This is a genomic window from Streptomyces sp. NPDC096012 (assembly GCF_040426375.1).
In the GTDB taxonomy this organism is placed as follows: domain Bacteria; phylum Actinomycetota; class Actinomycetes; order Streptomycetales; family Streptomycetaceae; genus Streptomyces.
In genome coordinates, this window is sequence record NZ_JBEOTD010000006.1 from 129,065 (window position 1) to 186,735 (window position 57,671).

Consider the following 57,671-nt stretch of genomic DNA (forward strand, 5'->3'; position numbering starts at 1 on the left):
GGAGATGACGTACTTGGGCTCGGGCATCTGCTCGTACAGGCGCTTGACGGCCGGGGCCATCTTGTCCGTGACGGTGCCGGAGACCACCATCAGGTCGGCCTGGCGCGGCCCGGGCGCGAAGGGGATGACGCCGAGCCGGATGAAGTCGTGGCGGGCCATCGACGCGGCGATGAACTCGATCGCGCAGCAGGCGAGGCCGAAGTTGAAGACCCAGAGCGAGTAGCGGCGGCCCCAGTTCAGGACCACTTTCATCGGCTCGGGGGCCAGCCGAGCCAGGGCGCCCAGCCGCTTGGGCTCGGGCAGCAGAACAGGCTCGGGGACCGAGGGGTTCACGTCCATGCCAGGACGCCCTTCTTGTATGCGTACAGCAGGCCCACGGCGAGGAAGCCGAGGAAGACGAACATCTCCACGAGGGTCGTCGCGCCGTAGCCGGGAGCGGCGAAGACCGTCGCCCAGGGGAACAGGAAGATGGAGTCCACCGCGAAGATCACGTAGAGGTAGGCGTAGACGTAGTAGCGGACCTGGGTGTGCGCCCAGCCCTCGCCGACGGGGTCGACGCCGCACTCGTAGGTGAGGAGTTTCTCCGGGGTCGGCACGACCGGACGCAGCAGACGGCCCGCGCCGAAGGCGACCGCGACGAACAGCACGCCGACGAGGGCGAGCAGTCCGACCACCGAATAGGACCGGAAATAACCGGCCGCGATGACGTCCGCCGCGGCGGCCTGCGAGCCTCCCAACGTCTCCCGCACGTCCGTCCCTCGCTCTCTGACCTCGTGACTTCGGTGAACCATGTGATGCAACGTGCTTCGAGGATCTACGCACGGGAGTCTAGGCCCTGATAAAGAAGTGGTAAGCAGCCCGTCACACCCTGAGACGCGGGGTGGGGCCGGGACGGACGCCGTGGGCGGAGCGGAGGCCGGGCCGGGGTGGGGATTTCCCCCGTCGGCGCAGGGCGGCCTACCGCATGGCGCGGAGGGTGCCGCGCACGGCAGGCTGGCCGGTATGACCGCTCCCAGCTCCGCCGCCGACCGGACCGACGGCACCGACCGGACCGACGGCACCCACGGCTCCCACCGGACCCGCTCCGACCGGACCGGTGCCGGCCGGACCGGTTCCGGTTGGACCGGTGCAGACCGTCTGCCCCGGCCTCGTCCGGCCTACGACGCGTACACCTGGAAGGAGATCGCGCATCTCCTGCTGAACCTGCCCGTGGCGGTGTTCGGCTTCGTCTACGCCGTCACGGCGCTGGCCACCGGGGGCGCCCTCACCCTCACCGTGATCGGTCTGCCGCTGCTCGCGCTCAGCCTGCTGGGCGCCCGCCAACTGGGCAAGCTGGAACGGTTCCGGGCGCGGAAACTGCTCGGCGTGCGGGTGGAGGAGCCGACGCCGCTGCCCCTCGCCAAGGGCGGTGGGCCGGCCCAGCGGCTGTGGATGGCGCTGAAGGACCCGGTGGGCTGGCGGACGCTGTTGTACGACGCCATCCGGCTGCCCTGGGGCATCCTCACCTTCTGCACGGTGCTGGTCTCGCTGTTCGTGCTCTGGCCGGTGCTGCCGTACCTCGCGCGGGGGCTCGCGAACGTCGACCGGGCCTTGGTGCGGGGCCTGCTGTCCCCCTCGGACGAGCTGGAACGCCGGATCGCCGAACTGGAGTCCGACCGCGGGGTCGTGGTCGACACGGCCGCGGCGGATCTGCGCCGGATCGAGCGCGACCTGCACGACGGGGCGCAGGCCCGGCTGGTCAATCTGGCGATGGGGCTCGGCCTGGCCAAGGAGAAGCTGCTGGAGGACCCGGACGCCGCGGCGGCGATGGTCGACGAGGCGCACGGTGAGGTGAAACTGGCCCTGCAGGAACTGCGTGACCTGGCCCGGGGCATCCATCCGGCCGTGCTCACCGACCGGGGCCTGGACGCGGCCCTGTCGTCGGTCGCCGCGCGCTGCACGGTGCCGGTGAAGGTGAGCGTGGACCTGCCGGACCGGCCGGCGGAGGCCATCGAGGGCATCGCCTACTTCACCGTCTCCGAGCTGCTGCAGAACATCAGCAAGCACAGCCGGGCCCGGTCGGCCGCCATCGACGTGTGGCGCTCGGACACCCGGCTGCTCATCCAGGTCCGGGACGACGGGCAGGGCGGGGCCCGGCTCGACGGCGGCACCGGTATGCGCGGCCTGGCGGACCGGCTGGGCGCCGTGGACGGCCTGTTCGTGCTCGACTCACCGGCCGGCGGCCCGACGGTGGTCACCGCGGAACTGCCGTGGCGGGACCGGAAGGCGTAGCGCGCCCGGTCGCACCACGTCGCAGCGCGTCCGGTCGCACGGAGGTGTGTCGCCGCCCGCTCGTACCAAGTCGCAGCTCGTCCGGTCGTACGGAGGCGTGGCGCGCCCGATCGCACGGAGGCGTGGCGTGCCCGTCGTACCAAGTCGCACCGCGCCCGGTCGCACGGAGACGTGGCGCACCCGGTCGTACCAAGTCGCACCGCGCCCGGGTCGTACCAAGGCGTGGGTCGCCCGGTGCCCGCGGCGTCCCGGGGGTGGGGAAAACCCCCGGTCCAAGACGCCGACGGCCTTCATGGCTCCGCGACGCGCGACGCATGACTCTTGGGATACGGCTGAGCCGCCGCTCGGACGTCACGACGTGACGCCGGGAAGTCACGGCATCGAGACAACGCCATGCCGCAAAGACCACGGCGCAGCGAGGAACAGGGCGCCGCGAGGAGCGCGGCGCGGCGAAGACCACGGCGCCGCGAAGAGCGCGACCTCGACGAGACGCCACGTCGGGAACACACGAGGACCAGAAGGACGGGACGGCATTCGATGGCCACGGACTACGCACACGGGTACGGGCACGGGCACGGGCACGGGCGGCCCGCCGGAACCGGTCACCGGCTGCCCGCCGCGCTGCGGGCGCCGTTCGAGGCGCGCGCGTGGCGTGAGTTCGGCCATGTCCTGCTGAGCCTGCCGATCTCCGTCGTGTTCTTCACCTGGACGGTGTCGATGGTCTCGCTGGGGGCGGGCCTGCTCGTGACGTTCCTCGGCGTCCCGGTGCTGGCGGCGGCGCTCGCCGGCTGCCGCGGCTTCGGCGCGCTGGAGCGGGCGCGGGCGCGCGGGCTGCTCCACCTGGAGGTGGCCGCCCCGGAGCCGCTGCGGGTCCCCAAGCCGGGAGCGCCGGCCTGGATGGGCGCGGTCCTCAAGAGCGGCGCGTCCTGGCGGCATCTGCTGTACGCGCTGGTGCAGTTCCCGTGGGCGGTGTTCTCGTTCTCCGTGGCCGTGGCCTTCTGGACGGTCGGCTGGGCGCTGCTGACGTATCCGCTGTGGTTCTGGGTGTTCCCGGTGTACGCCGGGACCGGCGGTATTCAGCTATACGGCGACACGCACCACAGCGTCTACCTCGACAACCCGTTCGAGATCACCGTGACGGCGCTCGTCGGACTGCTCTTCACCCTGGCCACGCCGTGGCTCGTACGGGCCCTGACGACCGTGGACGGGCTGCTCGTACGAGGGCTGCTGGGGCCTTCGCCGCTGTCGGCGCGGGTGGAGGAACTGGAGTCGGACCGGGGGGTGGTGATCGACACGGCCGCGGCGGACCTGCGGCGCATCGAGCGGGACCTGCACGACGGGGCGCAGGCCCGGCTGGTCGGCCTGGCCATGGACCTGGGCCTGGCGAAGGAGAAGCTCCAGGAGGATCCGCAGGCCGCCGCGCGGATGGTGGAGGAGGCGCACGGCGAGGTGAAGACGGCGCTGCAGGAGCTGCGCGAGCTGGCCCGGGGCATCCATCCGGCCGTGCTCACCGACCGGGGCCTGGACGCGGCCCTGTCGTCGGTCGCCTCCCGCTGCACGGTGCCGGTGCGGGTCGAGGTCGACCTGCCCGCGCGGCCCGCCCCGGCCATCGAGGGCATCGCCTACTTCACCGTCTCGGAGCTGCTGCAGAACGTCAGCAAGCACAGCCGGGCCCGTTCCGCCTCCGTCGACGTGTGGCGCTCGGAGGACCGGCTGATGCTGCAGGTGAGCGATGACGGCGTGGGCGGCGCGGACGTCTCCGGCGGTTCGGGCCTGGCCGGCCTCGCCGGACGCCTGGACGCGGTGGACGGCATCCTCATGGTGGACTCGCCGGCCGGCGGTCCGACCCGCGTGATCGCGGAACTGCCCTGGCGCACGCGTCTGTGAGGCGTAGCGGGCCCGCGTGGGGACAGACGTCCGCCCGGACCCCGCCGGCCCGGCCAGGATCCGGAAACCCCCTGCCGGGCGCGGCATGACACCCGCCGCGCCCGGCCACGCGCGCTAGGGCCCGCCGTCACGCCAGGCCACGCCCGGCATGACCCACCTCCACGCCCGGCCATGCCCGGTAGGGCCCACCGCCACGCCCTGCCACACGCGGCATGCCCCACCGTCACGCCCGGTATGACACTCCGTCCGACCCGGCACGACGTCACGCCGTGCCAGGCGTCGCCCGGTGCGGCGGCGGCGCGGGCCGAATGCTGGAATGCTGGGCTTCCGTATGGACGCGCGTCGGGGACGGGCATCGTCGGACGCCGTCGCGGTGACGGGGTGTGGGGGCCGGAGGATCGTGGAGGACAGGGTGCGGGTGGTCATCGCCGAGGATTCAGTGCTGCTCAGGGAGGGCCTGACCCGGCTGCTGACCGACCGTGGGCACGACGTGGTGGCCGGTGTCGGGGACGCGGAGGCGCTGGTGAAGACCATCGCCGAGCTGCACGCGCAGGACGCGCTGCCGGACGTGGTGGTGGCGGACGTACGGATGCCGCCGACGCACACGGACGAGGGGGTGCGGGCGGCCGTGGCGCTGCGCAAGGCGCACCCGGGGCTCGGGGTGCTGGTGCTGTCGCAGTACGTGGAGGAGCGTTACGCCACCGAACTGCTGGCCGGGTCCAGCCGGGGGGTCGGGTATCTGCTCAAGGACCGGGTCGCGGAGGTGCGGGAGTTCGTCGACGCGGTGGTGCGGGTGGCCGAGGGGGGTACGGCGCTGGACCCGGAGGTGGTCGCGCAGCTGCTCGGACGCAGTCGCCAGCAGGACGTGCTGGCGGGGCTCACCCCGCGCGAGCGCGAGGTGCTCGGGCTGATGGCCGAGGGGCGGACGAACTCGGCGATCGCCCGGCAGCTGGTGGTCAGCGACGGGGCCGTGGAGAAGCACGTCAGCAACATCTTTCTGAAGCTCGGTCTGGCCCCGAGCGGCGGTGACCACCGGCGGGTCCTGGCCGTCCTGACGTATCTGAACTCGTGACGCCCGCCTGCCTGCCGTCGGCCGGAAGCCGCAGCCGGTTGCCGTAGCCGGCGGCCGTGGCCGGAAGCCGAAGCGGTGACCGTCAGCCGGAAGTCGTAGCCGGTGGCCGTGGGCCGGAAGCCGGTGGCCATGCCCGGAAGCCGTAGCCGATGGCCGCCGGCCGGAAACCAGTAGCCATACCCGGAAGCCGTAGCCGATGGCCGCCGGCCGGAAGCCAGTAGCCATACCCGGAAGCCGTAGCCGATGGCCGCCGGCCGGAAGCCAGCAGCCATACCCGGAAGCCGTAGCCGATGGCCGCCGGCCGGAAGCCAGTGGCCGCAGCCGGCAGTCGGAGCCCGTGGCCGTAGCCGATGGCCGCCGGCCGGAAGCCAGTGGCCGCAGCCGGCAGTCGGAGCCCGTGGCCGTAGCCGATAGCCGCCGGCCGGAAGCCGGTGGCCGCAGCCGGAAGCCGGAGTCCGTGGCCGGAAGCCGAGGTCAGGGGCCGGACGTGGGAGCGGGGGGCGGCGGACGGAGGAACCGGGGGACGCGCGCGGAGCGCTTTGAGGAGCGCTCGAGAGATGCGGGACATCATGGGGGCCAGCGCGACAGGCCGTCTCGAAATGTCATCCGATCCGCGGATGACCTCGGGAGGGCGACCCTTACCGACGTAGGGTTGATCCTGGGATGGTCCGTGGGACAGACCACGCCCCGGACAGCCGCCTCGAAGGAGGTCCAGTTCAGTGACCAGCCAGGTCAGCAGCCCAGCGGAGCAGGCCGACGAAGCCGTCGTAGGAGAGCAGCGCACACCGGGCGGAGTGAAGGACGTGCGGCGCCTGGACCGGGTGATCATCCGGTTCGCCGGCGACTCGGGTGACGGTATGCAGCTCACCGGGGACCGGTTCACCTCGGAGACCGCGTCCTTCGGCAACGACCTCTCCACCCTGCCGAACTTCCCCGCCGAGATCCGCGCCCCCGCAGGCACCCTGCCCGGTGTCTCCTCGTTCCAGCTCCACTTCGCCGACCACGACATCCTCACCCCGGGCGACGCGCCGAACGTGCTGGTCGCGATGAACCCGGCCGCGCTGAAGGCGAACATCGGCGACCTGCCGCGCGGCGCGGAGATCATCGTCAACACCGACGAGTTCACCAGGCGCGCCCTGCAGAAGGTGGGCTACGACAGCTCGCCGCTGGAGGACGGCTCGCTCGACGGCTACAGCCTGCACCCGGTGCCGCTGACCACCCTGACCGTGGAGGCGCTGAAGGAGTTCGACCTGTCCCGCAAGGAGGCCGAGCGCAGCAAGAACATGTTCGCGCTGGGCCTGCTGAGCTGGATGTACCACCGGCCCACCGAGGGCACCGAGAAGTTCCTGAAGTCGAAGTTCGCGAAGAAGCCGCAGATCGCGGAGGCCAACATCACCGCGTTCCGGGCCGGCTGGAACTTCGGTGAGACCACGGAGGACTTCGCGGTCTCCTACGAGGTCGCCCCGGCCGCCAAGGCCTTCCCGGTCGGCACCTACCGCAACATCTCCGGCAACCTGGCCCTGGCGTACGGCCTGATCGCGTCCTCGCGGCAGGCGGATCTGCCGCTGTTCCTGGGCTCGTACCCGATCACGCCGGCCTCGGACATCCTGCACGAGCTGAGCCGGCACAAGAACTTCGGTGTGCGGACCTTCCAGGCGGAGGACGAGATCGCGGGCATCGGCGCGGCGCTGGGCGCTGCGTTCGGCGGCTCGCTGGCGGTCACGACGACGTCCGGGCCGGGTGTGGCCCTCAAGAGCGAGACGATCGGGCTCGCGGTGTCGCTGGAGCTGCCGCTGCTGGTGATCGACATCCAGCGCGGCGGCCCGTCCACCGGTCTGCCGACCAAGACCGAGCAGGCGGACCTGCTGCAGGCGATGTACGGCCGCAACGGCGAGGCGCCGGTGCCGGTCGTGGCGCCGAAGACCCCGGCGGACTGCTTCGACGCGGCGCTGGAGGCGGCCCGGATCGCGCTGACGTACCGGACTCCGGTCTTCCTGCTCTCCGACGGCTATCTGGCCAACGGCTCCGAGCCGTGGCGGATCCCGGACCTGGAGGAGCTGCCGGACCTGCGTGTGCGGTTCGCCTCCGGTCCGAACCACACCCTGGAGGACGGCACCGAGGTCTTCTGGCCGTACAAGCGGGACCCGCGGACGCTGGCCCGGCCGTGGGCGGTCCCGGGCACGCCGGGCCTGGAGCACCGCATCGGCGGCATCGAGAAGCAGGACGGCACGGGCAACATCTCCTACGACCCCGCCAACCACGACTTCATGGTCCGCACCCGCCAGGCCAAGATCGACGGCATCGAGGTCCCGGACATCGAGGTCGACGACCCGCAGGGCGCGAAGACGCTGGTGCTCGGCTGGGGCTCGACGTACGGCCCGATCACCGCGGCGGTACGGCGGCTGCGCACGGCCGGCGACTTCATCGCGCAGGCGCACCTGCGCCACCTCAACCCCTTCCCGCGCAACCTCGCAGGCGTACTGAAGAGATACGACAAGGTCGTGATCCCGGAGATGAACCTGGGGCAGCTGGCCACCCTGATCCGGGCGAGGTACCTGGTCGACGCCCGCTCCTACAACCAGGTCAACGGCATGCCGTTCAAGGCGGAGCAGCTCGCCACGGTGCTGAAGGAGGCCATCGATGACTGACGCCACCCACGGGCTGCTGCAACTGGTCCCCAAGGCCGAGGCCAAGCAGTCGATGAAGGACTTCAAGTCCGACCAGGAGGTGCGCTGGTGCCCGGGCTGCGGTGACTACGCCATCCTCGCCGCCGTGCAGGGCTTCATGCCCGAGCTGGGGCTGGCCAGGGAGAACATCGTCTTCGTCTCCGGGATCGGCTGCTCCTCCCGTTTCCCGTACTACATGAACACGTACGGGATGCACTCCATCCACGGCCGCGCCCCCGCCATCGCCACCGGGCTGGCCGCCTCCCGCCGGGACCTGAGCGTGTGGGTCGTCACCGGCGACGGCGACGCCCTCTCCATCGGCGGCAACCACCTGATCCACGCCCTGCGCCGCAACGTCAACCTGAAGATCCTGCTGTTCAACAACCGGATCTACGGTCTGACCAAGGGCCAGTACAGCCCGACCTCCGAGGTCGGCAAGATCACCAAGTCCACGCCGATGGGCTCCCTGGACGCACCGTTCAACCCGGTCTCGCTGGCGATCGGCGCGGAGGCGTCCTTCGTGGCACGCACGATCGACTCCGACCGCAAGCACCTGACCGAGGTGCTGCGCGCCGCCGCCGACCACCCGGGCACGGCCCTGATCGAGATCTACCAGAACTGCAACATCTACAACGACGGCGCCTTCGACGCCCTGAAGGACAAGCAGCAGGCCGACGAGGCGCTGATCCGCCTGCAGCACGGGCAGCCCATCCGCTTCGGCGCCGACGGCACACGCGGTGTCGTACGCGACCGGCAGACCGGCGACCTGAAGGTGGTGACGGTGACCCCTCAGAACGAGGCGGACATCATCGTCCACGACGCCCGCACCGCGTCCCCCACCACCGCGTTCGCCCTGTCCCGGCTGGCGGACCCCGACACCCTGCACCACACGCCCATCGGTGTCTTCCGCTCCGTCGAGCGGCCGGTGTACGACTCGGCGATGGCCGATCAGCTCGACGCGGCGATCGAGCAGCGGGGCAAGGGCGACCTGTCCGCTCTGCTCGCCGGCGGCGACACCTGGACGGTCCTCGGCTGAGTCCGCCTGCGTGTCACGAGGCCCGGGACCTCTGTTCCCGGGCCTCGTCGTATGCCTGGCGGGCCTTTTCGACCTCGCCCAGGCGGTCGTGGGTCCACCGGGCCAGGGTGCGCACCTGCTCCGCCGCCTCACGGCCGAGGCCGGTGAGCGAGTAGTCGACCCGGGGCGGGATGACCGGCTTGGCGTCCCGGTGGACCAGACCGTCGCGCTCCAGGGTCTGGAGGGTCTGGGTGAGCATCTTCTCGCTGACCCGTCCCACTTCGTCGATGGCCCGGCGCAGCTCGCTGAACCGTCGCGAGCCCTCCAGCAGTTCGATCAGGACGAGGACGCCCCAGCGGCTGGTGACGTGCTCCAGGACGAGCCGGTAGGGACACAGGGCCTGGGCCTCGGCCTCGGGTCCGGTCCGCGTCCGTCTGCTACTTACCGTCATGCCAGTACCTTACTTCAAAGTGGGTACTTTCCAATAGATAGTGCGGCTCCTAGGGTGAGTGGCACAGCCGATGAGTGACACAACCGGTGAGTGGCACGGCCGGTGAGTGGCACGGCCACCCCCGCAACCCCCGCAAGGAGCCAGCGAACATGAGCATCGTCGTCACCGGAGCAACCGGACACCTCGGCCGGCACGTGGTGGAGCAGCTGCTGGAGAAGGTTCCGGCGGAGCGGATCACCGCGGTCGTGCGTGACGCGGACAAGGCCGCCGGCCTGGCGGCCCGTGGAGTGCGGCTCGCCGTCGCCGACTACAACGCGCCCGAGACCTTCGACGGCCTGTTCGCGGCCGGTGACAAGGTCCTGCTGATCTCGGGCAACGAGTTCGACCGGGGCCGGGTGCGGCAGCACACGGTCGTCATCGACGCGGCGAAGGCGGCGGGCGTGGCGCTGCTCGCGTACACCAGCGCCCCCGGCAGCCTGACCGCCGCGCTGGCCGACGACCACCGGGCCACCGAGGAGGTGCTGCTCGCCTCCGGCCTGCCGTACACGCTGCTGCGCAACGGCTGGTACCACGAGAACTACACCGAGAACCTGGCCCCGGTGCTGGAGCACGGCGCGGTCGTGGCGGCGGCCGGCGCGGGCCGGGTCTCCTCGGCCTCGCGCGCCGACTACGCGGCCGCCGCGGTGGCCGTGCTCACCGGCGAGGGACACGAGAACGCGACGTACGAGCTGGGCGGCGACGAGGCCTGGAGCTTCGCCGAGTACGCGGCCGAGCTGAGCCGGCAGACCGGCCGGGAGATCGTCTACAACGCCGTCCCGGGCGAGACGCAGAAGGGCATCCTCACCGGCGCCGGGCTGCCGGAGCCGCTCGCCGAGATCCTGGTCGGTGTCGACGCGTCGATCGAGAGGGGCGAGCTGGTCGTCTCCACCGGGGATCTCGCGCGGCTGGCCGGCCGCCCGACCACCCCCCTCGCCGAGGCGATCAGCGTCGCCCTGAAGGGCTGAACCGCTCCCCGAGCCACGCCCTGAATCCCCCCAAGAACCCCGCCTGAGCCACCCGCCGCCCGCCTGTCATGACCGTATGGCGATACGGGCATGACAGGCGGATACGATCGGCGTTACCGTCGTTCGCGCGTGGCTGCGACAAGCAAGAGGGAGGGCCCGTGGCCGGGACGTCCAAGGGTGAACACCGGATAGGCCTGCTGAACGGCTTCGCCGCCTACGGCATGTGGGGGCTGGTCCCGCTGTTCTGGCCGCTGCTCAAGCCCGCCGGGGCAGCCGAGATCCTGGCCCACCGGATGGTGTGGTCCCTGGTCTTCGTGGCCGTCTCCCTGCTCTTCGTACGGCGCTGGGCCTGGGCCGGGCAGCTGCTGCGCCAGCCGCGCCGGCTCGCGCTCGTCGCCGTCGCGGCGGCCGTCATCACGGTGAACTGGGGCGTCTACATCTGGGCCGTGAACTCCGGCCACGTCGTCGAAGCCTCCCTCGGGTACTTCATCAACCCCCTGGTCACCATCGCGATGGGGGTGCTGCTGCTGAAGGAGCGGCTGCGCCCCGTGCAGTGGGCGGCGGTCGCGACCGGCCTCGTCGCCGTCGTCGTGCTGACCGTCGGCTACGGCCACCCGCCGTGGATCTCGCTCTGTCTCGCCTTCTCCTTCGCCACCTACGGCCTGGTGAAGAAGAAGGTGGCCCTCGGCGGCGTGGAGTCACTGGCCGCCGAGACCGCGATCCAGTTCCTGCCCGCCCTCGCCTACCTGCTGTGGCTCATGGCGCACGGTGACTCCAGCTTCGTCAACGACGGAACCGGGCACGCCGCCCTTCTCGCGTCCACCGGATTCGTCACCGCACTGCCGCTGGTCTGCTTCGGCGCGGCGGCGATCCGCGTGCCGCTGTCCACGCTCGGTCTGCTGCAGTACCTGGCCCCCGTCTTCCAGTTCCTGCTCGGTGTCCTCTACTTCGGCGAGGCGATGCCGCCCGAGCGCTGGGCCGGGTTCGCGCTGGTCTGGGTGGCGCTGGTGCTGCTCACGGGCGACGCGCTGCGCAACGCGCACCGGACGGCCCGCGCCCTCGCCGCGACCTCCGAACGGGGCCTCTCCGCACCGAGCCTGTCCGATTCGAGTCTCTCCGACTCGGGTCTCCTGGCGACCGCGCCGGACCCTTCCGAACCGGGCCTCGCGGCGCCGAGCCTCTGCGCGCCTGACGCCCCCCAGCCGGAAACCTCCGCGCCGGACGCCGGGGCGGCGAGGCCGTAGCCGGCGGGCGCCGCAACCGTCGTACGGGAATTTTGCTCGTCCGGCCGGCGGTCCCGGCTATAAGTGGTGACCATGACCGCGCCCCCCGAACCCACACCCGCCCCGCTGCACTGGAAGCTCGTCATCGACGCGGGCGACCCGCACACCCAGGCCGACTTCTGGGCCGCCGCGCTGCACTACACGGCCGAGGACAACAGCGCGCTGATCGAACGGCTGCTGGAGCTCGGCACGCTGCCCGGTGAGGCCACCGTCGAGTACCACGGCCGTCCGGCCTTCCGCGACCTGATCGCCGTACGGCACCCGGGCGATCCGTACGACCTCGCGACCGGTACCGGGCTCGGGCGGCGGCTGTTGTTCCAGCGCGTGCCGGAGGCGAAGACCGGCAAGAACCGGCTCCACCTCGACCTGCATCCCGGCGAGGGACTGCGGGCGCAGGAGGTGGCACGGCTGGAGGCGCTGGGCGCGCGGGTGCTGCGGGAGGTGAAGGAGGCCTCCGGAGCGTGGGTGGTGATGGCGGACCCGGAGGGCAACGAGTTCTGCGTGCACTAGCGGCAGCGGTACTCAGCACGCGGTCCTCGCCGCACCGGTCCCGCGGTCGACCGCGTCTCGCCGGCAGGCATGTGCGGGTATGGGGCGGGCTGAGGCTGCGCAGTGCGGGCCGGGTCAGGCCTGTGCCGTACGGGCCACAGGCTGGGGCTGCATGCGGGCCTCATGGCTGTGCCCCGTACGGGCAACAGGCTGAGGCTGCGCGGTGCGGGTGTCAGGCCTGTGCCGTACGGGCCACAGGCCAGGGCAGTGCGGGCGTCAGGGCCGTGCGACGCGGACCGGGTCAGGCCTCCTGTGCCGTGCGGGACGCCCGATCGGTGAGGCGGACCATGCGCGCGCGGGCGGATCCCAGCGGCCGCCGGTCACCGGCTGGACCTCGCCGTACGGGCCGGGTCAGGCCTCCTGTGCCGTGCGGGACGCCCGATCGGTGAGGCGGACCATGCGCGCGCGGGCGGATTCCAGCGGCCGCCGGTCACCGGCTGGGGCTCGCCGTACGGGCCGGGTCAGGCCTCCTGTGCCGTGCGGGACGCCCGGTCGGTGAGGCGGATCATGCGCGCGCGGGCGGATTCCAGGGGCCGCGGGTCGTCGGCCGCGGGGCCCGGCTCGGCGGCGAGGTCGGCCCACAGGTCGATCAGGTCGCGGCCCATCCGCAGCCCCTCCTCGGGCTCGCGCACCGCGCGCCAGGCGGTGGCGGCGCTCCGCACGTTGCCGTAGGCCGCCTCCATGTCCCATGCCTGGCGGCGCAGCCGGGCGAGGTCCAGGGACAGGTGGAAGGCGCGGGCCGGGTCGCCCCCCAAGTAGGCGATGTAGGCGGTCAGTTCCCGCAGGTGGAGCACCTCGGCGTGGCGGGGGCCCAGTACGGCCGACGCCTCTGTGACCGTGCGGTCGGCGAGTTCCGCCGCCGCCTCGATCCGGCCCGCCCGCACGGCGTCGTTGATCCGCGTCATCGGCTCGGTGAGCAGTTCGGCCCCCTCCGCGGTCTCGGTCACCGGCTCGTCCCCGAGCACCTCCTCGGCCACGGCGTCGAAACCCCGGGGCGGGGTGTGGGTGGGGGCGTGTGCGGACTCCGGTTCGGTGGACACCGGGGAGTGAGCGGAGGGCGGCGCGTCCATGACCGGAGCGGGGCCGAACCGGTCCGTCGGCTCGGGCGGCGTCCCGAACCGGCGCGTCGGCTCCGGCGGCGTCCCGGTCGGTGCGTCCGCCGTTCCCGGTGTCTCGTTCGCGGCCACCCGGACCGGCTCCCCGGTCATCCGGCTGGAGCCGTCGGCCGAGACCTCCAGCGGAACCACGCAGCCCGCGCACTCGTCGTGGATGGTGGCCCGTATGGGGGCGCCGAGGCTGATGGCCAGGCGCTGGAGGTGGTCCAGGACGGCCTGCTGGATCTGCTCGCCCGGCGCCGCCACTATGTCCGCCCCGTCCACCGACGCGCCGGCCGGCCCGGACACCCGGACGGCCACCACCGCCGGGTGTGCCGCGGGCTGCTGCGCCCGCTTCTTCTCGAAGCTCAGTCGAGACATCGGCCTTCCCTCACTCACCCGGCGTCACGATCCGGTCGTACGCGCCCTGCCGACCAGTGTGTCGGTTCCCGGCGCCTTCCGCGTCACCGCGACGTCACAGCCTCGCACCAGCCGCACCCTGGCGAAAATTGATTGCGCGCACCTAAGCTGCGCCGATCCTGCGTCCTCATCCTCGGCAACTCGGCCGTCCCCGGTGAGGATGCGCTCCGGCGGCCTGCTGCCGGGCGACGGCGGCGGGCCCGGCGACGTGCGCGGGGACACCGCGACGCTCGCGGGCCCGGCGACGGGCCCGGCGACGTCCGGGAAGGACACCGCAGCGCTCGCGGGCCCGGTGACATGCGCGGGGGCGCCGGGGCGCGCGGCAGTGGGCTCAGGCGCACCAAGGCGCCGGGGCGCGCGGCAATCGGCTGAGGCGCATCACGGCGCCGGGGCGCGCCCGGACGTGCTTCGCGCAGGACGCGCCTGCGACCGTCCGCTTCCCGGCGGGACCGTGGCGGGTCCGCTCAGGCGTTGATGTCCTTGACCGTGAACCGCGCCCAGGCCGCCGAGCCGAACACGGCGGCGTACAGGGCCTGGAGACCGAGGTTTTTCACCAGGTCGTCCCAGTAGACGGGGTCGCGCATCAGGTCGGCGAAGGACAGCCAGTAGTGCGGGAAGAGGTACGGCTGCAGCGCGTGCAGCTGGGGTATCTGGTCGAGGATCTGGACGGTGATGAGCAGGCCCACGGTGGTCGCCATCGCCGCGATGCCGCTGTTGGTGAGGGTCGACACGAACAGGCCGAGGGCCGCCACGCCGATCAGTGAGGCGGCGACGACCAGGGCGATCAGCAGGGCCCGGCCAAGACCTTCGGCGAAGCTGATCCGGGTGCCGGATATGGTCGTCACCTCGCCGAGCGGGAACAGCAGGGCGCCGACGATCAGCGCCGACGCGGCGACGACCAGGGTGGCCAGGACGCAGAAGGCCATGACGGTCGTGTACTTGGTCAGCAGCAGGCGCGTGCGGCCGGCCGGAGCGACCAGCAGGTAGCGCAGGGTGCCCGCGCCCGCCTCGCCCGCGATCGCGTCGCCCGCGACGACGCCGACGGCCATCGGCAGGAAGAACGGCAGGGTGGCGGCCAGTGCCGTGAACACCAGGAACAGGCCGTTGTTGGTGATCTGCGAGATGAACGCCGGGCCTTCCCCGCCGCCTCCGCCCGCCGCCGAACCGCCGCTCGTCTCCACTTTCACCGCGACACCCACCAGCACCGGCACCGCGGCCAGCACCCCGAGCAGGGCCAGGGTGCGCCAGCGCCGGAGCGTGGTGACCACTTCGCTGCGCAGCAGCCCGAACGTCCACAGGGGACCCGGCCTGCGTACGGCCGTCGCCTCCATCGCCTCAGCCCGCGACATCGAAGCCCTCCCCCGTCAGTGCCACGAAGGCGTCCTCCAGCGAGGCCCGTTCGAGGGTGAGGCCCCGGACGCGGACGCCCGCGGTGACCAGGGCCGCGGTCACGTCCGCGAGATCGCGCTCGGGTGGCTCGCCGGTGACCCGGTCGCCGTCTGCGGTCACGTCCGCGACGCCCTACTCCTTGAGCACGCGGGCCGCCTCGGCCGGGTCCGGGGTGGTCACCACCAGCCGGCCGCGCGCTCCGGCCGCCAGGTCGGCGACCGCGCCCTGGGTGACGAGCCGGCCCTGGGTCATCACGGCCGCGTGGGTGCAGACCTGCTCGATCTCGTCGAGCAGGTGGGAGGAGAGGAAGACGGTCGTGCCGTCGGCGGCCAGTTCCCTGACCAGGGCGCGGATCTCGCGCATGCCCTGCGGGTCGAGACCGTTGGTCGGCTCGTCCAGCACGAGCAGCCGGCGCGGCTGGAGCAGCGCGGCGGCCAGGCCGAGGCGCTGCTTCATGCCGAGCGAGTAGGCCTTCGCCTTCTTGCCCGCGGCGGCCGCGAGACCCACCCGGTCCAGGGCGGCGGCGACCCGGGCACGCCGGGTGCGGGGATCGGCGGTCGGGTCGGCGGCGTCGTAGCGCAGCAGATTGTCGCGGCCGGACAGGAAGCCGTACAGCGCGGGACCCTCGATCAGCGCGCCGACCTGCGGGAGGACAGCGCGGGCCGACCGGGGCATGGGGCGGCCCAGCACGTGTGCCGTGCCCGCGGTCGGCTCGATCAGGCCCATCAGCATGCGGATCGTGGTGGTCTTGCCGGAGCCGTTGGGGCCGAGGAAGCCGAAGACGCTGCCCGCCGGGACGGTCAGGTCGAGACCGTCGACGGCGAGCTGTCCGCCGCGGTAGCGCTTGGTGAGGCCGCGCGTGGCGATGACGCTCGCCCGCTGCTGACCGAGGTCACGCTCGGGCGTGTCCCCCGCATCGCGCTCCTCCCCCTGCGCGGCGGACGCTGCGTCCATCGGCTCCCTCTCGATCGTCGTGCCCGGAAAGGGTTACTTCCCCGCGTCCGCCGCCTTCACCAGGGCGTCCTTGGTCACGGCGCCGGCGTAGACCTTGCCGTCGTCGGTGATCAGGGCGTTGACCAGGCGGGTGGAGAAGACCGTGCCCTTGCCGAACTTGCCGGAGACCTTGTCGCCGAGGGAGTCGAGGAAGCCGCCGAGGTTCCCGCTCTGGGAACCGGACGGCATACCGCCCTTGGCACCGGTGTCGAAGGTGACGACGGACGTCCAGCCCTTGCCGAGGACCTTGGCGCCGTTCATGCCCCCGGCGAAGCCCCCGCCCGGCTTCCGGTCGTGCTCCCGGGCCTTGGGTCCCTGCTCCGCCTCGGTGACCTTCGCGCCCTTGGGCGGCGTGAAGTCGAAGGTGGAGGCGGCCGGCCTGGCGAAGGAGACCTGGGTGAAGCCGGCGTCGACGACGGCGTCGCCGCCGCTCCTCGGGGTCAGCGTGAACTTCAGCGGCAGGCCCGTCTTCGCGTCCACGGCGATGCTGATCGCGCCGACCGTGGTGCCGGACTGCTTGGGCTTGATCAGCAGCCGGTAGGCGTCGCGGCCGGCGACGTGCGCGGTGCCGTCGACGGTGACGGAGGTGGTGTCGTCCACCGACTTCAGCGCCTTTTCGGCGAAGTCCTTGGGCGTGGCCGGCGGCTCCGCCCGGTGGTCCCGCCGGTCCGGGCCGGCCTCGGTGGAGTGGTAGACCTCGTTGCTCTTGCTGTCGTAGCCCCAGACGTCCTTGCCGTGGTGGATGAGGCTGTACTCGGCGCCCTGCTCCAGCAGAGAGACCTTCTGCCGGTCCGGGCCGTCGGCCGCCACGCGCAGGGTGTGCGTGCCGGTGACCAGCTCCGGGAGCTTGGACTGCGGATCGGCGGAGGAACCGTCGCCGGAACCGTGGGACGAGCCGGGCGCGATGCTGTTCTGCAGACCGCCGAGGTCGGGCAGACCCAGGTCGGTGCTGATCCGCACGGTGCCGGACAGCTGCTGCACGTCCGACTTGGCGATCTTCTCTATGAGCTGCTGGGCGGTGATCCGGGGCAGATCCGGGTCTCCCGAGTTGGCGAGCGCCGGGACCAGCCCGATCGTGGCCGCAGTCACCCCCACCACCGCGACCGGGACGACGTACCGGACCGCCTTGCGCCGGCCGGATCGCGTGTCCTCGCCCTGCGCGGCGGCCGGTGCGTCTTCGGATTCGTACGGTGCCATGTGTGCCTTACCTCCGTCGTCGGCGGCGGCTGTCCTCACGCTGGTCCACCCTGAGCCGCCATTCTCACCCGAATCGGTGAGGAGTGGTGATTTCCCTGGTGTCCATCTGACCAAATCGGCCGTGAGGAAGCGTCAGACCTCGGAGCCAACTCCGTGTACGACTCCGGTATGACATGCGGGGGCGGCAGCGGCCCGGACCCGTAGGGGTCTCGCACCGCGGGCATACGTCAGCCGTACCACCGTCACGTGGGAACCGCATCCGGAAGCATTGCCTGGGAGCACCGCTTGGGTGGGTCCGTTCCGCGGGTGCGTGCTGCTCGTGCGGGCGTTTCCCGGTGCCTGCCACGCGTGCGTGACGTGTGCGTCGGCGGTGGCTGCCACGCGTGCGGGCTGCGCGTGCGGTGGTGGCTGCCACACGTGCGTGACATGTGCGTCGGCGGTGGCTGCCACGCGTGCGGGCTGCGTGCGCGTGCCGCGGGTGCGGGCGTGCGGGCTGCGTGCGCGTGCCGCGCGTGCGGGCGTGGGGCTCCCGCCACGCGTGCGTGCCGTGTGTGCCCGCCCTGCCGGAGACGTCCCCCGCGCGTGTTTTCTTGCGGGGGAGGCCGGTGGGGCGGCTAGCCGGCTCGGTGCACCACCGCGTCGCACAGTTCGAGCAGGGCCGCCTTGGCGTCGCACTCCCTCAGCGGTGCCAGCGCGGCCCGTGCCTCCTCCGCGTACCGGACGGTGTCCCGGCGGGCCTGCTCCAGCGCGGGGTGCGCGCGCAGTGCGGCCAGCGCCTCGGCGTGCCGGGCGTCGTCGCTGAGGTCGGAGTCCAGCAGGTCGCACAGCGCGACGTCCTCGGGCAGCCCCGTCCGGCCGGCCCGCTCGCGCAGTCGCAGCACGGGCAGGGTCGGGATGCCCTCGCGCAGGTCGGTGCCGGGCGTCTTGCCGGACTCGTGGGAGTCGGATGCGATGTCCAGGACGTCGTCCGCGAGCTGGAAGGCGACCCCGAGCCGCTCGCCGTACTGGGTGAGCACGTCGACGACCGTGTCGTCGGCGCCGGACATCATCGCACCGAACCGGCACGCGACCGCCACCAGGGAACCCGTCTTGCCGCTGAGGACGTCCAGGTAGTGCTCGACCGGGTCACGGCCGTCCGCGGGGCCGGCTGTCTCCAGGATCTGGCCCGTGACCAGCCGTTCGAACGCCAGGGCCTGCACCCGGACCGCCTCGGGGCCGAGGTCGGCGAGGATCTGGGAGGCGCGGGCGAAGAGGAAGTCGCCGGTGAGGACCGCGACGGAGTTGCCCCAGCGCGTGTTGGCGCTGTCCACGCCGCGTCGCACGGCCGCCTCGTCCATGACGTCGTCGTGGTACAGGGTGGCGAGGTGGGTCAGCTCGACCACGACGGCGGACGGCACGACACCGGGTGCGTAAGGGTCGCCGAACTGCGCCGCCAGCATCACCAGCAGGGGCCGGAACCGCTTCCCGCCGGCCCGCACGAGGTGCTGGGCGGCCTCCGTGATGAACGGAACCTCGCTCTTGGTGGCCTCGAGCAAGCCTTCCTCGACAGCCGCCAATCCGACCTGGACATCGGCTTCCAGAGCCTGGTCCCGCACGCTCAGCCCGAACGGCCCGACGACGGTCACGAGGGGTCTCCTGTCTGCTGGTGTCTGCTGGCGGTTACACGGTTTGTCGATAGGTCGTTGCCATCACTCAAGTCAGCGTATCCGGTCCTCTTTCGATCACCGATAGCGCCCACCGGTCCAGCCCGGGCGGTATCGGATCATGCCCCCTATGGTGTTGATCGGTCGGTAAGAACGGACATCTATCGACTTAACAGCAGTACGTGCGGTTTGTCGCGGATCGGAGGGTGAGCGGAGTAACGCCGCACCCTCGTCGGGGCACCCGTCTGCCCGGGCCGTCGCACCTCCGACCGCGGCCCGAATCCGCCCGAATCGGTCCGGATCAGGGCGGCGGCCGACCCTCCGCCACACTCCCTCCCCCTCACCGCCGCCACCTCTCCACGGCCTGCGGCAACCCTGCGAAACGACGTGCGGCGCACTCCGAATTCCGCAGTAATCAGACTTAAGAATCAAATCCCCTTAATCTGCAATGTCGGATTTACTGCGTTTTGCTATTTCGTGAATTGGGTCACGTCGAGCAACCTCCGGCCCCACCCGCTCCGCCCGTCGGGTCGCCGCTTCTGCCCTGCGTCATCGGCGAGTTGAGAAGTTGGCAACCGCAAAGGATCAAGTACCCCATACGGCACAGATCAAGGTCAAACAGTGCGTTGTGTGAATCAGGCACTTGTTCCCGACATGTGCTCTCGCATACGTTCCGGGCCGTCGGGCGGAACGCCGAATCCTGCCGCCGCCCGCATAACCCATCGACGAACTCATTCGCAGGGCAGGAGCGGGGGAACCAGGTAAGCCGCCGGACCGGACGACACACGTCGCACCGGAACGGCTAGGGGTGAAGTCGCGCTCTTCGGAGTGCGGCCGGGCACCTCCCCGCCCGAACCCGACAGCTCACCTCGCAGGCGCCGGAGAGGAACACCCCCATGCCTGCTGCCGCTCAGCCCCGCCGCGTTCGCACCAACCGCCTCGTCCGCAAGCTCGCGGTCGTCGGCACCGGTGCCGCCGTGCTCGCCCTTCCGATCATCGGCGCCACCGCCGCCTCCGCGGCCACCCCCACGGCCGCCACGGTGTCCACCACGCCGGCCGGGTACCCGAACAACCTCGACGGCTGGATCCGCGAGTCGCTCGCGATCATGGCCGAGAAGAAGATCCCGGGCACCTACAACGGCATCTACCGCAACATCATGCGGGAGTCCTCGGGCAACCCCTCGGCCATCAACCTCTGGGACTCCAACGCGGCCAAGGGCATCCCGTCCAAGGGCCTGCTCCAGGTCATCGACCCGACGTTCAACGCGTACCACGTGGCCGGAACGTCGTTCAACGTCTACGACCCGGTCGCGAACATCACCGCCGCCTGCAACTACGCGGCCGCGCGGTACGGGTCGATCGACAACGTGTTCGGCGCGTACTGACCTGCCCGTACCGGTGCCCGTCGCACGGCGGACCGGTGCGCTCCGGCACCTGACGGACCGGCGCGCACCGGTGACCGCCGAACGGCGGGCACCGGTGACCGGCCGACGGGCTCGCATCGGTGACCGGCCGAACAGCGAGCTACTGAAGTGCCGGTCAGTCGGTCGGGAAGATTCTTTCGAGGACGACGGCGATGCCGTCGTCCTCGTTCGACGAGGTGACCTCGTCGGCCACCGCCTTGAGTTCGGGGTGGGCGTTGGCCATGGCCACCCCGCGTCCGGCCCAGTGGAACATCGGGATGTCGTTGGGCATGTCCCCGAAGGCCACGGCCCGTTCGGCGCCGATCCGGAGGCGCTCGGCGGCCAGCGCGAGACCGGTCGCCTTGGTCACCCCGCGCGGCTGGAGCTCCACGGTCCCCGGCCCCGACATGGTGACGGTCGCCAGCGAGTCCACCGCCGCCCGCGCCACGGCCGCCAACTCGTCGTCCGACAGAGTGGCGTGGCGCAGCAGTACTTTGCTGATGGGCTCGCACCACAGGTCGTCGCGACGGTCGACCCGGACCGCCGGCAGCGTCGGGTGCGGCATCAGATACCCGGGTTCGATGAGCGTGAGCCCGTCCACGCCGTCCTGGTCGACGGCCGCGTACACCTGCCCCACCTCCGCCTCGATCTTGCCGAGCGCCGTCTCGGCCAGCTCCCGGTCCAGCCGGACCGACCACAGCAGACGGTCGGCGGCGATGTCGTAGATCTGAGCGCCCTGGCCGCACACCGCGAGCCCCGCGCAGCCCAGGTTCGCCAGCAGGGGCCGTACCCGCGGGGCCGGCCGGCCCGTCACCACCAGGTGCCGGGCACCCGCCCCCGCCGCCCGCGCGAGCGCGGCCAGAGACCGGTCGGAGACGGTGTCGTCGCCGCGCAGCAGCGTCCCGTCCAGGTCGGTGGCGATCAGTGCGTATGCGGGGGTGGCTGCCATGATCAGAGAATACGGACACCGCGCCCCGCCGACTCATCCGTCGTTCCACGCACTTACGTGCTGCTCAGCCCCAACTGGTGGCCAAGGTCCGCTCGGTGGCCCGGTGATCGCCGGGTTGTGGCCCGGTGGCCGCCGGGTGGCGGCAGGGGGCTTCCTCCGGGCCCGCCGGTGAGGGGGGCGGCGACGGTCGGCAAGGGTGCGGTGAACATCTCACCCGAGTCGAGCTCCGGCTCGAAGCCATCGCTTCTGTCCCGGTCGACGGAGACGACGCGCACCTGCTCCAGGCCGGGGACCGGCTTGTGCTGGAACCACTCGCCGTAGGCGATGAAGGTCTCCACCGGGATGATGTCCTCGTCCGCCACCAGGCGGCGGATGCCGGCCGCGTCGCAGTAGTCGGCGAGGGTGTGGCGGGGCTGCGGGCAGTCGAGGTTCCAGGCGGCGGGGGTCGACTTCAGGAGCATGCCCTCGGGCATGTGGTCGCGCCAGCTGACCATGGGGTCGCCGAAGACGCGGACGGCGATACCGAGCGCCCGCAGTGAGCGGCGGTGGACAGGCCGAAGGGCCCCGCCCCGATGACTGCAACCGGTCGGATCACGAAGTCCCTCCTCTGAGACACGATGCGCCACCTTCGCGGCCTCGCCTACTTCCTTCGTGGCTGTGCCGCCGGCCGTGGCGTCGGTCCGCCACGGCGGGCCTACTTCGTGGCTGTGCCGCTGCCGCGGCGGTTGGTCCGCCACAGCTGATAGAGGTGCTTCGCGCCGGGGCGCGCGAAGCGGGCGACCATCGTGAGGAACGGCAGCGGGTCGTCACCCGCGAGCCAGGCCAGCTCCGTCCCGCTCGCCTTCGCCGGCGCGTGCGGCGTCGTATAGCCGCCGCGGCGGTAGGCGAGGAGGGCGGGGAGGTCGATGTTCTCCACGATGTAGCGGTGGCCGGCGCGCTGTTCCCCCTCCGGAACGGGGCGGCCGGTCAGGTGCAGGTGCATCGCACGGACGACGTCCACTCCCGACTCGTTCTCGAAGAGCCGGAACTGGGCGCCCATGCGCGGGTTGAAGTCGAGGAGCTTGTACTGTCCGTCGCGCCGGTCGAAGCGCAGGTCGAGGTCGATGATGCCGCTGAAGCCGATCTGCTTGATGAAACGAGCGGCGAGGTCGGCGAGTTCCGGATTGTCGACGACGTACGCGTTCGCCGTCATGCCCGCGTGCGGCGGCCAGGAACGGACCTTGACGCCGGTGAACAGCGCGACGGGGTTGGAGTTCCGGTCGAAGCAGGCGTGCACGATCCAGTCCTCGGCCTCCTCGCGCGGCAGGTACTCCTGGAGGATCACGCCGGGTTCGTCGCCCCAGTCCCGAGCGAGCGCGAGCAGGCCCGCGCGCGTGGCGATCCTCGTGGTGCCGTTCACGGCGGGCCGGCTGCGCCGGACGAACGCCTCCCGGTTCTTGGCCACCACCGGGAACCGGGCGGTGCCCGCGAAGGAGACGATGTCGTCGTACGACCGCGGGAACGCCGCCGCGGGGCTGGCGATGCCGTGCTCGACACACAGTTCGTGCAGTCCCTGCTTGCTGGCGAGCCGGCGCGGCAGCGCGGGATCGACGCGCGGGAAGAGGAAGGTCCCGGCCAGCTCTTCCTGGTGCTCGGCGATCAGTACGGCGGCCTCCTCGTCCGTCGGGATCAGCACGGTCGGGCGACCGATCCGGTGGCCGATGCGCAACATGCCGTCGACCAGCCGGGCCGGGTCCTCCGCGCCGGTGGTCGGCCACACGAACGCCTTCTTCAGATAACGCGAGGAGGCCGCCGGCGTGTACGGATCCTCGGTGACGGCGTACATGGGCACGCCCAGGCGCCCCAGACTACGGATCGCGCCGACACCGCCGTGGTGCAGCGGGTAGTCACCGAACTTGACGATCAGGCCCGGCACGTCGCGGTCGGCCTCGAACGGCACACCGACGGTGTTTCCGGCCACGGGTCCCCCCACGTGTCCCCCCAATGGCACGGACCCACCCCGTCCGTGACCCCCAAAGGACGCTAAGCCGGAATTGCCGCCTCCGACAAGGCCTATCAGGACATTGCGAGCTCTTTAGGCATTCATCGGACAACCATTCGGTCGTGCGCCGGCGACCATGCGCTCCCACGCAGGGGGGACACCCGAGCACACTGCCCAAGACACGCATCCCGGCCGTAACGTGTGGCCCGACCACATGGAACGCAGCGCCATGCAAGACCCGGATGAGAGCGAGGCAGCACCCCATGCCCCCCTTCGACGTCCCCGAGGGCGACCCCTTCGGCCCGCACAACCTTCCCTATGGCGTGTTCTCGCCCTCGGGCAGCACGGAGCGGAGGGTCGGCGTCCGGTTCGGGGACCACGTCCTCGACGCGGGCGCCGCGGCCGCCGCACTCGGCTCGCCGTACACGTCCCTGCTCGCACAGCCCACCCTCAACCCCCTGCTGGCGGCCGGGCGCACGGCCTGGTCGCAGGTGCGGCGCGCACTGCGGGAGTGGCTGACGGCACCCTCGCACCGGCCGGCCGTCGAACCGCTCCTGCACCCCCTGGCGTCGGTGACCCTCCACCTGCCGTTCGAGGTCGCGGACTACGTCGACTTCTACTCCTCGGAGAACCACGCCCGGAACGTCGGCCAGATCTTCCGCCCGGACGCCGAGGACCCCCTCACCCCCAACTGGAAGCATCTCCCGATCGGTTACCACGGCCGCTCCGGCACCGTCGTCGTCTCGGGCACCGACGTCGTACGGCCCTCCGGGCAGCGCAAGAGCCCCACCGACCCCGCCCCCGTCTTCGGCCCGTCGGTCCGGCTGGACATCGAGGCCGAGGTCGGCTTCGTCGTCGGCGTGCCCTCGGACCTCGGCAGCCCGGTCGCGCTCGGCGCCTTCCGGGAGCACGTCTTCGGGCTGTGCCTGCTGAACGACTGGTCCGCGCGGGACATCCAGGCCTGGGAGTACGTCCCCCTCGGCCCCTTCCTCGGCAAGTCCTTCGCCACCTCGGTGTCGGCGTGGATCACCCCGCTGGAGGCGCTGGAGCACGCGCGCGTGGCGCCGCCGCAGCGCACCCACCCGCTGCTGCCCTACCTCGACGACTCGGCCCCCGGGATCGAGCCCGGCGGCTACGACCTGCGCATCTCCGTCGCGATCAACGGGCACGTCGTCTCGGAACCGCCCTTTTCGACCATGTACTGGACCGCCGCTCAGCAACTGGCCCACATGACGGTGAACGGCGCCTCGCTGCGCACCGGCGACCTGTACGGCTCGGGCACGGTGAGCGGCCCCGAGGAACGGCAGCGGGGCTCCCTGCTGGAGCTGACCTGGAACGGCCGCGAGCCGCTGGAACTCCCGGACGGCAAGCGCGCGTTCCTGGAGGACGGCGACGTGGTGACGTTCTCGGCGTGGGCGCCGGGGGCGGACGGGGCGAGGGTCGGACTGGGGGAGGTCAGCGGGCGCGTGGCGTCGGGGTGAGCGGCAGTTCGTAGCGAGGAGCTGAGACGAGTCCCGCCCCGCGGCCGTCTTGTGCTCACCCCTGGACACGGGTGGTGAGCACAAGGCGCTCTTTTCTGCGCACCCATGTCGGGGAAGCCCCGTCGGTGAGCGACGCCGCCGTACGGACCGACGGAGGCGGCCCCGTCCCACCGCGGGAACAGATCCGCGCCCGGCTCACGGCCCTGAGCGGCATCTGAGGACCGACCGGGGCGAGCGGTTCCCGAGGTAGGGCCGCCGGCTGCCAGTGACGGCGGCGGCCGCTGGGCGAGCCCGAGCCGAAGGAAGGCGGCCGGTTTCGCCGCCGGAAGCTGACTCACACCGTCCAGCGCCGTCATACTGACGGAGACCGCACCACGCGACGCGCCCTCGACGTGTCGCCCTGGGTGACGTGCCGCCGGCGCGCAACCCCAGCACCACCCGGCACCACCCGGCACCACCCGGCACCCGCGCAACTCTCCGACCAGGAACCGGAGCCCCGGCATGACCGTCTGCCTGCTCCTGCTGAGCGCCGTCGCTCTGACGGCCGCCGTACCGGCACCGCGCGCGCTGACCCGGGCCGTCTGGCCCGAGCGGGACCCCGTGCTCGCGCTGTGGGTGTGGCAGTGCCTCGTCGCCACCGTCCTGCTGTGCTGCCTGACCGCACTGGTCCTCGGCGCGGCGGCCGTCTTCCACACCGTGCGCGACCGGGTGTTCGCCCCCGCACCGCCCGCCGTGACCGCCGCCTACGACCTCTCGGCCGCACCGGTGTGGGCCGCCGTCCTCACCGTCCTGCTGGCCTGCGGAGCCGCCTGGACGACGGCGATGCTGGGCCGCGAACTCGCCGAGGCCCGCCGCAGCCGGGACCAGGCCAGGGCGCATCTGCGCGAACGCGCCCCCGACCTGCCGGCCGGGCTGCCGGCCGCCCGCGGCCCGATGCTGGTCCTGGAGGACGAGTACCCCGACGCCTGGTGGATGCCGGGGCATCCACCGCAGCTGGTCGTCACCACCGGGGCGCTGCAGCGACTCACCGACCACCAGCTGGACGCCGTCCTCACGCATGAGCGCGGCCACGCCCGGGCCCACCACGACTGGCTGCTGCACCTGTCCACCGCGCTCGCCACGGGCTTCCCGCGGGTGCCGCTCTTCGCCCACTTCTGCGACCAGACGCACCGCCTGGTCGAGCTGGCCGCCGACGACACGGCGTCCCGTCGCTGCGGGCACCTCACCACGGCCCTCGCGCTGATCGAACTGAACCAGCACCGCGGTGTCCTCTCCTGCGCCTCCAGCCGTCGCCTCCTCGGCGAACGCGTGGACCGGCTGCTGGAACCACCACCGCGACTGCCCCGCCGGCGCCGGGCCCTGACCACGACGGCGGCCACGCTGGTGCCCCTGCTGCCCCTGCTGATCACGTTCGCGCCGGGACTGACCGCACTGTCCTGATCTCAGGGAACGCCGGCAGGGTGGCACATCTGGCTGCGCCTGAGGGTGAACGCGCAGGTCAACGTGCCTTCCGGACGCCCCGTCACCTGGCGCAACAAACCAGCAACACCCCTTTCCATACCTTCTCGGTATGGTTCCAGCCATGCCACCCACCGACCGCCCCCGCGACCACGCCGGTCAGGGCGCAGCGACCACCGTCGCCGCCCACCGGACACGTCGCCGGCTGCGTGCGGACCGGGCCCGGCAACTCGCCGACCTGCTGCGCCACCAGCTCCTCACCGGCGCCTTCGAGGACGGCCCCCTCCCCCACGAATCCAGCCTCGCCACCGATTACCGCGCCTCCCGCAACACCGTCCGCCAGGCCCTGGACCTGCTCCGGGCCGAGGGACTGGTGGACCGGCTGCCCGGCGTCGGCACCGTCGTCGTCGCCCGGAAATACCCGCACGGGCTCGACCGCCTGATGGGCCTCGCGGAAACCCTTCACGAACACGGCCGCGTCACCAACGAGGTCCGCACCATGGGCCCCGCACCCGCACCCGCCCCGGTCGCCGAGCGCCTAGACGTCCCGGCCGGCGCCGACGTCCTCTACATCGAACGCCTGCGCCGCCTGAACGGCCTGCCGCTGTCCCTCGACCTGACCTACATCCCGCTCGACATCGGCACCTCGCTGCTCGGTGCCGACCTGGAGAACACCGATGTCTTCCGCCTCCTGGAAGCCATCACCGGACAGCCCCTGGGCCACGCCGAGATCACCCTGGAGGCGGTGAACGCGGACACCCACTCCGCGGCCGTGCTCCAGGCGCCGCGCGGTGCCGCCGTGCTGATGCTGGAACGCCTCACGCACCTCGCCGACGGCCGCCCCGTGGACCTGGAGTTCATCCGCTTCCGTGGCGACCGCATCACCATGAGCGGCCTGCTCCACCGGTCGTAACCGCCTCTCGTTCACCCCACCCCGCCTGTACGCATCCTTTGCCTGCACGCTTCCAGGAGACAGCCATGCCCTTGGTGCCCCAGCGGGCCGACGTGCCCGTGACCATCGACGAGTCGAAGTGCATCGACGGCTGCACCCTCTGCGTCGACATGTGCCCACTGGACTCCCTGGCCATCGACACCAGCAGCGGCAAGGCGTACATGCACGTCGACGAGTGCTGGTACTGCGGCCCGTGCGCGGCCCGCTGCCCCACCGGAGCCGTCACGGTCAACATGCCCTACCTGCTCCGCTGACCTTCCGTACCGCTCCGGTGAGAGGCCGAACCAGCATGAAACGCACGGCAGTTTCCCTGTCCGCCGCCGCGCTCCTCCTACCGCTGTCCGCCTGCGGCGGCAGTGCCGAGGCGGGCAGCGGCTCCACGGTCACCGTGACCGTGGGCTACCAGTCCAAGACCATCAACACCGTCACCGCCGGCACGCTCCTGCGGTCGCTCGGCTACTTCGAGAAACAGCTCAACGCCCTGCACGACGGCCACACCTACAAGGTCGACTGGCAGGACTACGCCACCGGCGCCCCGATCACCGCCCAGATGACCGCCGGAAAGATCGACATCGGCTCGATGGGCGACTTCCCGCTGCTGCTCAACGCGGCCCGCGGCAAGCAGCTCGGCCGCCCCACCCACCTGATCTCCGTCACCGGATACAACCTGCGCGGCGGCCTCAACACCGTCGTCACCGCACCGGACTCCAGGCTCACCACCCTGAAGGACCTCAAGGGCAAGAAGGTCTCCACGAGCATCGGCTCCGCCGCTGACGGCACTCTCGTACGGGCCCTGCAGCGTGCCGGCATCGACCCGGACAAGGGGATCTCCAAGCTCAACCAGCAGCCGGCCGTGGGTGCTTCGGCGCTCTCCGCCGGCAGCGTGGACGCACTGTCCCAGTTCGTCGCCTGGCCCGGTCTGCTCGCCTACCAGGGCAAGGCCAAGGCGCTGTACGACGGCGCCCAGCTGAACCTGCCCACCTTCCACGGCGTCACCGCCCGCGAGGACTTCGCCAAGCGGCACCCGGCCGTCCTCGACGCCTTCCTCAAGGCCCAGAACCAGGCCACGGACTATCTGCGTGGCCATCCCGTCACCGCGGCGGAGAAGGTCGCCGAGGCCACCGGCCTGCCCGCCGAGGTCGTCTACCTCTACAACGGAGCCCACGGCATCGCCACCTTCGACCCGGCCCTCAAACCGCAGCTCGTCACCGCGCTCGAGCAGGACGTATCCGTACTGAAGGCCGCCAAGCTGACCGGCGACGTGGACGTGGACGCCTTCGTCGACGACCGGTACGTCAAGAAGGCCCTCGGTGCCTCCTACGCCGAGCGGCTCGCGTCCTCGCCCGCACCTGCCGCGAGCGAGGTGTGGGCCAAGGGCAGCGACAGGACGACCACCTTCAAGGCACCGAAGGAGCTGCTGACGTACGTGGCCCGGCACCGCGACGCCGTTCACGCCGCCTACGTGCCCGACGCCACCACCGGCACCCTCTGGTTCGCCGACAAGGCGGTCTGGGTGGCCGACGGCGACCGGCTGCTGCCCTTCGTCACCCCGGCGACGGCGCAGGCCTACGTCGCCGCTCACGACGGAGCCCGTACCGTCTCCTACCGCGTGGCGCTGGAACGGGCGTCATGACCCGGCGGCCTCTGGCCCGGTATGCGCTGCGAGCGGTGTCGCTGGCCACCGCCCTCGGCCTGTGGCAGCTGCTGACCAGCATGGACGTCGACCTGTGGCTGCGCTTCTCGCAGTTTCCGACGGTCACGGACGTCGCCCGTGCCTTCTCCGACCGGCTTTCCGGCGCCGACTACTGGACCGACCTCACCGACAGCCTGAGCCGCATCCTCGGCGGCTTCGCGCTGGCGGCCGTCCTGGGGGTGGCGACGGGCGTGCTCGTGGCCCGCTCGCGTCTCGCCGAGGACCTGCTCGGCCCGGTCCTGGAAGTCGTCCGGCCGATCCCGGCGATCGCCCTCGTCCCGGTCGCGATCCTGCTCTTCCCCTCCAACGAACAGGGCATCGTCTTCATCACCTGCACCGCCGCCTTCTTCCCCGTGCTGGTCTCCACCCGGCATGCGGTCCGGGCCCTGACCCCGGTGTGGGAGGAGGCGGTGCGCACCATGGGCGGCGGCCGGCTGCGCATCCTCGGCTCGGTCGTGCTGCCGGGTGCGCTGCCCGGCATCTTCGGCGGTCTGTCGGTCGGTATCGGTGTGTCGTGGATCTGCGTGATCTCCGCCGAGATGATCTCCGGCCAGTACGGGGTCGGCTACCGCACCTGGCAGGACTACACGGTGGTGAACTACCCGGGCGTCTTCGTCGGCATGGTCACCATCGGCGTCCTCGGCTGGGTGACCTCCACGGCCGTGGAACTCCTCGGCCGGCGGCTGACCCGCTGGCTGCCCCGCACCTCGTACGTCGGCGGCCGCGCCCGTACGCCCCGCACGCTCCCCGTCCCGGTTCGCGCCGAGGGCGAGGCCGAGCACGAGTCCCAGCCCGACCAGCAGGGCGAGAACGACACCGAGGAGGCCCGCGATGAGCACCTCGTCTGAGACCGTCCCCCCTCCGGCCACGGCGGCACCGGGACCTGTACGCGGCACCCGGCTCAGGTTCCGCGGCGCCGTCCTGGGCCGTCCGGACGCCCCGGTCCTCGTCGACGTCGACCTGGAGGTGGCCCCCGGAGAGATCCTCACCGTCGTCGGCCCCTCCGGGTGCGGCAAGTCGACACTGCTGCGCACGCTCGCCGGCCTGCTCGCCCCGCTATCCGGCACGGCGGACGTGGACGGCAGCCCGCTGACCGGTCCGTCGGCCGATCGCGCGCTGGTCTTCCAGGAGGATGCCCTGCTGCCCTGGCGGACTCTGCGCGGAAACGTCGAACTGCCGCTCGCCATCAGGGGCGTCCCGCGCGCCGAGCGCCGTTCCCGGGCCGGGGTCTGGCTCGAGCGGGTCGGGGTGAGCGCGCAGGCCGGGCAGTTGCCGCACCGCGTGTCCGGCGGACAGCGCCAGCGTGCCCAGTTGGCGCGTGCCCTGGCCGACAGCCCGCGTGCGGTCCTGATGGACGAGCCCTTCGGCGCGCTCGACGCCCAGACCCGCTCCGGCATGCAGGACCTGCTCGTCGAGGTGCTGCGCGGTACGGGCGCGACCGTCGTCTTCGTCACGCACGACGTGGACGAGGCCCTCTTCCTCGGCGACCGCGTGGCCCTGCTCGGCTCCGGCCGGGTGGCCGCCGTCCGGGACGTGCCGCACCCCCGTGACCGTGCGGCCTTCGACGCTCCGGCCCGCGTGGCCCTGCGCCGCGACATCCTCACCTCACTCGGCTCCTGAAAGGCACCCCGGTGACCATCCCCGCGCCCGCTGTCCCGGAGATCCCCGCCGTCACCGACGCCGAGGAGCTGACCTGCGACGTCCTCGTCATCGGTGGCGGTACCGCCGGCACCATGGCCGCCCTGACCGCCGCCGAGCGCGGCGCGAACGTCCTGCTGCTGGAGAAGGCCCACGTCCGCCACTCCGGTGCGCTCGCCATGGGCATGGACGGGGTGAACAACGCGGTCGTCCCCGGCCGCGCCGAGCCCGACGACTACGTCGCCGAGATCACCCGCGCCAATGACGGCATCGTCGACCAGTCCACCGTCCGCCAGACCGCCACCCGCGGGTTCGCGATGGTCCAGCGGCTGGAGTCGTACGGGGTCAAGTTCGAGAAGGACGAGCACGGCGAGTACGCGGTCCGCCAGGTCCATCGCTCCGGCTCGTACGTACTGCCGATGCCAGAGGGCAAGGACGTCAAAAAGGTCCTGTACCGGCAGTTGCGGCGGCGCGAGATGCGGGAGCGGATCAGGATCGAGAACCGGGTGATGCCGGTCCGGGTGCTCACCGCCGAGGGCCGCGCGGTGGGTGCGGTCGGTTTCAACACCCGCACCGGCGCCTTCGTCACCGTCCGCGCGGGTGCGGTGATCCTCGCGACGGGTGCCTGCGGCCGGCTCGGGCTGCCCGCCTCCGGATACCTCTACGGCACCTACGAGAACCCGACCAACGCCGGTGACGGTTACGCCATGGCCTACCACGCGGGCGCGGAGCTGACGGGTATCGAGTGCTTCCAGATCAATCCGCTGATCAAGGACTACAACGGCCCGGCCTGCGCCTACGTCGCCAACCCCTTCGGCGGCTACCAGGTCAACCGGCACGGCGAGCGTTTCGTCGACTCCGACTACTGGTCGGGGCAGATGATGGCCGAGTTCGCCGCCGAGGTGGCCAGCGACCGGGGTCCGGTCTACCTGAAGCTCAGTCACCTTCCCGAGGAGTCGGTCTCCGCCCTGGAGTCGATCCTGCACTCCACCGAGCGGCCGACCCGCGGCACCTTCCACTCCGGGCGCGGCCACGACTACCGCACTCACGACGTCGAGATGCACATCTCCGAGATCGGTCTGTGCGGCGGGCACTCCGCCTCCGGTGTCCGTGTCGACGACCACGCCCGCACGACCGTCCCGCGCCTGTACGCGGCGGGCGACCTCGCCTGTGTCCCCCACAACTACATGATCGGCGCCTTCGTCTTCGGCGATCTCGCGGGCGCCGACGCCGCGCAGTACACGGCCTACGCCGGTGAGCTTCCCGCGGACCAGGTGCGCGAGGCCCACGAGTTGGTCTACCGCCCGCTGCGCAACCCGGACGGCCCGCCACAGCCCCAGGTCGAGTACAAGCTGCGCCGCTTCGTGAACGACTACGTGGCCCCGCCCAAGTCCGGCGCACGACTGTCGCTGGCCCTGGAGGCCTTCGAGCGGATGCGTGCCGACATCGCCGCGATGGGTGCCGGAACCCCGCACGAACTGATGCGCTGCGCCGAGGTCTCCTTCATCCGCGACTGCGCGGAGATGGCCGCTCGCGCCTCCCTGGCCCGTACCGAGTCCCGCTGGGGTCTCTACCACGACCGTCTCGACCATCCCGGGCGTGACGACGTCTCCTGGTTCCACCATCTCGATCTGCACAAGTCCCCCTCTGGTGCGATGGAGTTCACGGCCCGTCCCGTGGCTCCCTATCTGGTGCCGGTGGATGAGTTCTCGCCTGTCGGCGGTTCCTCCCGGCGGTTGGGCGAGGTCCGTCCCGAGCACGTGGCCACGGCGGGGCCGCGCGAGGTGGCGCCGGCCTCCGCCGGGCCGGCCGCCGCCCGCCCCACCGGACCCGGCGACCGGTCCGGTGCCCGGGACGGCGCCTCGCCGCGGCTCCTGGAACTGCTGGAGCTGGCCGAGGCGGAACCCGGCCTCGCCGAGCTGGAGCCCTACCTGGACGACTCCGACCCCGCCGTTCGCCGTACGACCGTCTCGGTGCTCACCGAGACCGTGCCGCCCGGCACCGGGCAGGCCCTCGCCGGTGCCCTCGCCGACCCGGACGCCGGGGTCCGCGCGGCCGCCGCGGCCTCACTGCGCGAACTCGTCGAGACCCTGGCGTCCGACCCGGCCCTGGGCGTCGCCCTCACCGATGCGCTCGGCCAGGCCGACCCGGTGGTCCGTGCCGCCGTCCTGGATGTGCTGCGCGCCCTGCGGCTCGGCGGGGCGGGGGTGTTCGCGGCCGCTCTGGACGACCCCGACATCGCCGTCCGTACCGAGGCCGTGCGGGCGCTCGTCTCGGTCGACGCGGTCGGGCCGCTGGCGGGCGCTGCGGACGATCCCTCCCGGGAGGTCCGGGTCGGTGTGGCCAAGGCGCTTGCCGCGGTCGGTTCGGCGTCCCTGGGCACGTCCGACCGGGAGCTGCTCGCCGGCACCCTGGAGCGGCTCACCCGGGACGCCGATCCGCTGGTGCGCGGCGCCGCGCTCGGTGCGCTGGGCACCACCGGCTGCCCGGCACCGCTCGCCGCCCGTGCCGTGGCCGACCTGTCCGACCCTGCCTGGCAGGTGCGGGCGGGTGCCGCCACGGCGCTGTCGGCCGCCCCCGCCGGCACCGCGGTCCCCGCGCTCGCCAAGGCCCTCGCCGACCCGAACGCCGACGTCCGCAAGGCAGCGGTCCTGGCACTGACCCGGCACCGGGCCATCGAGGAGGCCCGGTCAGCCCTCGCCACGGCCACGGCGGACTCGGACGCCGACGTCCGGGCCTACGCGGCCCGGGGGCTGTAACCCGGCGCCGGTCCTGCCCGAGCCGCGGCGCGCCCCGGCGGGCTATATCCAGTCGTCCGGCTCGGGCTCGTCCGCCGGCTCGGGCCAGTACTCCTGCGGCTGCCCGGCGCCCACCGGACCCCCCGCACCGGCCCGGGCCGCGGCACCGGCCTGGTCCGAGGCACCGGCGTGGCCCGGCCGGTTCAGCGAGGCCAGCACCTCGAGCACGCCTTCCCCGTAGGTGACCAGCTTCTTCTCGCCGACACCGCCCACCGTGCCCAGCTCGCGCACCGAACCGGGCCACAGGGAGACGATCTCCCGCAATGTGGCGTCGTGGAAGATGACGTACGCGGGAACGCCCTGCTCCCGGGCCTGCTCGCCGCGCCAGGCGCGCAGGGCCTCGAAGGCGGGGAGCAGTTCCTCGGGCAGCTCGGCCGCGGCGGCCTTGGCCTTGCGGTCGCCTCCGGAGGTCGAGCGCGACCGGGAGCCGGCCGGTTTCTTCGGCTCCTTGCGCAGCGGCACCTCGCGCTCCTGCCGCAGCACCGAACCGCTTGCCTCGGTGAGGACCAGCGTGCCGTACTCGCCCTCGACCGCGAGCAGTCCCTGGGCGAGCAGCTGACGGACGACGCCCCGCCACTCGCCCTCGGTGAGGTCGTCGCCGATGCCGAAGACGGACAGCTGATCGTGGTCGAACTGGATCACCTTGGCGGTGCGCTTGCCGAGCAGGATGTCGACGATCTGCATCGCGCCGAACTTCTGCCCGCGCTCCCGCTGCAGCCGCACCACCGTCGACAGCACCTTCTGTGCGGCGATCGTGCCGTCCCAGGTCTCCGGCGGGGTGAGGCATGTGTCGCAGTTGCCGCAGGCCGCCGCGTCGGGATCCTGGCCGAAGTAGGCGAGCAGCTGGCCTCGGCGGCACTGGGCCGTCTCGCACAGGGCGAGCATGGCGTCGAGGTGGGCGGCCGCGCGGCGGCGGAACGCCTCGTCTCCCTCGCCGGACTGGATCAGCTTGCGCTGCTGTATGACGTCGTTCAGGCCGTAGGCCATCCAGGCCGTGGAGGGCAGGCCGTCACGGCCGGCGCGGCCGGTCTCCTGGTAGTAGCCCTCGATGGACTTGGGCAGGTCCAGGTGGGCGACGAAGCGTACGTCGGGCTTGTCGATGCCCATGCCGAAGGCGATGGTCGCCACCACGACCAGGCCGTCCTCGCGCAGGAACCGGGACTGGTGCGCGGCGCGGGTGCTCCCGTCCAGACCCGCGTGGTACGGCACCGCCGCGATGCCGTTGGCGGTCAGGAACTCGGCCGTCCGCTCCACCGAGTTGCGGGAGAGGCAGTAGACGATGCCGGCGTCGCCCGGGTGCTCCTCCCGGAGGAAGGCGAGCAGTTGCTTCCTGGGGTCGGCCTTCGGCACGATCCGGTACTGGATGTTCGGCCGGTCGAAGCTGGCGACGAAGTGCCGGGCCGCCGGCAGGTTGAGCCGCTGGGTGATCTCCTGGTGGGTGGCCTGTGTGGCGGTGGCGGTGAGGGCGATCCGCGGGACGTCCGGCCAGCGCTCACCGAGGAGGGACAGGGTGAGGTAGTCGGGGCGGAAGTCGTGGCCCCACTGGGACACGCAGTGCGCCTCGTCGATGGCGAAGACGGAGATCTTGCCGCGGGAGAGCAGGTCGAGCGTGGTGTCCAGGCGCAGCCGCTCCGGGGCCAGGTACAGCAGGTCCAGCTCCCCGGCCAGGAACTCGGCCTCGACCACGCGCCGCTCGTCGAAGTCCTGCGTGGAGTTCATGAAGCCGGCCCGCACACCGAGAGCGCGCAGGGCGTCCACCTGGTCCTGCATCAGCGCGATCAGCGGGGAGACGACCACCCCGGTCCCGGGCCGGACGAGGGCCGGGATCTGGTAGCACAGCGACTTGCCGCCGCCGGTGGGCATGAGCACGAGGGCGTCGCCGCCCGCCACCACGTGCTCGATGATCTCCTGCTGCTCGCCCCGGAAGGCCTCGTATCCGAAGACACGGTGGAGTGTGGCCAGCGCCTCGCTGTCGGCCGCGCCCGGCCCCTCGGTCATCCTTGGCATCTCGCTGCTTCCACCCGTCACGCCCATCGCCCTGTCCCCCGTCTGTCCCCTCGGTCCCCCGTGTGTCGCTTCTCGACCTGCCTCCACGATAGGGGGCGGAACCGACAGCGCCGGAGTTATCCACAGGCTGCCTGCGGCAGACCGCGTGAATAGCACCCGCCGCGGCAGCTCCGGCCGCCGCCGGTGCCGGCGCCGGATCAATCGCGGCGATCACCGGAGAGGGTCCACCATGACCGCCGGAGAGGTCCGCGGCGACCGCCGGAGCATGTCGCGGCGATCACCCGAGGCGTTGTCATGATCTTCTCCGGGCGGCCCATCGGCGTCGGTTCTCCGCCTCCATGCCGCTGCCCGGCATCCCTGTCGGCGCAGGGGTGCCGGGCAGCGGCTCGTACGACGGGGAGGTCAGCGCACGAACACTCCCGCCTGGTTCGCCAGGCTCAGGAAGTACTGCGGCGCCACACCGAGGACGAGCGTCGCCGCCACGCCCACGCCGATCGCCGCCGTGGTCAGCGGCGAGGGGACGGCCACGGTCGGGCCCTCGGGCCTCGGCTCGCTGAAGAACATGAGCACGATCACACGGATGTAGAAGAACGCGGCGATCGCCGAGGAGATCACACCGACGACGACCAGGGGGGCCGCGCCGCCGTCCGCCGCCGCCTTGAACACGGCGAACTTGCCCGCGAAGCCGGAGGTCAGCGGGATACCGGCGAAGGCCAGCAGGAACACCGCGAACACCGCCGCCACCAGCGGGGACCGCCGCCCAAGCCCCGCCCACTTGGACAGGTGGGTGGCCTCGCCGCCCGCGTCGCGCACCAGGGTGACCACGGCGAACGCGCCGATGGTCACGAACGAGTAGCCCGCCAGGTAGAAGAGCACGGACGAGACGCCGTCCTTCGAGGTGGCGATGACACCCGCGAGGATGAATCCGGCGTGTGCGATGGAGGAGTACGCCAGCAGCCGCTTGATGTCGGTCTGGGTGATGGCGACGATCGCACCGCCCAGCATGGTGATGATCGCCACCGCCCACATGACCGGCCGCCAGTCCCAGCGCATGCCGGGCAGGACGACGTAGAGCAGGCGCAGCAGCGCGCCGAACGCCGCCACCTTCGTCGCCGCCGCCATGAAGCCCGTCACCGGGGTGGGCGCGCCCTGGTAGACGTCCGGTGTCCACATGTGGAACGGCACCGCGCCCACCTTGAACAGCAGACCCATCACGATCATCGCGCCGCCGATCAGCAGCAGCGCGTCGTTGCCCATGGTGTCGGCGAGCGCCGGGTCGACGTTGGTGACGGTGCCGTCGACGACCTGTGCGATGCGCGCGTACGACACCGAGCCCGCGTAGCCGTACAGCAGGGCGATGCCGAACAGGGTGAACGCCGAGGCGAACGCCCCGAGCAGGAAGTACTTGACCGCGGCCTCCTGCGACATCAGCCGCTTGCGGCGGGCCAGGGCGCACAGCAGGTACAGCGGCAGGGAGAAGACCTCCAGGGCCACGAACAGTGTCAGCAGGTCGTTGGCCGCGGGGAACACCAGCATGCCCGCGATGGCGAAGAGCAGCAGGGGGAAGACCTCGGTGGTGGTGAACCCGGCCTTGACGGCGGCTTTCTCGCTGTCGCTGCCCGGCACCGAGGCCGCCTGGGCGGCGAAGGAGTCGACCCGGTTGCCGTGTGCCTCCGGGTCGAGGCGGCGCTCGGCGAAGGTGAAGAGACTGACCAGGCCGGCCAGCAGGATCGTGCCCTGGAGGAACAGGGCCGGTCCGTCCACGGCGATCGCCCCCATGGCGGCGATGTGCGCCTTGGTGGTGCCGTATCCGTCGGCCGCCAGCGCGACGACCGTGGCGAACGCGGCGCACAGTGCCACGGCGGAGACGAACACCTGGGCGTAGTAGCGGGACTTGCGCGGGACGAAGGCTTCGATCAGCACTCCGACCAGCGCCGCACCGAGCACGATCAGGGTCGGTGACAATTGTCCGTATTCGATCTTCGGCGCGTCGATCTTCGAGATCGGGTCGGCCGCGGTTGTCCACAGGCTGTGGACGGCTGTTGCGCTCACTTGGCCGCCTCCACCTCGGGCTTGGGGTCCTTCTTGTGTACGTCGGACATGGTCTGCTTGACCGCCGGGTTGACGATGTCCGTGACGGGCTTCGGGTAGACGCCCAGGAAGATCAGCAGCACGATCAGCGGGGCGACGACCAGCAGTTCACGCGCGCGCAGGTCGGGCATCGCCGAGACCTCGGGTTTCACCGGGCCCGTCATCGTCCGCTGGTACAGCACGAGGGTGTACAGCGCGGCGAGGACGATGCCGAAGGTGGCGATGATGCCGATCAGGGGGTAGCGCGCGAACGTGCCGACGAGGACCAGGAACTCGCTCACGAACGGGGCGAGTCCGGGCAGCGAGAGGGTCGCGAGGCCGCCGATCAGGAAGGTGCCGGCGAGCACCGGGGCGACCTTCTGCACGCCTCCGTAGTCGGCGATGAGCCGCGAGCCGCGCCGGGAGACCAGGAAGCCGGCGACCAGCATCAACGCGGCCGTGGAGATGCCGTGGTTGACCATGTAGAGCGTGGCACCGGACTGGCCCTGGCTGGTCATCGCGAAGATGCCCATGACGATGAACCCGAAGTGCGAGATCGACGCGTAGGCCACCAGGCGTTTGATGTCCCGCTGGCCGACGGCGAGCAGTGCGCCGTAGACGATGCTGATCAGCGCCAGTACGAGGATGACGGGCGTCGCCCACTTGCTGGCGTCCGGGAACAGCTGGAGGCAGTAGCGGAGCATCGCGAAGGTGCCGACCTTGTCGACGACCGCGGTGATGAGGACGGCGACCGGGGCGGTGGACTCCTGCATGGCGTTGGGCAGCCAGGTGTGCAGCGGCCACAGGGGTGCCTTCACGGCGAAGGCGAAGAAGAAGCCGAGGAAGAGCCAGCGTTCGGTGTCGGTCGCCATGTGCAGCGAGCCGTTCGCCCGCGCCTGCGCGATCTCCTGGAGGCTGAAGTTCCCGGCGACCACGTAGAGGCCGATGACCGCGGCCAGCATGATCAGTCCGCCGACCAGGTTGTAGAGCAGGAACTTCACCGCCGCGTACGACCGCTGCGTGGCGGCCGTCTCCTCACCGTGCTCGTGGGCGCGGTCCCCGAAGCCCCCGATGAGGAAGTACATCGGGATGAGCATGGCTTCGAAGAAGATGTAGAAGAGGAAGACGTCGGTGGCCTCGAACGAGATGATCACCATCGCCTCGACGGCGAGCATCAGCGCGAAGAAGCCCTGGGTGGGACGCCAGCGGCGGCTGCCGGTCTCCAGCGGGTCGGCGTCGTGCCAGCCCGCGAGGACGATGAACGGGACGAGCAGGGCCGTGAGCGCGACCAGCGCCACGGCGATGCCGTCCACGCCCAGTTCGTACCTCACCCCGAAGTCCTTGATCCAGGCGTGGGATTCGGTGAGCTGGTAGCGGGCGCCGTCCGGGTCGAAGCGGACCAGGACGACGATCGCGAGGGCGAGTGTGGCGAGCGAGACGAGCAGCGCCAGCCACTTGGCGGCGGTGCGTCGCGAGGCCGGCACGGCGGCCGTGGCGACGGCCCCGAGGGCCGGGAGCGCCGCCGTCGCTGTCAGCAGAGGAAAGGACATCGGTATCAGACCGCCCTCATCAGCAGGGTCGCGGCGACCAGGAGGGCCGCACCGCCGAACATCGAGACCGCGTAGGAGCGGGCGAAGCCGTTCTGGAGCCGGCGCAGCCGCCCGGACAGGCCGCCGAAGGCGGCCGCCGTGCCGTTGACGACGCCGTCGACCAGGGTGTGGTCGACGTACACCAGGGAGCGCGTGAGGTGCTCGCCGCCGCGCACCAGGACGACGTGGTTGAAGTCGTCCTGGAGCAGGTCGCGCCGGGCCGCGCGGGTGAGCAGCGAGCCGCGCGGGGCGACGGCCGGGACGGGCTTGCGGCCGTACTGGGCCCAGGCGATGCCGACACCGATGACCAGGCAGACCATGGTCGCGCCGGTGACGGTGGTGGCGCTGAGCGGCGAGTCGCCCTCGCTGTGGCCCGTGACGGGCTCCAGCCAGTGCAGGAAGCGGTCGCCGAGGCTGAAGAAGGCGCCGCCGAAGACGGAGCCGACGGCCAGCACGATCATCGGGATCGTCATGACCTTCGGGGACTCGTGCGGGTGCGGCTCGGCGTGCTCACCGTGGTGCTCGGCGGCGGGCTCGGCGCTCGGCGCCTCCGGCGAGCGAGTGGGTTGGTTCTTCCAACGCTCTTCCCCGAAGAAGGTCATCAGCATCACGCGCGTCATGTAGAAGGCGGTGATGGCCGCGCCCAGCAGGGCTGCGCCGCCGAGGATCCAGCCCTCGGTGCCGCCCTTGGCGAAGGCCGCCTCGATGATCTTGTCCTTGGAGAAGAAGCCGGACAGGCCCGGGAAGCCGATGATCGCCAGGTAGCCGAGCCCGAAGGTGATGAACGTGACCGGCATGTACTTGCGCAGGCCGCCGTACTTGCGCATGTCGACCTCGTCGTTCATGCCGTGCATGACGGAGCCGGCACCGAGGAACAGTCCGGCCTTGAAGAAGCCGTGTGTCACCAGGTGCATGATCGCGAAGACGTAGCCGATGGGGCCGAGGCCCGCCGCGAGCACCATGTAGCCGATCTGCGACATGGTCGAGCCGGCCAGCGCCTTCTTGATGTCGTCCTTGGCGCAACCGACGATCGCACCGAAGAGGAGCGTGACCGCGCCGACGACGGTGACGGCCAGCTGGGCGTCGGGGGCGGCGTCGAAGATGGCACCGGAGCGGACGATCAGGTAGACGCCCGCGGTGACCATCGTCGCGGCGTGGATCAGGGCCGAGACCGGGGTCGGGCCCTCCATGGCGTCGCCGAGCCAGGACTGCAGCGGCACCTGCGCCGACTTGCCGCAGGCGGCGAGCAGCAGCATCAGGCCGATCGCGGTGAGTTTGCCCTGGGAGGCGTCCCCGGTGTGGCTGAGGACCGGTCCGAAGGCGAAGCCGCCGAAGGTGGTGAACATCAGCATGATCGCGATCGACAGGCCCATGTCGCCGACGCGGTTGACCAGGAAGGCCTTCTTCGCCGCGGTGGCGGCGCTGGGCTTGTGCTGCCAGAAACCGATCAGCAGGTAGGAGGCGAGGCCGACGCCTTCCCAGCCGACGTACAGCAGCAGGTAGTTGTCGGCGAGGACGAGCAGCAGCATCGCCGCGAGGAACAGGTTCAGGTAACCGAAGAAGCGGCGGCGGCGCTCGTCGTGCTCCATGTACCCGACCGAGTACAGGTGGATCAGCGAGCCGACACCGGTGATCAGGAGCACGAAGGTCATCGACAGCTGGTCCAGGCGGAAGGTGACGTCCGCGTGGAAGCTCTCGACCGGGATCCAGGTCCACAGATGCTGGGTCAGGGTGCGGTGTTCCGCGTTCCTGCCGAGCAGGTCGGCGAAGAGGATCAGGCCGAACGCGAAGGAGGCGGTCGACAGAAGCGTGCCGATCCAGTGGCCGACGCGGTCGAGCCGCCGGCCGCCGACCAGGAGGACGGCCGCTCCGAGCAGGGGCGCCGCGATGAGCAGCGCGATCAGTTTCTCCACGATTCTTCCGACCCCTTACAGCTTCATCAGGCTGGCGTCGTCGACCGAGGCCGAGTGGCGGGCGCGGAACAGCGACACGATGATCGCGAGACCCACCACGACCTCCGCGGCGGCGACGACCATCGTGAAGAAGGCGATGATCTGGCCGTCGAGGTTGCCGTGCATGCGGGAGAAGGTGACGAACGCGAGGTTGCAGGCGTTCAGCATCAGCTCGATGCACATGAAGACCACGATGGCGTTGCGGCGGATGAGAACGCCGGTCGCGCCGATCGTGAACAGCAGGGCGGCGAGGTAGAGGTAGTTGACCGGATTCACTTCGACGCCTCCTCGGGCCGCTTGAAGGTGGCCGGGTCGACCGTCGTGCGCTCCAGGCGCTCCTCCGCGCGCTGCTCCAGTGCCCGCAGGTCGTTGAGCGCCTCCGTGGAGACGTCACGGATCTGGCCCCGCTCGCGCAGCGTCTTGTTGACCGTCAGCTCGGAGGGGGTGCCGTCGGGCAGCAGTCCCGCGATGTCCACGGCGTTGTGCCGGGCGTAGACGCCCGGGGCGGGCAGCGGCGGGAGGTGCACGCCCTCGCGGACGCGCTGCTCGGACAGCTCGCGCTGGGTCTTGGCCCGTTCGGTGCGCTCGCGGTGGGTGAGCACCATGGCGCCGACGGCGGCCGTGATCAGCAGGGCGCCGGTGATTTCGAAGGCGAAGACGTACTTGGTGAAGATGAGGGCGGCGAGGCCCTGCACATTGCCGTTCGCGTTCGCCTGGCCGGCGCCGTTGAACTCCTTCAGGGAGGCGTTCGCGATGCCCGTGAACAGCAGGACACCGAAGCCGACCCCGCACACAAGGGCCAGCCAGCGCTGGCCCTTGATGGTCTCCTTCAGGGAGTCGGCGGCCGTGACGCCGACGAGCATGACCACGAACAGGAACAGCATCATGATCGCGCCGGTGTAGACGACGATCTGCACGATCCCGAGGAAGTAGGCGCCGTTGACGAGGTAGAACACGGCCAGGACGATCATGGTGCCGGCCAGGCAGAGCGCGCTGTGCACGGCCCTCTTCATCAAGACGGTGCACAGGGCGCCGAGCACCGCGACGGTGCCGAGGATCCAGAACTGGACGGCCTCACCGGTGGAGGTGGTGTAGGCGGCCAGGGTCTGCGCGCTCATCGGCCGATCACCTTCTCCGAGGCCGGCTCGTCCTCGCCGAAGGTGGAGGCGGCCTCCTGGGGGACCTCGCCCTTGGACACGGCGACCTGCCGGACGGTGCCGGGGGCGGCATGCGTCACCAGGCCGCGGTAGTAGTCCTGCTCGTCCGTCCCCGGGAAGATCGCGTGCGGCGTCTCGACCATGTTGTCCTCGAGGCCGGCGAGCAGCTGCTCCTTGGTGTAGATGAGGTTGGCGCGGCTGGAGTCCGCCAGCTCGAACTCGTTGGTCATCGTCAGCGCGCGCGTGGGGCACGCTTCGATGCACAGCCCGCACAGGATGCAGCGGGCGTAGTTGATCTGGTAGACGCGGCCGTACCGCTCACCCGGCGAGTAGCGCTCCTCGTCGGTGTTGTCGGCGCCTTCCACGTAGATGGCGTCGGCGGGGCAGGCCCAGGCGCACAGCTCGCAGCCGACGCACTTCTCCAGGCCGTCAGGATGGCGGTTGAGCTGGTGCCGTCCGTGGAACCGCGGAGCCGTGGTCTTCTTCTGCTCCGGGTACTGCTCGGTCAGCCGCTTCTTGAACATGGCCTTGAAGGTCACGCCGAAGCCGGCCACTGGATTCTGGAAACCGGGCTTGGTCTCCTTGGGCTCCTCAGCCATCGGACGCCTCCTTTCCATCCGTAGTTCCGTCACTGACAGTGTCCGGCCCGCCACTGACAATCAGCTCCCGCTCACGGCGCGAGTGACGCCTCGGCACCGCCGGCAGCTCCTGACCGGGTAGCGGCGGTACGGGGAATCCGCCCGCCAGGGGGTCGAAGCCGGGTTCCGGTTCGGCGCTCCGCTCGGTGGTCTTGGCCTTCTCGCGGAACATGTCGGCGACGAAGGAGATCAGCAGCAGGGCGAGGACTCCGCCGCCGACGTAGAGGGCGATGTCGGCGAAGTCGTAGTTCTCGTTGCGCAGCGCCCGCACGGTCGCGACGAGCATCAGCCAGACGACCGAGACCGGGATGAGCACCTTCCAGCCGAGCTTCATCAGCTGGTCGTAGCGCACGCGTGGCAGCGAGGCGCGCACCCAGATGAACCCGAAGAGCAGCAGCTGGACCTTGACGACGAACCAGAGCATCGGCCACCAGCCGTGGTTCGCGCCCTCCCAGAAGGTGGTGATCGGCCACGGGGCCCGCCAGCCGCCGAGGAAGAGGGTGGTGGCCACGGCCGAGACGGTCACCATGTTCGCGTACTCCGAGAGCATGAACAGCGCGAACTTGATGGACGAGTACTCGGTGTTGAAGCCGCCGACCAGGTCGCCCTCGGACTCCGGCATGTCGAAGGGGGCGCGGTTGGTCTCGCCGAGCATCGTGACGATGTAGAGGATGAACGAGACCGGCAGCAGCAGGACGTACCAGCGGTCGTGCTGCTGGTCGACGATCGCGGACGTCGACATGGATCCCGAGTAGAGGAACACGGAGGCGAAGGCCGCGCCCATGGCGATCTCGTACGAGATCATCTGCGCGCAGGAGCGCAGGCCGCCGAGCAGCGGGTAGGTCGATCCGGAACTCCAGCCCGCCAGGACGATGCCGTAGATGCCCACGGAGGCGGTCGCGAGGATGTAGAGCATCGCGATCGGCAGGTCGGTGAGCTGCATCGTGGTGCGGTGGCCGAAGATCGAGATCTCGTTGCCGGCCGGGCCGAAGGGGATCACCGCGATCGCCATGAGCGCCGGGACGGTCATGATGATCGGCGCGAGGATGTAGACCACCTTGTCGGCGCGCTTGACGACGACGTCTTCCTTCAGCATCAGCTTCACGCCGTCGGCGAGCGACTGGAGCATGCCCCAGGGGCCGTTCCGGTTGGGGCCGATGCGCAGCTGCATCCAGGCGACGACCTTGCGTTCCCAGACGATGGCGAACAGCACGGACGCCACGACGAAGGCGAAGCAGAACACCGCCTTCACGACGACCAGCCACCAGGGGTCGCTGCCGAACATCGAGAGGTTTTCAGCGGCGAGGTACGTGCTCATGCCTCCACCTCCTTGGGGGCCTCTTCGGCGGGGACCGCCGGGCCGATGCGGACGAGAGAACCGGGCTGTGCCCCGGTGTCGGAGGCGACGCCGCCGCCGACGGAGTTCAGCGGCAGCCACACCACCCGGTCGGGCATCTCGGTGATCCGCAGCGGCAGCTCCACCGTGCCGGCGGGGCCGGTGACGGCGAGGAGGGCGCCGTCGCCGGCGCCTGCCTCGGCGGCCGTCGCGGCCGACACGCGCGCGTGTGCGGCGTGCCGGGTCCCCGCGAGGGCTTCGTCGCCCTCCTGCAGGACACCCTGGTCGAGCAGCAGCCGGTGCCCGGCGAGGACGGCCTCCCCGGCGGCGGGGCGGGGCAGTACGCCCGCGAACTCCGAGGGCCCCGAGGCGCGGGCGCCGTTCCAGGGGCCGAGCCGGTCGATCTCCGCGCGCGTGGTGCGCAGATCCGGCAGGCCCAGGTGGACGTCCATGGCGTCGGCCAGCATCTGCAGCACGCGGGCGTCGGTCGGTGCGAGACGGCGGGTCATCTGCTCGGGCTTGAGGGCGGCCTCGAAGAACCGCACCCTGCCCTCCCAGTTGAGGAAGGTGCCCGCCTTCTCGGCGACCGCGGCGACCGGCAGGACGACGTCGGCGCGCTCGGTGACCTCGCTGGGGCGCAGCTCCAGGGACACCAGGAAACCGACGCTGTCGAGTGCCTCACGCGCGCGTGCCGGGTCGGGCAGGTCGGCGACCTCCACGCCGGCCACCACCAGTGCCGAGAGTTCGCCGGTGGCCGCGGCCTCGACGATCTGGTCGGTGTCGCGGCCGTAGCGCAGCGGGAGTTCGGCGAGCCCCCACACGGCAGCGACCTCCTCCCGTGCGCGCGGGTCGGTCGCCGGGCGGCCGCCCGGCAGCAGCGACGGCAGCGCGCCCGCCTCGACGGCACCCCGTTCACCGGCACGGCGCGGGATCCACACCAGTTGGGCACCGGTCGCGGTGGCGGCCCGTGCGGCGGCGGTGAGCCCGCCGGCGACCGTCGCCAGCCGCTCGCCGACGACGATGACGGCGCCCTCGGTCCGCAGCGCCTCGGCGGCGAGTGCGCCGGGCTCCTCCAGGCCGGTGCCGCTCGCGAGGGCGTCGAGCCACTCGGTCTCGGTGCCGGGTGCGGCCGGCAGCAGCATGCCGCCCGCCTTCTCCAGGCCCCGGGTGGCGTGCGTGGCCAGCGCGAACACCCGCTGACCGTGGGCGCGCCAGGCCTTGCGCAGCCGCAGGAAGACGCCGGGGGCCTCCTCCTCGGACTCGAATCCGACGAGGAGGACGGCGGGCGCCTTCTCCAGGGAGGTGTACGTGGCTCCCGTACCGTCGAGGTCACGGCCGTGGCCCGCGACGTGGGCCGCGAGGAAGTCGGCCTCCTCGCCGCTGTGCACGCGCGCGCGGAAGTCGATGTCGTTGGTGCCGAGCGCCACGCGCGTGAACTTGCTGTACGCGTAGGCGTCCTCGACGGTCAGCCGGCCGCCGACCAGGACGCCGGCCCGGGAGCGGGCGGCGGTCAGCCCGCGCGCGGCCGCTTCCAGTGCCTCCGGCCAGGAGGCGGCCTCCAGGACACCGTCGGCGTTGCGCACCAGTGGGGTGTCGAGGCGGTCCTTGTGCTGCGCGTACCGGAACGCGAAGCGTCCCTTGTCGCAGATCCACTCCTCGTTGACCTCGGGGTCGTTGGCCGCCAGCCGCCGCATGACCTTGCCGCGCCGGTGGTCGGTGCGGGTCGCGCAGCCGCCCGCGCAGTGCTCGCAGACCGACGGCGAGGAGACGAGGTCGAAGGGGCGGGAGCGGAAGCGGTAGGCCGCCGAGGTCAGCGCGCCGACCGGGCAGATCTGGATGGTGTTGCCGGAGAAGTACGACTCGAACGGGTCGCCCTCGCCGGTGCCGACCTGCTGGAGCGCGCCCCGCTCGACCAGTTCGATCATCGGGTCGCCCGCGATCTGGTTGGAGAAGCGGGTGCAGCGGGCGCACAGGACGCACCGCTCGCGGTCGAGCAGGACCTGGGTGGAGATCGGTACGGGCTTTTCGTAGGTGCGCTTCTTGCCCTCGAAGCGGGACTCGGCATGGCCGTGCGACATCGCCTGGTTCTGCAGCGGGCACTCGCCGCCCTTGTCGCAGACCGGGCAGTCCAGGGGGTGGTTGATGAGCAGCAGCTCCATCACGCCCTGCTGGGCCTTCTCGGCGACCGGCGAGGTGAGGTGGGTCTTGACGACCATGCCGTCGGTGCACGTGATGGTGCAGGAGGCCATCGGCTTGCGCTGGCCCTCGACCTCGACGATGCACTGGCGGCAGGCCCCGGCCGGGTCGAGCAGGGGGTGGTCGCAGAACCGGGGGATCTCGATGCCGAGTTGTTCGGCGGCCCGGATCACCAGGGTGCCCTTGGGCACGCTGAGCTCGGCGCCGTCGATCGTCAGCGTGACGAGGTCCTCGGGCGGGACGGCGGCCTCTCCCCCTCCCGCGGGGAGCGGGCCTGCGGCGGAGCCGCTGTTGGCCTGCTGTACGGTCATGCGTTCACCTCCGGGCGATCCGCCCAGGCCGTCGACTTGGCCGGGTCGAAGGGGCAGCCCCGGCCCGTGATGTGCTGCTCGTACTCCTCGCGGAAGTACTTCAGCGAGGAGAAGATCGGTGAGGCGGCGCCGTCACCGAGGGCGCAGAAGGACTTGCCGTTGATGTTGTCGGCGATGTCGTTCAGCTTGTCGAGGTCGGACATCACGCCCTTGCCGGCCTCGATGTCCCGCAGCAGCTGCACCAGCCAGTAGGTTCCTTCGCGGCACGGTGTGCACTTGCCGCAGGACTCGTGGGCGTAGAACTCGGTCCAGCGGGTCACCGCCCGCACCACGCAGGTCGTCTCGTCGAAGCACTGCAGGGCCTTGGTGCCGAGCATGGATCCGGCGGCGCCGACGCCCTCGTAGTCGAGGGGGACGTCGAGGTGCTCGTCGGTGAACATCGGGGTCGAGGAGCCGCCCGGCGTCCAGAACTTCAGGCGGTGTCCAGGCCGCATCCCGCCGCTCATGTCGAGGAGCTGGCGCAGCGTGATGCCGAGCGGTGCCTCGTACTGGCCGGGGCTCGCCACGTGGCCGCTGAGCGAGTAGAGCGTGAAGCCCGGGGACTTCTCGCTGCCCATCGACCTGAACCATTCCTTGCCGTTTTTCAGGATGGCGGGAACCGACGCGATCGACTCGACGTTGTTCACCACAGTGGGACAGGCATAGAGGCCTTCCACCGCAGGGAAGGGGGGACGCAGCCGCGGTTGACCGCGGCGGCCTTCGAGCGAGTCGAGCAGCGCGGTCTCTTCACCGCAGATGTACGCGCCCGCGCCCGCGTGCACGGTGACTTCGAGATCGAGCCCGCTGCCCAGGATGTTCTCGCCGAGGTAGCCGGCCGCGCGGGCCTCGCGCACGGCCTCGTGCAACCGCCGCAGGACGGGGACGACTTCACCACGCAGGTAGATGAACGCATGCGACGACCGGATGGCATAACACGCGATGACAATGCCCTCGATGAGGCTGTGCGGGTTCGCGAAGAGGAGCGGGATGTCCTTGCAGGTCCCGGGCTCCGATTCGTCGGCGTTGACAACTAGATAGTGCGGTTTTCCGTCTCCCTGGGGAATGAACTGCCACTTCATTCCGGTGGGGAATCCAGCGCCGCCGCGCCCACGCAGACCGGAGTCCTTGACGTAGGCGATCAGGTCGTCCGGTGACATGGCGAGCGCCTTGCGGAGCCCCTCGTACCCCTCGTGCCTCCGGTAGACGTCCAGGGTCCAGGACCGGTCCTCGTCCCAGAAGGCCGACAGCACGGGTGCGAGCAGCTTCTCGGGACTGGTGTCCTTGAGTTCGGGTGCCACGGTCATCACTCCCCCTCCTCGGCGGTAGGCCCTGCCGGGTGGGCGGGGTCGGAGGCCGACGTCTCCTGCGGCGCGTCGTGCGAGCTGAGGTGCTCGGCCGGTGACGGCTCGTGCATCGCGTCCGCGGACTCCTCGTGCGGACCGCCGTCGCGTGGGTGGACCACGCGCGCGGGTGCGGCCTCTCCCCTTGCCAGGCGAAGGCCCACCAGCGACGCGGGTCCCGCGCTGCCGCTCTCCTCGACGGCCCCTGGCCGCTCGTCGGGGAAGCCGGCGAGGACGCGCGCGGTCTCCTTGAAGGTGCACAGGCGCGCGCCGCGCGTGGGCTGTACGGGCCGTCCCGCGCGCAGGTCGTCGACCAGGCGCTTGGCGCTGGCCGGGGTCTGGTTGTCGAAGAACTCCCAGTTGACCATCACGACCGGCGCGAAGTCGCAGGCCGCGTTGCACTCGATGTGCTCCAGGCTGACCTTGCCGTCCTCGGTGGTCTCGCCGTTGCCGACGCCCAGGTGCTCCTGGAGGGTTTCGAAGATCGCGTCGCCGCCCATCACCGCGCACAGCGTGTTGGTGCACACGCCGACCTGGTAGTCACCGGACGGCTTGCGCCGGTACATGGTGTAGAAGGTGGCGACGGCGGTGACCTCGGCCGTGGTCAGGTCGAGCATGTCCGCGCAGAACCGCATCCCGGTGCGCGTGACGTGGCCCTCCTGCGACTGCACGAGGTGGAGCAGCGGCAGCAGGGCGGACCGGGAGTCCGGGTAGCGCGCGATCAGTTCGCGCGCGTCCGCCTCCAGCCGGGCCCGGACGTCGTCCGGGTACGCGGGCGCGGGCAGTTCGGGCATGCCCAGGCTGACGCCCCGCTCCGAGGAACTGGTGGTCACCGGTCGACGCCTCCCATCACGGGGTCGATGGATGCGACGGCGACGATGACGTCGGCGACCTGGCCGCCTTCGCACATGGCCGCCATGGCCTGCAGGTTGGTGAAGGACGGGTCGCGGAAGTGGACCCGGTAGGGGCGGGTGCCGCCGTCCGAGACGGCGTGCACGCCGAGTTCGCCCTTGGGTGACTCGACGGCCGCGTACGCCTGTCCCGGCGGAACGCGGAAGCCTTCGGTGACCAGCTTGAAGTGGTGGATCAGGGCCTCCATGGAGGTGCCCATGATCTTCTTGATGTGGTCGAGGGAGTTGCCGAGCCCGTCCGGTCCCAGGGCGAGCTGGGCGGGCCAGGCGATCTTCTTGTCGGCGACCATGACCGGGCCCGGCTGGAGCCGGTCCAGGCACTGCTCGACGATCCTGAGCGACTGGCGCATCTCCTCCAGGCGGATCAGGAAGCGGCCGTAGGCGTCGCAGGTGTCGGCGGTGGGCACGTCGAAGTCGTACGTCTCGTAGCCGCAGTAGGGCTGAGCCTTGCGCAGGTCGTGCGGCAGGCCGGTGGAGCGCAGCATGGGGCCGGTGACGCCGAGGGCCATGCAGCCGGCCAGGTCGAGGTAGCCGATGTCCTGCATGCGGGCCTTGAAGACGGGGTTCCCGGTGGCGAGCTTGTCGTACTCCGGGAGGTTCTTCTTCATCTTCTTCACGAACTCACGGATCTGGTCCACCGCGCCGGGCGGCAGGTCCTGGGCGAGTCCGCCGGGGCGGATGTATGCGTGGTTCATCCTGAGGCCCGTGATGAGCTCGTAGAGGTCGAGAATCATTTCACGATCACGGAAGCCGTAGATCATGATCGTGGTGGCGCCCAGCTCCATGCCTCCGGTGGCGATGCACACCAGGTGGGAGGAGAGCCGGTTCAGCTCCATCAGGAGCACCCGGATGATGTCGGCGCGTTCGGTGATCTCGTCCTCGATACCGAGGAGCTTCTCGACGGCGAGGCAGTAGGCGGTCTCGTTGAAGAAGGACGTCAGGTAGTCCATGCGCGTGACGAAGGTGGTGCCCTGTGTCCACGTGCGGAATTCGAGGTTCTTCTCGATGCCCGTGTGCAGGTAGCCGATGCCGCAGCGGGCCTCGGTGACCGTCTCGCCCTCGATCTCCAGGATCAGGCGGAGCACTCCGTGGGTGGACGGGTGCTGGGGACCCATGTTGACGACGATGCGCTCGTCGTCGGCGCGGGCCGCGGACTGGACGATCTCGTCCCAGTCGCCACCGGTGACCGTGTACACGGTGCCCTCGGTGGTCTCGCGGGCGGATGCTGACTGCGTGCTCACGAGTACGACCTCCGCTGGTCCGGAGCCGGGATCTGGGCGCCCTTGTACTCGACGGGGATGCCGCCGAGGGGATAGTCCTTGCGCTGCGGGTGGCCCTGCCAGTCGTCCGGCATCATGATCCGGGTCAGGGCCGGGTGATCGTCGAAGACGATCCCGAAGAAGTCGTAGGTCTCGCGCTCGTGCCAGTCGTTGGTCGGGTAGACGGAGACCAGGGACGGGATGCGCGGGTCGCTGTCGGGGGCGCTGACCTCGAGGCGGATCAGCCGGTTGTGGGTGATCGAGCGCAGGTGGTAGACGGCGTGCAGTTCCCGGCCCTTGTCGTGCGGGTAGTGGACGCCGCTGACGCCGGTGCACAGCTCGAAGCGCAGGGCCGGGTCGTCGCGCAGGGTGCGGGCGACGCGGACGAGGTGTTCGCGTTCGATGTGGAAGGTCAGCTCGCCGCGGTCGACGACCGTCTTCTCGATGGCGTTGGCGGGCAGGAGGCCCTGCTCCTCCAGTGCGCCCTCCAGTTCGTCGGCCACCTCGTCGAACCAGCCGCCGTAGGGGCGGGTGGCCGGTCCCGGCAGCCGGATGGAGCGGACGAGACCGCCGTAGCCGGAGGTGTCGCCGCCGCTGTCGGCGCCGAACATGCCGCGCTGGACGCGGATCTCCTCGCCGCCCTGGCCGCGCTGGCCGGGGAGGTTGGAGGCGGCGAGGTCCTTCTCGGGGTTCACCCCGTTCGTCCCGTCCGGGCCGTTCGCCGACCCGTTCACACCGTTGGTGCCGTTGCCGTCGCTCACCGCAGCAGCCCCTTCATCTCGATCGTGGGGAGGGCCTTGAGCGCCGCCTCCTCCGCCTCGCGGGCCGCCTCCTCGGCGTTCACGCCGAGCTTGGTGGACTGGATCTTCTGGTGGAGCTTGAGGATCGCGTCCATCAGCATCTCGGGGCGGGGCGGGCAGCCGGGCAGGTAGATGTCGACCGGCACGATGTGGTCGACGCCCTGGACGATCGCGTAGTTGTTGAACATGCCGCCCGAGGAGGCGCAGACGCCCATGGAGATCACCCACTTCGGGTTGGGCATCTGGTCGTAGACCTGCCTCAGGACCGGCGCCATCTTCTGGCTGACCCGGCCGGCGACGATCATCAGGTCGGCCTGGCGCGGCGAGCCGCGGAAGACCTCCATGCCGAAGCGGGCCAGGTCGTAGCGGCCGGCGCCGGTGGTCATCATCTCGATGGCGCAGCAGGCGAGGCCGAAGGTGGCCGGGAAGACGGACGCCTTGCGCACCCAGCCCGCGGCCTGCTCGACGGTGGTCAGCAGGAAACCGCTCGGCAGCTTTTCTTCGAGTCCCATGTCTAAAGGCCCCTCAGTCCCATTCCAGGCCGCCGCGCCGCCATACGTACGCGTACGCGACGAAGACAGTGAGCACGAAGAGCAGCATCTCCACGAGCCCGAAGATCCCCAGGACGTCGAAGGTGACGGCCCAGGGGTAGAGGAAGACGATCTCGATGTCGAAGACGATGAAGAGCATCGCCGTCAGGTAGTACTTGATGGGGAAGCGCCCGCCGCCGGCCGGCGTGGGGGTCGGCTCGATACCGCACTCGTAGGCCTCGAGCTTGGCGCGGTTGTACCGCTTCGGACCGATCAGCGTGGCCGAGACCACGGAGAAGATCGCAAAGCCTGCCCCGAGGGCTCCCAGTACGAGGATGGGCGCATAAGCGTTCACCGCTCCTCGCTCCTCTCAGTCGGCGCTGACTGCATGGGCTTTCCCCTGGTCGAGCGAGACCGGGGGGACGTGCACTGGGCTCACACCCGCCTCTCCGGTCCCACGAGCCCCGCTCGTCCCGGGCGAAGATCGAGAACATGTGAAGCAGGTCACAAGCCCAACTGCCTCGCATCTTATGCCCGCCGCTCTGTGATCTGCGACACGGGGTATTGCACAAGCTTTGTGATCTCCACCACCTGACGAAGGATCATGAAGTCGGATGATGAGTGATCTTCATACTCGAAGCGTTCAGTTGATCACCAGAAGTGACATTCCCGCTCGTCACCGCAGGCCGGAAGGGGCGTCTCCATATCAAGAGACTTCCGACGCATGCAAATTGGCACTGGACGCGACCGCTTGATAGAGGACCGCGTTCACACCTCCGAGGGAGGTGTGGGGGGTGATGTGGACGGGGTGCGGGTGCGTGCGCGCGTTCACGAGCGCCGCGGACACCGGACGCCACCCTTCCGGTAATCGTTCCGTGACCTCCGCCACACTCGTGAGAGTCTCCCGAGAACCGGGGTTGGCCAACCGTCCCAACCAGTGGTAGGTGGGGGGCAATTCGGACGTAATGATCAAAGGCCGTGATCAAGGGCGTGATCACCGTCGTCCGCAATGTCCGTTACGGCGTCAATAAAGAGCGACACGCCCGGGATTAGGGGGCCTGATTGAACAACTGTGGCGCACCACACGTTTCTTGAAGATATGAAGGAGCCCCTGGTACCGGTTGTTCCCATGTCCCACACCGCTCACATACGCAGCCACCGGAAGCCCCGCCGCAGCGCGTCGACCCTCGCGATGCGGGCCGGAGTTGCCGGTGGCGTCCTCAGCACCCTGGCAGTCGCCGGGGCGTCAGGTTCGGCGAACGCTGCCGAGCCGGTGACGCAGACCCTCGAGCTGCCCACGCTGACGGCCGACCTGGCCACCCAGGCCGCCAAGTCCGCGGACGCCATGCAGCAGGCCGCCGCGAACTACGAGCTGCGTGCCGAGCGTGACGCCGCCGCCGCAAACGCCGCGAAGCAGGCCAAGGCGGACCTGGCTGAGGCGAAGAAGAAGGCCGAGGCCAAGAAGAAGGCCGAGGAGACCGCCCGCAGGCAGGCCGCCGAGCGCGCCACCCGCAGCGCGGACCGCACGACGCTCTCCGCCACGGCGGGCGCCGGTTCCGTCTCCGTCTCGACGTCCACCGGATCGTCGACGGCGACCGGTTCGGCCGCCGCCGTCATCAGCTTCGTCAAGGCGCAGGTCGGCAAGGCGTACGTCTCCGGCGCCACCGGCCCCTCCGCCTACGACTGCTCGGGCCTGGTGCAGACGGCCTTCCGGCAGGTCGGCATCAGCCTGCCGCGCGTCTCCCAGGACCAGTCGACCGCCGGCACCCAGGTCTCGCTGAGCAACCTGCAGCCGGGCGACATTCTGTACTGGGGCGGTGCGGGCAGCGCGTACCACGTCGGGGTGTACGTCGGCGACGGTATGTTCGTCGGCGCGCAGAACCCCTCCACCGGTGTCGTGGAGAGGCCGCTGTCGTACGACCCGCCCTCCGGCGCCGTGCGAGTGCTCTGAGGGCACCTCGCACCTCTCACGCGCGTTGGGGCCGCAGCCGCTCGGGGGCAGCGGCCCCTGCGCCCTTTCCGCGTAGCCCGGCGCCCGGGACCGGCGGGCCATCAGTCCGGGGACGGTCCGGGCCTGTTCGTGTACGACGGGGGCGCCCCCCTGGACCGCTCTCGAAGCGGGAGAAAAAGGACGCCCGGCAGCAGACGGCGACCCAGCGGGGTGAGGTCACGCCCGCCGGACCGCCGAGACCGGGCCCTGAGCCCCGTCCTGAGCCGGCCCCGAGTCCGCCCTGGGCCCCGGTCCTGAGCCGGCCCCCAGCCCGCCCTGAGCCGGTCTCAGGCCTTCGCCGAGCCACGCCTGAGCCGGGCTCGGCCTTCGGGGTGTCTTGCTCAGGCCATCGGGATGTCTCGCTCAGGCCTTCGCCGAGCCAGGCCTGAACCCGGCTCGGCCTTCGGGGTGTCTCGCTCAGGCCATCGGGATGTCTCGCTCAGGCCTTCGGGGCCACCTTGCTCAGGCCGTTGATGATCCGGTCCATGGCGTCGCCGCCCGTGGGATCGGTGAGGTTCGCGAGGAGCTTCTGGACGAACTTCATCAGCATCGGGTGCGTCAGGCCCCGCTGGGTGGCGATCCGCATGATCTTCGGGTTGCCGATGAGCTTCACGAAGGCGCGGCCGAGGGTGTAGTAGCCGCCGTAGGTGTCCTTGAGGACCTGCGGGTACCGCTGCAGGGCGATCTCGCGCTGTGCGGGCGTGGCCCGCGCGTGGGCCTGGACGATGACGTCGGCGGCGATCTGGCCGGATTCCATGGCGTAGGCGATGCCCTCGCCGTTGAAGGGGTTCACCAGGCCGCCGGCGTCGCCGACGAGCAGCAGGCCCTTCGTGTAGTGGGGCTGGCGGTTGAAGGCCATGGGCAGGGCGGCGCCGCGGATGGGGCCGGTCATGTTCTCCGGGGTGTAGCCCCAGTCCTCGGGCATGGACGCGCACCAGGCCTTCAGGACCTCGCGCCAGTCCAGTTCCTTGAAGGAGTCCGAGGTGTTGAGCACGCCGAGGCCGACGTTCGAGGTGCCGTCGCCCATGCCGAAGATCCAGCCGTAGCCGGGCAGCAGGCGGTCCTGGGGGCCGCGGCGGTCCCACAGTTCCAGCCAGGCCTCCAGGTAGTCGTCCTCGTGCCGGGGCGAGGTGAAGTACGTGCGCACGGCGACGCCCATGGGGCGGTCCTCGCGGCGGTGCAGGCCCATGGCGAGGGACAGGCGGGTGGAGTTGCCGTCGGCGGCGACGACGAGCGGCGCGTGGAAGGTGACCTCGCGCTTGTCCTCGCCGAGTTTGGCGGTCACGCCGGTGATGCGGCCGGTGCGGTCGTCGACGATCGGGGCACCGACGTTGCAGCGCTCGTACAGGCGGGCGCCGGCCTTCTGGGCGTTCTGGGCGAGCTGCTCGTCGAAGTCGTCGCGCTTGCGGACCAGTCCGTAGTCCGGGAAAGAGGCGAGATCCGGCCAGTCGAGCTGGAGCCGGACACCGCCGCCGACGATGCGCAGGCCCTTGTTGCGCAGCCAGCCGGCCTCCTCGGAGATGTCGATGCCCATGGCGACGAGCTGCTTGACCGCGCGAGGGGTGAGGCCGTCGCCGCAGACCTTCTCGCGCGGGAACTCGGTCTTCTCCAGGAGCAGGACGTCGAGGCCGGCCTTGGCGAGGTAATACGCGGTCGTGGAGCCGGCTGGCCCCGCGCCCACGACGATCACATCGGCGGTGTTGTCGGAGAGGGGCTCGGTCACGGCGGGTTCTCCCCAAGGTTCGAAATATGCGTGCCGACCGGCACTGGACATGGGCAGTCTATTCAGCAGAATTGATCACCCGCCTGAAGGGCTGCCTTGTGAACAGACCTCTGCCCGCGGTACGGCTGCGCGTTCCCACCCACGAGGACGCGGTCGCCTGGCACCGAGTCTTCGACGACCCCGAGGTCATGGAGTTCTACGGCGGCCGGTCCGCCGCGCTGTCGGTCTACGAGGAACTCACCGCGCGCCAGCGGCGGCACGACGCGGAGCACGGCTTCTGCCTGTGGACGATGCTGGACGAGGCCGGTGAGGTCATGGGCTTCACCGGCGCGCAGCCCTGGCGGCCGGACTGGGGGCCGGTCGGCGAGACGGAGATCGGCTGGCGGCTCGGGCGGGCGTACTGGGGCAGGGGGTACGTCACCGCCGCGGCGCTGGAGACGCTCCGGCGGGTGCGGGCGGCCGGGGTGCCGGGTGTGGTGGCGATGGTCCGGCCGGGCAACGAGCGGTCGATCGCGGTGATCCGGCGGCTCGGCATGGAGCCGGCGGAGACGTACGAGCACCCGACGCTCGGGGAGCCGGCGCTCTGCTACCGACTCACCCTGAGTGACGCTGAGTAGCCGTCTGTTACAGAATGATACCGGCGCCTTCCGGGTGGGGCGCGCGGGGGGTTACCCTTCCAGTACCGCTGGGGGTGACATTTGTGCGTATAACACCCAAAAAACCCGAAGTGCGTGTTCCACGGCTGGTCGGACTGATGGCCGTGGACGCACGCGAAACGGCCCGGGCGCAGGGCCTGTTCCTCAACGCGCCGGACCGCCCGGACTTCCTCCACACGGTCGTCGACTACGTCGTACGCCAGTCTCCGCAGCCCGGCGCCGAGGTGCCGCCGGACTCGATGGTGTACGTGTGGTTCGACTTCGGTGAGGGCGAGGGCGGCGGGGGCGTGCGCGAACCGCGCATCCCGCGTCCGCCGAGCGGCGGCCTCCGGCGGGAACTCGGGGAAGCGGGAGACGCCTTCGAGATGATCGACCGGTGAGACCCCGGAGTCCGCTGGGACCGCAGAGGTCACGGAGCCGCTGGGACCACGGAGTCTCGGAACCGCTGGGACCACGGAGTCTCGGGACCGCTGGGGCCACGGAGTCTCGGGACCGCTGAGACCGCAGGGACACCGGAGTCCGCTCGGCCCGCGGAGACCGCCGGGACCGGTGGGTCGCCGGCCGGGGTTCAGCTCTCCTTGAAGCCGCGGTGCAGGGCGACCACACCGCCGGTGAGGTTGCGCCACGCCACCTTCGACCAGCCCGCCTTGCGCAGCCGTTCGGCGAGGGCGGGCTGGTCGGGCCAGGAACGGATGGACTCGGCGAGGTAGACGTAGGCGTCCGGGTTCGAGGAGACCGCGCGCGCCACCGGCGGCAGGGCCCGCATCAGGTACTCGGTGTAGACGGTCCGGAAGGGCGCCCACGTGGGGTGCGAGAACTCGCAGATCACCACGCGCCCGCCGGGCCGGGTCACGCGAAGCATCTCCCGCAGGGCCTCGTCGGTGTCCTGGACGTTGCGCAGCCCGAAGGAGATCGTGACGGCGTCGAAGGTGTCGTCCTTGAACGGCAGCCTGGTCGCGTCGCCCGCCGTGAACGGCAGCCAGGTGTGCCTCTTCTTGCCGACCTGCAGCATGCCGAGGGAGAAGTCGCAGGGGACGACGTACGCGCCCGACCGGGCGAAGGGCAGCGAGGAGGTGGCCGTGCCCGCCGCGAGGTCGAGGATCTTCTGCGCGGGGCGCGCGTCGACCGCCTGCGCCACCTCCTTGCGCCAGCGCCGGTCCTGGCCGAGCGACAGCACGTCGTTCGTCAGGTCGTACCGTTCCGCCACGTCGTCGAACATCGAGGCGACTTCGTGCGGCTGCTTGTTCAGGGAAGCGCGGGTCACCCGGCCATTGTTGCAGCACGGTCTCGGCACCGGAGCGCCGGCTGCCCGCGCGCGCCGCACCGTCCTCGGCCGGCGGACCGCCGCCGACACCAACCGGTGAGCCGCGCCCGGCCGGCGCACCGCCGCCGACACCAACCGGTCCGCCGCACCCGCCCCCAACCGGCCAGCGAGCCCCGGCCACCAACCGGTCAGCAAGCCCCGCACACAACGCGTTCAGCAAGCCCCGCACGCAACCCGGTCGGCGAGCCCGGTACGCAACCCGGCCAGCGAGCCCCGTACAGCGACCGGCCGGCAGACCCCGTACACCAACCGGTCAGCGGCCCCGGTACACCAGGCGGCCGGCCAGTACGGTCGCCACGCAGGTCGACCCGCCGCGCTCACGCAGGGTCGGCTCGTCGGGTACGTCGAACACGGCCAGGTCGGCCCGGCCGCCGACGGTCAGGGGGCCGTGGACGGTGCCGGGCAGGTCGTACCCCTCGGCGAACGGGTCGAGGCCGGGCCGTTCGCCGAGCGGCATGCCGCCGGGGGCGCCCGTGATCCCCACGACGGCCAGCCCGGACCGGGCGACGGCCGTGGCCACCAGCGGATCGGGGAAACGGCCTCCGGGTGAGGCGAC

Annotated in this window: 47 protein-coding genes, 2 pseudogenes and 1 riboswitch (2 of these 50 running past the window's edge); of the genes and pseudogenes, 20 read left to right on the forward strand and 29 right to left on the reverse strand. The window is 71.1% G+C overall.

Annotated features, from left to right (window positions below):
- Positions 1-339, reverse strand: the beginning of a protein-coding gene (locus ABVB68_RS09135; protein ID WP_353600376.1) for an NADH-quinone oxidoreductase subunit B. It extends 435 nt beyond the left edge of the window; 339 of the gene's 774 nt are visible here — the first part of the coding sequence; its start codon is at positions 337-339; its stop codon lies beyond the left edge, outside the window.
- A complete protein-coding gene (locus ABVB68_RS09140; protein ID WP_503006048.1) occupies positions 330-791 on the reverse strand; it encodes an NADH-quinone oxidoreductase subunit A in 462 nt (153 codons plus the stop codon). Before ABVB68_RS09140 ends, ABVB68_RS09135 begins: the two co-directional genes overlap by 10 nt.
- A 211-nt stretch (positions 792-1,002) precedes the next feature.
- Here ABVB68_RS09140 and ABVB68_RS09145 point away from each other — a divergent pair, with 211 nt between their 5' ends.
- The 5 genes from ABVB68_RS09145 (at position 1,003) to ABVB68_RS09165 (ending at position 8,932) form a co-directional block, all read left to right on the forward strand.
- Positions 1,003-2,271, forward strand: coding sequence for a sensor histidine kinase (locus ABVB68_RS09145; RefSeq protein ID WP_353600377.1), 1,269 nt, complete (start codon positions 1,003-1,005; stop codon positions 2,269-2,271).
- Positions 2,272-2,808: 537 nt separating this feature from the next.
- On the forward strand, positions 2,809-4,158 hold the full coding sequence (locus ABVB68_RS09150; RefSeq protein WP_353600378.1) for a sensor histidine kinase: 1,350 nt from the start codon (positions 2,809-2,811) through the stop codon (positions 4,156-4,158).
- Positions 4,159-4,570: 412 nt separating this feature from the next.
- Positions 4,571-5,230, forward strand: a complete 660-nt coding sequence (locus ABVB68_RS09155) for a LuxR C-terminal-related transcriptional regulator (RefSeq protein ID WP_353600485.1) — start codon at positions 4,571-4,573, stop codon at positions 5,228-5,230.
- 719 nt (positions 5,231-5,949) lie between these two features.
- Positions 5,950-7,878, forward strand: a complete 1,929-nt coding sequence (locus ABVB68_RS09160) for a 2-oxoacid:acceptor oxidoreductase subunit alpha (protein WP_353600379.1) — start codon at positions 5,950-5,952, stop codon at positions 7,876-7,878.
- Positions 7,871-8,932 carry a 2-oxoacid:ferredoxin oxidoreductase subunit beta gene (locus tag ABVB68_RS09165; RefSeq protein ID WP_353600380.1) on the forward strand — a complete coding sequence of 354 codons (1,062 nt, stop codon included), beginning with the start codon at positions 7,871-7,873 and terminating at the stop codon, positions 8,930-8,932. Before ABVB68_RS09160 ends, ABVB68_RS09165 begins: the two co-directional genes overlap by 8 nt.
- A 13-nt stretch (positions 8,933-8,945) precedes the next feature.
- Here the strand turns inward: ABVB68_RS09165 and ABVB68_RS09170 are convergent, their stop codons facing one another.
- Entirely contained in the window at positions 8,946-9,362 is a 417-nt protein-coding gene (locus ABVB68_RS09170; protein WP_353600381.1) for a winged helix-turn-helix transcriptional regulator, read from the reverse strand.
- A gap of 149 nt (positions 9,363-9,511) precedes the next feature.
- Between ABVB68_RS09170 and ABVB68_RS09175 the strand changes: the two genes are divergently transcribed.
- The 3 genes from ABVB68_RS09175 (at position 9,512) to ABVB68_RS09185 (ending at position 12,159) form a co-directional block, all read left to right on the forward strand.
- Positions 9,512-10,366 (forward strand): NAD(P)H-binding protein, encoded by an 855-nt coding sequence (locus ABVB68_RS09175; protein WP_353600382.1) that lies wholly within the window; start codon positions 9,512-9,514, stop codon positions 10,364-10,366.
- Between the two features lie 158 nt (positions 10,367-10,524).
- Entirely contained in the window at positions 10,525-11,610 is a 1,086-nt protein-coding gene (gene rarD, locus ABVB68_RS09180) for an EamA family transporter RarD (protein ID WP_353600383.1), read from the forward strand.
- A gap of 72 nt (positions 11,611-11,682) precedes the next feature.
- Entirely contained in the window at positions 11,683-12,159 is a 477-nt protein-coding gene (locus ABVB68_RS09185) for a VOC family protein (RefSeq protein WP_353600384.1), read from the forward strand.
- Between the two features lie 500 nt (positions 12,160-12,659).
- On the opposite strand, the gene ABVB68_RS09190 is transcribed toward ABVB68_RS09185, so the two are convergent.
- The 5 genes and pseudogenes from ABVB68_RS09190 to ABVB68_RS09210 form a co-directional block, all read right to left on the reverse strand.
- The gene (locus ABVB68_RS09190; protein ID WP_353600385.1) at positions 12,660-13,673 is read right to left on the reverse strand and encodes a hypothetical protein; all 1,014 of its coding nucleotides are present in this window, start codon (positions 13,671-13,673) and stop codon (positions 12,660-12,662) included.
- A 503-nt stretch (positions 13,674-14,176) separates the two neighbouring features.
- The gene (locus tag ABVB68_RS09195; protein WP_353600386.1) at positions 14,177-15,061 is read right to left on the reverse strand and encodes an ABC transporter permease; all 885 of its coding nucleotides are present in this window, start codon (positions 15,059-15,061) and stop codon (positions 14,177-14,179) included.
- Positions 15,048-16,055: pseudogene (locus tag ABVB68_RS09200) on the reverse strand (ABC transporter ATP-binding protein). Before ABVB68_RS09200 ends, ABVB68_RS09195 begins: the two are co-directional and overlap by 14 nt.
- Before the next feature lie 33 nt (positions 16,056-16,088).
- Positions 16,089-17,291 (reverse strand): LolA family protein, encoded by a 1,203-nt coding sequence (locus tag ABVB68_RS09205; RefSeq protein WP_353600387.1) that lies wholly within the window; start codon positions 17,289-17,291, stop codon positions 16,089-16,091.
- A 614-nt stretch (positions 17,292-17,905) separates the two neighbouring features.
- Entirely contained in the window at positions 17,906-18,916 is a 1,011-nt protein-coding gene (locus ABVB68_RS09210; protein ID WP_353600388.1) for a polyprenyl synthetase family protein, read from the reverse strand.
- Between the two features lie 731 nt (positions 18,917-19,647).
- A riboswitch (cyclic di-AMP (ydaO/yuaA leader) is annotated at positions 19,648-19,825 on the forward strand.
- 5 nt (positions 19,826-19,830) lie between these two features.
- Between ABVB68_RS09210 and ABVB68_RS09215 the strand changes: the two genes are divergently transcribed.
- On the forward strand, positions 19,831-20,319 hold the full coding sequence (locus ABVB68_RS09215; RefSeq protein WP_353600389.1) for a transglycosylase SLT domain-containing protein: 489 nt from the start codon (positions 19,831-19,833) through the stop codon (positions 20,317-20,319).
- A 154-nt stretch (positions 20,320-20,473) separates the two neighbouring features.
- Here the strand turns inward: ABVB68_RS09215 and ABVB68_RS09220 are convergent, their stop codons facing one another.
- From ABVB68_RS09220 to ABVB68_RS09230, 3 genes and pseudogenes are all read right to left on the reverse strand, one after another.
- Complete coding sequence (locus tag ABVB68_RS09220; RefSeq protein ID WP_353600390.1) at positions 20,474-21,286, reverse strand: HAD family hydrolase; 813 nt, start codon at positions 21,284-21,286, stop codon at positions 20,474-20,476.
- 164 nt (positions 21,287-21,450) lie between these two features.
- Positions 21,451-21,881: pseudogene (locus ABVB68_RS09225) on the reverse strand (NAD(P)/FAD-dependent oxidoreductase); the annotation flags it as partial.
- A gap of 99 nt (positions 21,882-21,980) precedes the next feature.
- Positions 21,981-23,225: a carboxylate--amine ligase gene (locus ABVB68_RS09230; protein WP_353600486.1), complete on the reverse strand. Its 1,245-nt coding sequence runs from the start codon at positions 23,223-23,225 to the stop codon at positions 21,981-21,983.
- Between the two features lie 305 nt (positions 23,226-23,530).
- On the opposite strand from ABVB68_RS09230, the gene fahA reads away from it, so the two are divergent.
- The 8 genes from fahA (at position 23,531) to ABVB68_RS09270 (ending at position 33,248) form a co-directional block, all read left to right on the forward strand.
- The gene (fahA, locus tag ABVB68_RS09235) at positions 23,531-24,748 is read left to right on the forward strand and encodes a fumarylacetoacetase (RefSeq protein WP_353600391.1); all 1,218 of its coding nucleotides are present in this window, start codon (positions 23,531-23,533) and stop codon (positions 24,746-24,748) included.
- A gap of 501 nt (positions 24,749-25,249) precedes the next feature.
- Entirely contained in the window at positions 25,250-26,188 is a 939-nt protein-coding gene (locus ABVB68_RS09240) for a M56 family metallopeptidase (protein ID WP_353600392.1), read from the forward strand.
- A 142-nt stretch (positions 26,189-26,330) separates the two neighbouring features.
- Positions 26,331-27,119: a GntR family transcriptional regulator gene (locus ABVB68_RS09245; RefSeq protein ID WP_353600393.1), complete on the forward strand. Its 789-nt coding sequence runs from the start codon at positions 26,331-26,333 to the stop codon at positions 27,117-27,119.
- Between the two features lie 65 nt (positions 27,120-27,184).
- Positions 27,185-27,412, forward strand: coding sequence for a 4Fe-4S dicluster domain-containing protein (locus ABVB68_RS09250; protein ID WP_053852588.1), 228 nt, complete (start codon positions 27,185-27,187; stop codon positions 27,410-27,412).
- Between the two features lie 35 nt (positions 27,413-27,447).
- Positions 27,448-28,791: an ABC transporter substrate-binding protein gene (locus ABVB68_RS09255; RefSeq protein ID WP_353600394.1), complete on the forward strand. Its 1,344-nt coding sequence runs from the start codon at positions 27,448-27,450 to the stop codon at positions 28,789-28,791.
- Positions 28,788-29,699, forward strand: a complete 912-nt coding sequence (locus tag ABVB68_RS09260) for an ABC transporter permease (protein ID WP_353600395.1) — start codon at positions 28,788-28,790, stop codon at positions 29,697-29,699. The genes ABVB68_RS09255 and ABVB68_RS09260 overlap by 4 nt, the downstream gene beginning before the upstream one ends.
- Positions 29,683-30,471, forward strand: coding sequence for an ABC transporter ATP-binding protein (locus ABVB68_RS09265; protein WP_353600396.1), 789 nt, complete (start codon positions 29,683-29,685; stop codon positions 30,469-30,471). Before ABVB68_RS09260 ends, ABVB68_RS09265 begins: the two co-directional genes overlap by 17 nt.
- 11 nt (positions 30,472-30,482) lie before the next feature.
- Complete coding sequence (locus ABVB68_RS09270; protein ID WP_353600397.1) at positions 30,483-33,248, forward strand: fumarate reductase/succinate dehydrogenase flavoprotein subunit; 2,766 nt, start codon at positions 30,483-30,485, stop codon at positions 33,246-33,248.
- Between the two features lie 42 nt (positions 33,249-33,290).
- On the opposite strand, the gene recQ is transcribed toward ABVB68_RS09270, so the two are convergent.
- The 15 genes from recQ to ABVB68_RS09345 form a co-directional block, all read right to left on the reverse strand.
- Positions 33,291-35,321 (reverse strand): DNA helicase RecQ, encoded by a 2,031-nt coding sequence (gene recQ / locus ABVB68_RS09275; RefSeq protein WP_503006051.1) that lies wholly within the window; start codon positions 35,319-35,321, stop codon positions 33,291-33,293.
- A gap of 375 nt (positions 35,322-35,696) precedes the next feature.
- Positions 35,697-37,346 (reverse strand): NADH-quinone oxidoreductase subunit NuoN, encoded by a 1,650-nt coding sequence (gene nuoN, locus ABVB68_RS09280; protein WP_353600399.1) that lies wholly within the window; start codon positions 37,344-37,346, stop codon positions 35,697-35,699.
- Positions 37,343-38,914: an NADH-quinone oxidoreductase subunit M gene (locus tag ABVB68_RS09285; protein ID WP_353600400.1), complete on the reverse strand. Its 1,572-nt coding sequence runs from the start codon at positions 38,912-38,914 to the stop codon at positions 37,343-37,345. The genes nuoN and ABVB68_RS09285 overlap by 4 nt, the downstream gene beginning before the upstream one ends.
- A gap of 5 nt (positions 38,915-38,919) precedes the next feature.
- On the reverse strand, positions 38,920-40,866 hold the full coding sequence (gene nuoL / locus ABVB68_RS09290; protein WP_353600401.1) for an NADH-quinone oxidoreductase subunit L: 1,947 nt from the start codon (positions 40,864-40,866) through the stop codon (positions 38,920-38,922).
- A gap of 15 nt (positions 40,867-40,881) precedes the next feature.
- A complete protein-coding gene (nuoK, locus tag ABVB68_RS09295) occupies positions 40,882-41,181 on the reverse strand; it encodes an NADH-quinone oxidoreductase subunit NuoK (RefSeq protein WP_030641022.1) in 300 nt (99 codons plus the stop codon).
- A complete protein-coding gene (locus ABVB68_RS09300) occupies positions 41,178-42,023 on the reverse strand; it encodes an NADH-quinone oxidoreductase subunit J (protein WP_353600402.1) in 846 nt (281 codons plus the stop codon). Before ABVB68_RS09300 ends, nuoK begins: the two co-directional genes overlap by 4 nt.
- On the reverse strand, positions 42,020-42,661 hold the full coding sequence (nuoI, locus tag ABVB68_RS09305; RefSeq protein ID WP_353600403.1) for an NADH-quinone oxidoreductase subunit NuoI: 642 nt from the start codon (positions 42,659-42,661) through the stop codon (positions 42,020-42,022). The genes ABVB68_RS09300 and nuoI overlap by 4 nt, the downstream gene beginning before the upstream one ends.
- Positions 42,654-44,018: an NADH-quinone oxidoreductase subunit NuoH gene (gene nuoH, locus ABVB68_RS09310; protein WP_353600404.1), complete on the reverse strand. Its 1,365-nt coding sequence runs from the start codon at positions 44,016-44,018 to the stop codon at positions 42,654-42,656. The genes nuoI and nuoH overlap by 8 nt, the downstream gene beginning before the upstream one ends.
- Positions 44,015-46,543 carry an NADH-quinone oxidoreductase subunit G gene (locus ABVB68_RS09315; RefSeq protein ID WP_353600405.1) on the reverse strand — a complete coding sequence of 843 codons (2,529 nt, stop codon included), beginning with the start codon at positions 46,541-46,543 and terminating at the stop codon, positions 44,015-44,017. The genes nuoH and ABVB68_RS09315 overlap by 4 nt, the downstream gene beginning before the upstream one ends.
- The gene (gene nuoF / locus ABVB68_RS09320; protein ID WP_353600406.1) at positions 46,540-47,889 is read right to left on the reverse strand and encodes an NADH-quinone oxidoreductase subunit NuoF; all 1,350 of its coding nucleotides are present in this window, start codon (positions 47,887-47,889) and stop codon (positions 46,540-46,542) included. Before nuoF ends, ABVB68_RS09315 begins: the two co-directional genes overlap by 4 nt.
- Positions 47,886-48,755: an NADH-quinone oxidoreductase subunit NuoE gene (nuoE, locus tag ABVB68_RS09325; RefSeq protein WP_353600407.1), complete on the reverse strand. Its 870-nt coding sequence runs from the start codon at positions 48,753-48,755 to the stop codon at positions 47,886-47,888. Before nuoE ends, nuoF begins: the two co-directional genes overlap by 4 nt.
- Positions 48,752-50,074: an NADH-quinone oxidoreductase subunit D gene (locus tag ABVB68_RS09330; RefSeq protein WP_353600408.1), complete on the reverse strand. Its 1,323-nt coding sequence runs from the start codon at positions 50,072-50,074 to the stop codon at positions 48,752-48,754. The genes nuoE and ABVB68_RS09330 overlap by 4 nt, the downstream gene beginning before the upstream one ends.
- Entirely contained in the window at positions 50,071-50,853 is a 783-nt protein-coding gene (locus tag ABVB68_RS09335; protein ID WP_353600409.1) for an NADH-quinone oxidoreductase subunit C, read from the reverse strand. Before ABVB68_RS09335 ends, ABVB68_RS09330 begins: the two co-directional genes overlap by 4 nt.
- Positions 50,850-51,404, reverse strand: coding sequence for a NuoB/complex I 20 kDa subunit family protein (locus ABVB68_RS09340; RefSeq protein ID WP_009190037.1), 555 nt, complete (start codon positions 51,402-51,404; stop codon positions 50,850-50,852). Before ABVB68_RS09340 ends, ABVB68_RS09335 begins: the two co-directional genes overlap by 4 nt.
- Before the next feature lie 13 nt (positions 51,405-51,417).
- On the reverse strand, positions 51,418-51,777 hold the full coding sequence (locus tag ABVB68_RS09345) for an NADH-quinone oxidoreductase subunit A (RefSeq protein WP_353600410.1): 360 nt from the start codon (positions 51,775-51,777) through the stop codon (positions 51,418-51,420).
- A 774-nt stretch (positions 51,778-52,551) separates the two neighbouring features.
- Here ABVB68_RS09345 and ABVB68_RS09350 point away from each other — a divergent pair.
- The gene (locus tag ABVB68_RS09350) at positions 52,552-53,373 is read left to right on the forward strand and encodes a C40 family peptidase (protein ID WP_353600411.1); all 822 of its coding nucleotides are present in this window, start codon (positions 52,552-52,554) and stop codon (positions 53,371-53,373) included.
- A 478-nt stretch (positions 53,374-53,851) separates the two neighbouring features.
- On the opposite strand, the gene ABVB68_RS09355 is transcribed toward ABVB68_RS09350, so the two are convergent.
- Positions 53,852-55,186 carry a geranylgeranyl reductase family protein gene (locus tag ABVB68_RS09355; RefSeq protein WP_353600412.1) on the reverse strand — a complete coding sequence of 445 codons (1,335 nt, stop codon included), beginning with the start codon at positions 55,184-55,186 and terminating at the stop codon, positions 53,852-53,854.
- A 47-nt stretch (positions 55,187-55,233) separates the two neighbouring features.
- Here ABVB68_RS09355 and ABVB68_RS09360 point away from each other — a divergent pair, with 47 nt between their 5' ends.
- Together ABVB68_RS09360 and ABVB68_RS09365 are read left to right on the forward strand one after the other, a co-directional pair.
- Positions 55,234-55,752: a GNAT family N-acetyltransferase gene (locus ABVB68_RS09360; protein ID WP_353600413.1), complete on the forward strand. Its 519-nt coding sequence runs from the start codon at positions 55,234-55,236 to the stop codon at positions 55,750-55,752.
- A gap of 110 nt (positions 55,753-55,862) precedes the next feature.
- Positions 55,863-56,171: a PASTA domain-containing protein gene (locus tag ABVB68_RS09365; RefSeq protein ID WP_353600414.1), complete on the forward strand. Its 309-nt coding sequence runs from the start codon at positions 55,863-55,865 to the stop codon at positions 56,169-56,171.
- A gap of 188 nt (positions 56,172-56,359) precedes the next feature.
- On the opposite strand, the gene ABVB68_RS09370 is transcribed toward ABVB68_RS09365, so the two are convergent.
- Positions 56,360-57,055, reverse strand: coding sequence for a demethylmenaquinone methyltransferase (locus ABVB68_RS09370; protein ID WP_353600415.1), 696 nt, complete (start codon positions 57,053-57,055; stop codon positions 56,360-56,362).
- A 313-nt stretch (positions 57,056-57,368) separates the two neighbouring features.
- A protein-coding gene (locus ABVB68_RS09375; protein WP_353600416.1) for an amidohydrolase family protein crosses the window boundary here: on the reverse strand, positions 57,369-57,671 show its end. Its footprint extends 363 nt past the window's final position; the window shows 303 of its 666 coding nt (coding positions 364-666); its start codon lies beyond the right edge, outside the window — the gene reads right to left on this strand; it ends in the stop codon at positions 57,369-57,371.

Bases quoted from the DNA above. Each gene is read 5' to 3' on its own strand.
- ABVB68_RS09140 (WP_503006048.1), bottom strand. From the start codon at position 791: ATGGTTCACCGAAGTCACGAGGTCAGAGAGCGAGGGACGGACGTGCGG.
- ABVB68_RS09145 (WP_353600377.1), top strand. From the start codon at position 1,003: ATGACCGCTCCCAGCTCCGCCGCCGACCGGACCGACGGCACCGACCGG.
- ABVB68_RS09150 (WP_353600378.1), top strand. From the start codon at position 2,809: ATGGCCACGGACTACGCACACGGGTACGGGCACGGGCACGGGCACGGG.
- ABVB68_RS09165 (WP_353600380.1), top strand. From the start codon at position 7,871: ATGACTGACGCCACCCACGGGCTGCTGCAACTGGTCCCCAAGGCCGAG.
- ABVB68_RS09170 (WP_353600381.1), bottom strand. From the start codon at position 9,362: ATGACGGTAAGTAGCAGACGGACGCGGACCGGACCCGAGGCCGAGGCC.
- ABVB68_RS09175 (WP_353600382.1), top strand. From the start codon at position 9,512: ATGAGCATCGTCGTCACCGGAGCAACCGGACACCTCGGCCGGCACGTG.
- ABVB68_RS09185 (WP_353600384.1), top strand. From the start codon at position 11,683: ATGACCGCGCCCCCCGAACCCACACCCGCCCCGCTGCACTGGAAGCTC.
- ABVB68_RS09190 (WP_353600385.1), bottom strand. From the start codon at position 13,673: ATGTCTCGACTGAGCTTCGAGAAGAAGCGGGCGCAGCAGCCCGCGGCA.
- ABVB68_RS09195 (WP_353600386.1), bottom strand. From the start codon at position 15,061: ATGTCGCGGGCTGAGGCGATGGAGGCGACGGCCGTACGCAGGCCGGGT.
- ABVB68_RS09205 (WP_353600387.1), bottom strand. From the start codon at position 17,291: ATGGCACCGTACGAATCCGAAGACGCACCGGCCGCCGCGCAGGGCGAG.
- ABVB68_RS09215 (WP_353600389.1), top strand. From the start codon at position 19,831: ATGCCTGCTGCCGCTCAGCCCCGCCGCGTTCGCACCAACCGCCTCGTC.
- ABVB68_RS09220 (WP_353600390.1), bottom strand. From the start codon at position 21,286: ATGGCAGCCACCCCCGCATACGCACTGATCGCCACCGACCTGGACGGG.
- fahA (WP_353600391.1), top strand. From the start codon at position 23,531: ATGCCCCCCTTCGACGTCCCCGAGGGCGACCCCTTCGGCCCGCACAAC.
- ABVB68_RS09240 (WP_353600392.1), top strand. From the start codon at position 25,250: ATGACCGTCTGCCTGCTCCTGCTGAGCGCCGTCGCTCTGACGGCCGCC.
- ABVB68_RS09245 (WP_353600393.1), top strand. From the start codon at position 26,331: ATGCCACCCACCGACCGCCCCCGCGACCACGCCGGTCAGGGCGCAGCG.
- ABVB68_RS09250 (WP_053852588.1), top strand. From the start codon at position 27,185: ATGCCCTTGGTGCCCCAGCGGGCCGACGTGCCCGTGACCATCGACGAG.
- ABVB68_RS09255 (WP_353600394.1), top strand. From the start codon at position 27,448: ATGAAACGCACGGCAGTTTCCCTGTCCGCCGCCGCGCTCCTCCTACCG.
- ABVB68_RS09260 (WP_353600395.1), top strand. From the start codon at position 28,788: ATGACCCGGCGGCCTCTGGCCCGGTATGCGCTGCGAGCGGTGTCGCTG.
- ABVB68_RS09265 (WP_353600396.1), top strand. From the start codon at position 29,683: ATGAGCACCTCGTCTGAGACCGTCCCCCCTCCGGCCACGGCGGCACCG.
- recQ (WP_503006051.1), bottom strand. From the start codon at position 35,321: ATGGGCGTGACGGGTGGAAGCAGCGAGATGCCAAGGATGACCGAGGGG.
- ABVB68_RS09285 (WP_353600400.1), bottom strand. From the start codon at position 38,914: ATGTCCTTTCCTCTGCTGACAGCGACGGCGGCGCTCCCGGCCCTCGGG.
- ABVB68_RS09300 (WP_353600402.1), bottom strand. From the start codon at position 42,023: ATGAGCGCGCAGACCCTGGCCGCCTACACCACCTCCACCGGTGAGGCC.
- nuoI (WP_353600403.1), bottom strand. From the start codon at position 42,661: ATGGCTGAGGAGCCCAAGGAGACCAAGCCCGGTTTCCAGAATCCAGTG.
- nuoH (WP_353600404.1), bottom strand. From the start codon at position 44,018: ATGAGCACGTACCTCGCCGCTGAAAACCTCTCGATGTTCGGCAGCGAC.
- ABVB68_RS09315 (WP_353600405.1), bottom strand. From the start codon at position 46,543: ATGACCGTACAGCAGGCCAACAGCGGCTCCGCCGCAGGCCCGCTCCCC.
- ABVB68_RS09340 (WP_009190037.1), bottom strand. From the start codon at position 51,404: ATGGGACTCGAAGAAAAGCTGCCGAGCGGTTTCCTGCTGACCACCGTC.
- ABVB68_RS09350 (WP_353600411.1), top strand. From the start codon at position 52,552: ATGTCCCACACCGCTCACATACGCAGCCACCGGAAGCCCCGCCGCAGC.
- ABVB68_RS09355 (WP_353600412.1), bottom strand. From the start codon at position 55,186: ATGTCCAGTGCCGGTCGGCACGCATATTTCGAACCTTGGGGAGAACCC.